The 57,671-nt window shown below is 28.0% G+C and carries 47 protein-coding genes (2 of these 47 running past the window's edge); 7 read left to right on the top strand and 40 right to left on the bottom strand.

Annotated elements, in window-relative coordinates; genetic code table 11:
- Positions 1 to 186: the 3' portion of a uracil-xanthine permease family protein gene (locus tag ACYUCG_RS11235; protein WP_460268642.1), read on the top strand. 1,173 nt of this gene lie to the left of the window's left edge; only the last 186 of its 1,359 coding nucleotides appear in the window; the start codon falls outside the window, past its left edge; its stop codon occupies positions 184 to 186.
- Between the two features lie 412 nt (positions 187 to 598).
- On the opposite strand, the gene nadC is transcribed toward ACYUCG_RS11235, so the two are convergent.
- The 6 genes from nadC to ACYUCG_RS11205 form a co-directional block, all read right to left on the bottom strand.
- Positions 599 to 1,438, bottom strand: a complete 840-nt coding sequence (gene nadC / locus ACYUCG_RS11230) for a carboxylating nicotinate-nucleotide diphosphorylase (RefSeq protein WP_460268641.1) — start codon at positions 1,436 to 1,438, stop codon at positions 599 to 601.
- Positions 1,395 to 2,714: an L-aspartate oxidase gene (locus tag ACYUCG_RS11225; protein WP_283703931.1), complete on the bottom strand. Its 1,320-nt coding sequence runs from the start codon at positions 2,712 to 2,714 to the stop codon at positions 1,395 to 1,397. Before ACYUCG_RS11225 ends, nadC begins: the two co-directional genes overlap by 44 nt.
- A gap of 4 nt (positions 2,715 to 2,718) precedes the next feature.
- The gene (gene nadA, locus ACYUCG_RS11220) at positions 2,719 to 3,624 is read right to left on the bottom strand and encodes a quinolinate synthase NadA (protein WP_460268640.1); all 906 of its coding nucleotides are present in this window, start codon (positions 3,622 to 3,624) and stop codon (positions 2,719 to 2,721) included.
- 307 nt (positions 3,625 to 3,931) lie between these two features.
- A complete protein-coding gene (locus ACYUCG_RS11215; RefSeq protein ID WP_240297572.1) occupies positions 3,932 to 4,795 on the bottom strand; it encodes an NAD(P)-dependent oxidoreductase in 864 nt (287 codons plus the stop codon).
- Between the two features lie 100 nt (positions 4,796 to 4,895).
- The gene (locus ACYUCG_RS11210; RefSeq protein WP_003455666.1) at positions 4,896 to 5,048 is read right to left on the bottom strand and encodes a hypothetical protein; all 153 of its coding nucleotides are present in this window, start codon (positions 5,046 to 5,048) and stop codon (positions 4,896 to 4,898) included.
- Positions 5,049 to 5,172: 124 nt separating this feature from the next.
- Positions 5,173 to 6,006, bottom strand: a complete 834-nt coding sequence (locus ACYUCG_RS11205; protein ID WP_460268639.1) for a metallophosphoesterase — start codon at positions 6,004 to 6,006, stop codon at positions 5,173 to 5,175.
- 468 nt (positions 6,007 to 6,474) lie between these two features.
- On the opposite strand from ACYUCG_RS11205, the gene hdcA reads away from it, so the two are divergent.
- Together hdcA and ACYUCG_RS11195 are read left to right on the top strand one after the other, a co-directional pair.
- The gene (gene hdcA, locus ACYUCG_RS11200) at positions 6,475 to 7,437 is read left to right on the top strand and encodes a histidine decarboxylase, pyruvoyl type (protein WP_460268638.1); all 963 of its coding nucleotides are present in this window, start codon (positions 6,475 to 6,477) and stop codon (positions 7,435 to 7,437) included.
- Positions 7,438 to 7,482: 45 nt separating this feature from the next.
- Positions 7,483 to 8,928 carry a basic amino acid/polyamine antiporter gene (locus ACYUCG_RS11195; protein WP_460268637.1) on the top strand — a complete coding sequence of 482 codons (1,446 nt, stop codon included), beginning with the start codon at positions 7,483 to 7,485 and terminating at the stop codon, positions 8,926 to 8,928.
- A gap of 210 nt (positions 8,929 to 9,138) precedes the next feature.
- On the opposite strand, the gene ACYUCG_RS11190 is transcribed toward ACYUCG_RS11195, so the two are convergent.
- Together ACYUCG_RS11190 and udp are read right to left on the bottom strand one after the other, a co-directional pair.
- The gene (locus ACYUCG_RS11190) at positions 9,139 to 10,329 is read right to left on the bottom strand and encodes a phosphopentomutase (RefSeq protein WP_283680515.1); all 1,191 of its coding nucleotides are present in this window, start codon (positions 10,327 to 10,329) and stop codon (positions 9,139 to 9,141) included.
- Positions 10,330 to 10,383: 54 nt separating this feature from the next.
- On the bottom strand, positions 10,384 to 11,169 hold the full coding sequence (udp, locus tag ACYUCG_RS11185; RefSeq protein ID WP_003450293.1) for a uridine phosphorylase: 786 nt from the start codon (positions 11,167 to 11,169) through the stop codon (positions 10,384 to 10,386).
- A 234-nt stretch (positions 11,170 to 11,403) separates the two neighbouring features.
- Between udp and ACYUCG_RS11180 the strand changes: the two genes are divergently transcribed.
- On the top strand, positions 11,404 to 12,135 hold the full coding sequence (locus tag ACYUCG_RS11180) for a GntR family transcriptional regulator (protein WP_460268636.1): 732 nt from the start codon (positions 11,404 to 11,406) through the stop codon (positions 12,133 to 12,135).
- 22 nt (positions 12,136 to 12,157) lie between these two features.
- On the opposite strand, the gene ACYUCG_RS11175 is transcribed toward ACYUCG_RS11180, so the two are convergent.
- Positions 12,158 to 12,976 carry an SDR family NAD(P)-dependent oxidoreductase gene (locus ACYUCG_RS11175; protein ID WP_460268635.1) on the bottom strand — a complete coding sequence of 273 codons (819 nt, stop codon included), beginning with the start codon at positions 12,974 to 12,976 and terminating at the stop codon, positions 12,158 to 12,160.
- A 416-nt stretch (positions 12,977 to 13,392) separates the two neighbouring features.
- On the opposite strand from ACYUCG_RS11175, the gene ACYUCG_RS11170 reads away from it, so the two are divergent.
- Positions 13,393 to 14,313, top strand: coding sequence for a polysaccharide deacetylase family protein (locus ACYUCG_RS11170; protein WP_460268634.1), 921 nt, complete (start codon positions 13,393 to 13,395; stop codon positions 14,311 to 14,313).
- A gap of 131 nt (positions 14,314 to 14,444) precedes the next feature.
- Here ACYUCG_RS11170 and ACYUCG_RS11165 read toward each other — a convergent pair whose 3' ends face one another.
- The 12 genes from ACYUCG_RS11165 to ACYUCG_RS11110 all read right to left on the bottom strand — a co-directional run bounded on the left by ACYUCG_RS11165 (position 14,445) and on the right by ACYUCG_RS11110 (position 26,802).
- On the bottom strand, positions 14,445 to 15,845 hold the full coding sequence (locus ACYUCG_RS11165) for a glycosyltransferase family 2 protein (RefSeq protein ID WP_003478914.1): 1,401 nt from the start codon (positions 15,843 to 15,845) through the stop codon (positions 14,445 to 14,447).
- Complete coding sequence (locus ACYUCG_RS11160) at positions 15,839 to 16,972, bottom strand: HEAT repeat domain-containing protein (protein WP_240297569.1); 1,134 nt, start codon at positions 16,970 to 16,972, stop codon at positions 15,839 to 15,841. The genes ACYUCG_RS11165 and ACYUCG_RS11160 overlap by 7 nt, the downstream gene beginning before the upstream one ends.
- A gap of 9 nt (positions 16,973 to 16,981) precedes the next feature.
- Positions 16,982 to 19,039 carry a hypothetical protein gene (locus ACYUCG_RS11155; RefSeq protein ID WP_460268633.1) on the bottom strand — a complete coding sequence of 686 codons (2,058 nt, stop codon included), beginning with the start codon at positions 19,037 to 19,039 and terminating at the stop codon, positions 16,982 to 16,984.
- Between the two features lie 13 nt (positions 19,040 to 19,052).
- A complete protein-coding gene (locus ACYUCG_RS11150; protein ID WP_460268632.1) occupies positions 19,053 to 20,546 on the bottom strand; it encodes a CotH kinase family protein in 1,494 nt (497 codons plus the stop codon).
- 1 nt (position 20,547) lies between these two features.
- A complete protein-coding gene (locus ACYUCG_RS11145; protein WP_060796180.1) occupies positions 20,548 to 21,216 on the bottom strand; it encodes a DUF4956 domain-containing protein in 669 nt (222 codons plus the stop codon).
- Positions 21,217 to 21,241: 25 nt separating this feature from the next.
- Positions 21,242 to 21,934 carry a polyphosphate polymerase domain-containing protein gene (locus ACYUCG_RS11140; protein WP_060796181.1) on the bottom strand — a complete coding sequence of 231 codons (693 nt, stop codon included), beginning with the start codon at positions 21,932 to 21,934 and terminating at the stop codon, positions 21,242 to 21,244.
- Positions 21,935 to 22,172: 238 nt separating this feature from the next.
- On the bottom strand, positions 22,173 to 22,724 hold the full coding sequence (locus ACYUCG_RS11135) for a recombinase family protein (protein ID WP_003478921.1): 552 nt from the start codon (positions 22,722 to 22,724) through the stop codon (positions 22,173 to 22,175).
- A 177-nt stretch (positions 22,725 to 22,901) separates the two neighbouring features.
- Complete coding sequence (locus tag ACYUCG_RS11130; RefSeq protein ID WP_003473840.1) at positions 22,902 to 23,582, bottom strand: DUF4956 domain-containing protein; 681 nt, start codon at positions 23,580 to 23,582, stop codon at positions 22,902 to 22,904.
- A gap of 32 nt (positions 23,583 to 23,614) precedes the next feature.
- Entirely contained in the window at positions 23,615 to 24,313 is a 699-nt protein-coding gene (locus ACYUCG_RS11125) for a polyphosphate polymerase domain-containing protein (protein WP_060796183.1), read from the bottom strand.
- 138 nt (positions 24,314 to 24,451) lie between these two features.
- Positions 24,452 to 25,486: an anti-sigma factor domain-containing protein gene (locus ACYUCG_RS11120; RefSeq protein ID WP_460268631.1), complete on the bottom strand. Its 1,035-nt coding sequence runs from the start codon at positions 25,484 to 25,486 to the stop codon at positions 24,452 to 24,454.
- A 2-nt stretch (positions 25,487 to 25,488) separates the two neighbouring features.
- A complete protein-coding gene (locus tag ACYUCG_RS11115; protein ID WP_460268630.1) occupies positions 25,489 to 26,148 on the bottom strand; it encodes a sigma factor in 660 nt (219 codons plus the stop codon).
- A gap of 252 nt (positions 26,149 to 26,400) precedes the next feature.
- On the bottom strand, positions 26,401 to 26,802 hold the full coding sequence (locus ACYUCG_RS11110) for a phage holin family protein (protein WP_460268629.1): 402 nt from the start codon (positions 26,800 to 26,802) through the stop codon (positions 26,401 to 26,403).
- Positions 26,803 to 27,032: 230 nt separating this feature from the next.
- Between ACYUCG_RS11110 and ACYUCG_RS11105 the strand changes: the two genes are divergently transcribed.
- A complete protein-coding gene (locus ACYUCG_RS11105) occupies positions 27,033 to 27,431 on the top strand; it encodes a ferritin family protein (RefSeq protein WP_460268628.1) in 399 nt (132 codons plus the stop codon).
- An 84-nt stretch (positions 27,432 to 27,515) separates the two neighbouring features.
- Here ACYUCG_RS11105 and ACYUCG_RS11100 read toward each other — a convergent pair whose 3' ends face one another.
- From ACYUCG_RS11100 to ACYUCG_RS11060, 9 genes are all read right to left on the bottom strand, one after another.
- On the bottom strand, positions 27,516 to 29,297 hold the full coding sequence (locus ACYUCG_RS11100) for an ABC transporter ATP-binding protein (protein ID WP_460268627.1): 1,782 nt from the start codon (positions 29,295 to 29,297) through the stop codon (positions 27,516 to 27,518).
- Positions 29,290 to 31,023, bottom strand: coding sequence for an ABC transporter ATP-binding protein (locus ACYUCG_RS11095; protein WP_240297563.1), 1,734 nt, complete (start codon positions 31,021 to 31,023; stop codon positions 29,290 to 29,292). Before ACYUCG_RS11095 ends, ACYUCG_RS11100 begins: the two co-directional genes overlap by 8 nt.
- 398 nt (positions 31,024 to 31,421) lie before the next feature.
- Positions 31,422 to 33,215 (bottom strand): oleate hydratase, encoded by a 1,794-nt coding sequence (locus tag ACYUCG_RS11090; RefSeq protein ID WP_460268626.1) that lies wholly within the window; start codon positions 33,213 to 33,215, stop codon positions 31,422 to 31,424.
- A 402-nt stretch (positions 33,216 to 33,617) separates the two neighbouring features.
- Positions 33,618 to 34,187 carry a TetR/AcrR family transcriptional regulator gene (locus ACYUCG_RS11085; RefSeq protein ID WP_139932726.1) on the bottom strand — a complete coding sequence of 190 codons (570 nt, stop codon included), beginning with the start codon at positions 34,185 to 34,187 and terminating at the stop codon, positions 33,618 to 33,620.
- Positions 34,188 to 34,621: 434 nt separating this feature from the next.
- Complete coding sequence (locus ACYUCG_RS11080; RefSeq protein ID WP_460268625.1) at positions 34,622 to 37,192, bottom strand: MGH1-like glycoside hydrolase domain-containing protein; 2,571 nt, start codon at positions 37,190 to 37,192, stop codon at positions 34,622 to 34,624.
- A gap of 440 nt (positions 37,193 to 37,632) precedes the next feature.
- Positions 37,633 to 38,190: a hypothetical protein gene (locus tag ACYUCG_RS11075; RefSeq protein ID WP_240297560.1), complete on the bottom strand. Its 558-nt coding sequence runs from the start codon at positions 38,188 to 38,190 to the stop codon at positions 37,633 to 37,635.
- A 292-nt stretch (positions 38,191 to 38,482) separates the two neighbouring features.
- Positions 38,483 to 39,334 (bottom strand): 2-oxo acid dehydrogenase subunit E2, encoded by an 852-nt coding sequence (locus ACYUCG_RS11070; protein WP_283703899.1) that lies wholly within the window; start codon positions 39,332 to 39,334, stop codon positions 38,483 to 38,485.
- A gap of 730 nt (positions 39,335 to 40,064) precedes the next feature.
- A complete protein-coding gene (gene rlmD / locus ACYUCG_RS11065; RefSeq protein WP_460268624.1) occupies positions 40,065 to 41,432 on the bottom strand; it encodes a 23S rRNA (uracil(1939)-C(5))-methyltransferase RlmD in 1,368 nt (455 codons plus the stop codon).
- A 127-nt stretch (positions 41,433 to 41,559) separates the two neighbouring features.
- Positions 41,560 to 43,122, bottom strand: coding sequence for an aminotransferase-like domain-containing protein (locus ACYUCG_RS11060; RefSeq protein ID WP_460268623.1), 1,563 nt, complete (start codon positions 43,120 to 43,122; stop codon positions 41,560 to 41,562).
- Between the two features lie 266 nt (positions 43,123 to 43,388).
- Here ACYUCG_RS11060 and ACYUCG_RS11055 point away from each other — a divergent pair, with 266 nt between their 5' ends.
- The gene (locus ACYUCG_RS11055) at positions 43,389 to 43,547 is read left to right on the top strand and encodes a DUF1540 domain-containing protein (RefSeq protein ID WP_003479004.1); all 159 of its coding nucleotides are present in this window, start codon (positions 43,389 to 43,391) and stop codon (positions 43,545 to 43,547) included.
- Positions 43,548 to 43,752: 205 nt separating this feature from the next.
- Here ACYUCG_RS11055 and cls read toward each other — a convergent pair whose 3' ends face one another.
- The 10 genes from cls to rapZ form a co-directional block, all read right to left on the bottom strand.
- Positions 43,753 to 45,288: a cardiolipin synthase gene (cls, locus tag ACYUCG_RS11050; protein ID WP_143830967.1), complete on the bottom strand. Its 1,536-nt coding sequence runs from the start codon at positions 45,286 to 45,288 to the stop codon at positions 43,753 to 43,755.
- A gap of 171 nt (positions 45,289 to 45,459) precedes the next feature.
- Complete coding sequence (locus ACYUCG_RS11045) at positions 45,460 to 46,257, bottom strand: SDR family NAD(P)-dependent oxidoreductase (RefSeq protein WP_139932695.1); 798 nt, start codon at positions 46,255 to 46,257, stop codon at positions 45,460 to 45,462.
- Between the two features lie 209 nt (positions 46,258 to 46,466).
- Positions 46,467 to 46,823: a DUF1540 domain-containing protein gene (locus tag ACYUCG_RS11040; RefSeq protein WP_060796197.1), complete on the bottom strand. Its 357-nt coding sequence runs from the start codon at positions 46,821 to 46,823 to the stop codon at positions 46,467 to 46,469.
- A 581-nt stretch (positions 46,824 to 47,404) separates the two neighbouring features.
- Positions 47,405 to 48,808, bottom strand: coding sequence for a pyruvate kinase (gene pyk / locus ACYUCG_RS11035; RefSeq protein WP_003455626.1), 1,404 nt, complete (start codon positions 48,806 to 48,808; stop codon positions 47,405 to 47,407).
- 94 nt (positions 48,809 to 48,902) lie between these two features.
- Positions 48,903 to 49,862 carry a 6-phosphofructokinase gene (pfkA, locus tag ACYUCG_RS11030; protein ID WP_060796198.1) on the bottom strand — a complete coding sequence of 320 codons (960 nt, stop codon included), beginning with the start codon at positions 49,860 to 49,862 and terminating at the stop codon, positions 48,903 to 48,905.
- Positions 49,863 to 50,564: 702 nt separating this feature from the next.
- The gene (locus tag ACYUCG_RS11025) at positions 50,565 to 54,143 is read right to left on the bottom strand and encodes a DNA polymerase III subunit alpha (RefSeq protein WP_460268622.1); all 3,579 of its coding nucleotides are present in this window, start codon (positions 54,141 to 54,143) and stop codon (positions 50,565 to 50,567) included.
- 409 nt (positions 54,144 to 54,552) lie between these two features.
- Entirely contained in the window at positions 54,553 to 55,107 is a 555-nt protein-coding gene (locus ACYUCG_RS11020) for a hypothetical protein (protein WP_460268621.1), read from the bottom strand.
- Positions 55,108 to 55,279: 172 nt separating this feature from the next.
- Positions 55,280 to 56,230, bottom strand: coding sequence for a DNA-binding protein WhiA (gene whiA / locus ACYUCG_RS11015; RefSeq protein ID WP_003457993.1), 951 nt, complete (start codon positions 56,228 to 56,230; stop codon positions 55,280 to 55,282).
- Positions 56,209 to 57,579, bottom strand: coding sequence for a gluconeogenesis factor YvcK family protein (locus tag ACYUCG_RS11010; protein WP_139932691.1), 1,371 nt, complete (start codon positions 57,577 to 57,579; stop codon positions 56,209 to 56,211). The genes whiA and ACYUCG_RS11010 overlap by 22 nt, the downstream gene beginning before the upstream one ends.
- On the bottom strand, positions 57,576 to 57,671 hold the 3' portion of the coding sequence (gene rapZ / locus ACYUCG_RS11005; protein ID WP_060796201.1) for an RNase adapter RapZ. The gene runs 789 nt beyond the window's last position; the window shows 96 of its 885 coding nt (coding positions 790-885); the start codon falls outside the window, past its right edge — the gene reads right to left on this strand; its stop codon occupies positions 57,576 to 57,578. The genes ACYUCG_RS11010 and rapZ overlap by 4 nt, the downstream gene beginning before the upstream one ends.

Here is a 57,671-nt window from a genome sequence, read left to right as displayed (position 1 = left end):
CTTGGACTAGGAGTTACATTTAGACCTGATGTAATTCACAACCTTCCAGAAGCAATTAGAATGATCTTCTCTTCTGGAATCTCAACTGGAACAATAGCTGCCCTAATCCTAAATGCAGTATTAAAAGAAAGCCCAACATCAATGGAATTTGAAAATATGTATGATGAAGAAACAAAGGCTAGTTAAAAAGTTTTAAAGTTAATTAATATAGTAATCTTAACTATTCACTATTAATAAATAAAATTAATTAAAAACTAAATATATTTTTATTACATAACATACAAATAAAACTTATGAATAATATGAAGAAAATATCTAAATCCTTAGTGGAATTCAGTAATTCTCTGAATTTATTTATAAGTTTTATCACAACAAATTTTTATACAACTTACAAATATTATGGAGAGAATATCTAGATGAGCTTTAGAATTTAAGCTATTACGTAGAAGATTTTACGTTAAGAAGCGAAACTGTTTGACCGAAGGGAGTTTTTCGCTTTAGTAAAATCTTCGGAGTAATTGCTATAAATTCTTAGCGAAATCTAGTAATTCTCGAAATATATTTGTAAGTTGTATTTTTAGTTTTGTATAAACACATTTTAATCTATATATCTGAAGTTTTTCATGCTTATGTCTAATACTTTAAAAGAATGGGTAACTGACCCTGTTGATATAAAATCAACTCCTGTTTCAGCTATTTCCCTAATATTATCTAAGGTTACATTTCCTGAAGCTTCTACCTCTGCTCTATTATCTATTAACTTAACAGCTTCTTTTAAGGTTTTTATGTCCATATTATCTAACATTATTATATCTGCCTTTGTTTCTAAAGCTTCCTTTAATTGCTCAATGCTTTCAACTTCAACTTCTATTTTTCTAACGAAGGGAGAATTTTTTCTTGCTATAGAAACTGCATTCTTTATTCCACCTGCTGCCTCTATGTGATTATCCTTTATCATAACACCATCATTTAATCCAAACCTATGGTTAGTTCCTCCCCCAACCTTCACTGCATATTTCTCAAAAATCCTCATATTAGGAGTAGTTTTTCTTGTGTCTAAAAGCTTAACTTTTGTTCCTTCTAATCTTTCAACAAATTCTCCAGTAAGGGTTGCTATTCCACACATTCTTTGCATATAGTTTAGAGCAACTCTTTCTCCCATAAGAATTTTTTTTGCATCTCCAAAAACCTCACCAAAGTGTTGCCCTTTTTCAACTTCCTCTCCATCATTTACTGAAAAATTAACTTCTACATCTCCTAAAATCTTAAAGACCATTTTGAAAACTTCTGTACCTGCTATTATCCCTTTTTCCTTAGCTATAATATCAACCTTAGCTATTTTATGATCTAATACTACTGACTCCGTTGTTATATCTCCATATTGTAAATCCTCATTAAGAGCTCTTTTTACATTCTCCTCCACAAGTAACCAATTCATCCTTAATATCTCCTCTCAGCCTACAGATTTCATCAATTAATATTTTCCTGTTTAACAATCTGTATTTATCTAAATCTTCACATTCTCTCTCTTCTATAATAAGCTCTAAATTATCTATATAACTATTAATTTCTAAGGCCCCTCTTCTTGAAAAGACCAAAGCTTCTAATAAAGAATTACTAGCAAGTCTGTTAGCACCATGAACTCCTGTGCAGCTTGTCTCACCAAAAGCATATAAATTTTCCATAGAAGTTTTTCCATTTAAATCAACCTTAATTCCTCCCATGAAATAATGCTGAGCTGGTGCTACGGGTATTGGCTCTTTACTTATATCAACGCCTTCCTCTAAGCACTTATTGTATATGTTAGGGAACCTATTTTGTAAAAAACTCTTTTCCATAAAGGACACATCTAAAAATACATTATTAGAATTTGTTTTTTTCATTTCCTCATATATTTTTTTAGCAACTATATCCCTTGGTAATAACTCATCTACAAATCTTTCTCCATTACAGTTTAGGAGTTTTCCCCCTTCTCCCCTAACAGATTCAGAAATTAAAAATCTTTTTTCCTCTGATTTTTTTGAGAAAAATGCAGTAGGGTGAATTTGTATATAAGAAAGGTCCTTGATTTCTATATTATTTCTAATTGCAACCCCTATGCTATCTCCAGTTATGATTCTTTCATTAGTAGATTTTTTAAATAAACCACCAATTCCACCTGTGGCTAAAATCACCACTTTAGCATAAATACTTAAATTTTCTCCATCTTTATTGAATAAGGCTCCTATGCATCTATTACCTCTATGATATATATCAACCATTTCACAATCTTCTATTATTTTTATATTTTTTCTTCTTTTAACATTTTCTAAAAGAATATCTTCAACATGCTTTCCAGTGATGTCTTTGTGATAAACAATTCTATTTATTTCATGTGCCCCTTCTTTTGTAAAAAGAACTCCATTTTCATCCTTTTCAAAATTAGCCCCTAAATCAATAAGTTTATTTATATTATCCATTGATTCTTCAACTAAAACCCTAACAGAATCAATGTTATTTTCATACTTTCCAGCTTTTAAGGTATCTTCAATGAATGACTGAAAATCTTCTTTTCCTCTAGCTACTGCAATCCCCCCCTGAGCTAGGGAAGAATTGCATAAATTAACTGACTTTTTTGAAACCATAATTATTTCTAAATCTTCTCTTAAGTTTAATGAGGCATATAGTCCTGCTACCCCACTTCCAACTATCAATACATCAGCTACCCTTTTCATAGTTTTAGCCCCCAAGTTTATGCATATTTTTTAATGAATTATATGCCTTTAATCTTAAATCCTCATCTATTTCAATTTTATTTTCCATTTTTAAAAGACTTTCATAAAGATCCTTTAAGGTAGTCATTTTCATATTTCTACAAACCATCTTTCCATATGGAATATAAAATTCTTTTTCCTCCCCATTTTTTCTCAACTGATGAAGTACCCCTTCTTCTGTTATTATAATAAATTTTTTATTTGAAGAATTATTTACAAAATTTATTATTTCACTAGTACTTCCTATGAAATCCGAAATATCTCTTATCTCCTTACTACACTCTGGATGAGCTACTGTTAAAATCCCTTCATGCTCACTTTTTAATCTTAAAATTTCTTCTTTTTGAATAGCTTCATGAACTATGCAAAAGCCATTCCATAATATAAATTTTTTATCTGGTGTTTTCTCCTGAATATAAGACCCTAAATTTCTATCAGGTAAAAATATAATTTCTTTTTCTTCTAAATTATTTATTATGTTCTCAGCATTAGATGAAGTGCAGCAAACATCAGATAATGCTTTTACTTCTGTTGAAGAATTTATATAACAAACAACCTTGGCATTTGGATATTCCTCTTTTAATTTATCTAGTCCCTCTTCTGTAGCCATGTCTGCCATAACACAGCCTGCTTCCATAACTGGTAATATGACCGTTTTTTCTGGTGAAAGAATTTTTGCACTTTCTGCCATAAATTTAACCCCACAAAAAACTATTATATTTTCTTCACAATCCTTTGCCATTTTACTTAAATAATAAGAATCTCCTACATAATCAGCAATCTCTTGTATTTCAGGAATTTGATAATAATGTGCTAATATGATAGCCCCCTTCTCTTTTTTTAACTTTAATATTTCGTCCCTTATATCCATTTTGTCTCCCCCAATTTATGTATTTTAATTTATAATATCACCATATTTATCCAAGTTCAATAAAATACGAATATTCATTAACATTTTATCCATATTGTTTTCATTTTGTTAATTATAATAAAAAAGATTGTATAAAAACACCTTAAAAATAAAGAAACTATATCAAAATAACTTTTGATAAAACTTACAAACATTATAAGAAGAATATCTAATAATTCTCCAAATATGTTTGTAAGTTTTATTATTATATTTGATACAGGCAATTTACTTTTTAGTTCTTATACAATCCTCATAAAGAAACTTAAAATTATTTATTATAATGCTTTATTAAAGCTTGAGTTCCTAAGTCCCCAAAGCCTTCTCTTTCTAGCTCCTCATAATTCTCTAAAACTTTGCTTAAAATATCTAAATTCACATTATCAGCTAAAGCTTCCTCCTTAGCTAATTTCATATCTTTGATGAAATGTTTTATAAAGAATCCTGGTGCAAAATCTTCCTCTAAAATTTTAGGAGATACTAATTCTAATTGCTTACTTCCAGCAGCTCCAGTAGATACTGAATCAAGCATTTTTTTCACATCTAATCCTTTATCCTTGGCATATGTCATAGCTTCACAAACCCCTGATATAGCCCCTGCTATCATTATTTGATTTGCTAACTTAGTATGTTGGCCAAAGCCAGCTTTTCCCTCATAGTGAATATTAGTCCCCATTGCTTGAAAAATAGGTAGACAAGCTTTATAGTCCTCTTCTTCTCCTCCAACTAAAATAGTTAAAGCCCCATTTTTAGCTCCAATATCTCCACCTGTAACGGGAGCATCTAAGGCTTTTAACCCTTTTTCTTTTGCTTTTTCAAATATTTCAACTGCTAACTTTGGACTTGATGTTGTCATATCAATAACATAAGTTCCTTCTTTAACATTTTCAAGAATTCCATTTTCTCCAAAATAAACTTCTTCAACATCCTTTGGAAAACCTACTATGGTTATTACTGCATCACATCCAGAAACACATTCTTTTATAGTGGGATAAAAATTTGCTCCTTCAGAAATTACGTCTAAAACTTTGTCTTTATTTCTAGCAAAAATAGAAACTTCAAAGTCATTTTTCATAAGGTTACGAACCATTGATTTTCCCATTATTCCTACACCAATAAAACCTATTTTCTTCATAAACTCTTTCCTCCTAATATTAAATCCACTTAAGTTATCTATAAAAATTTTTAAACTTTATTTATACCATAATAATCTGTCTTTATTCTAAATCTAAATATTATTTATCAAATAATCCCCCACCATTGTTGCTCTTTCTTCCCCCTTGAGCGAAGCCAATAGTTTTTTGAGCTCTAACATTAGATTTAGTATTCTTCCCTTTATTCTTTTTTTCTTCTATTAATTTTTTCATCATTTCCATGTTCTTATTCATTATATATTTCTCCTTTTATTTTCATAATATATAATAAATTTTAATATATTCTTCAAAAGAAATCATCCTAGTTTAAATAGCTATGTTGAATATCCTAAACAAAACTTAATTTTTAAATTATCTATTATTTAATCTTAACATTCACTATTTCAGGTCTATTAAATAATCTTGTTATTTTAGTACTGTTTCCAAGGCCTCTACTAATAATAAGTTTATTTTTATTTCCATGTATCCCTTCAGTGTATTTAGGAAAGACCCCTTGTCCTGGTGCAATTAATCCTCTTTTAACTATAGGAATTCTAACTTGACCTCCATGTGCATGACCAGAAAACATTATATGAAAATTATATTTTGAATATTCAGCCTCAAAGAGTTCTGGATAATGACTTAAAACAATTTTTAATCCCTCTAAGCCTTCTAATCTTTTAAAAAGTTTATGGGAATCCTCATAGGCATAACTTCCATTAATTTTTTTAAGTGAGGAATGTAAATCTCCCTTTGGCTTTTCAAACATACCTAAAATATTTACTTTCACTCCATTTAAACTTAAAGTTATAATTTCATTTCTTAAAACTATAACTCCCTTTGACTTTAGACTTTCAAAAATATATTCAGCTTTTTTGCACCTTTGCTCATTGTTTCCTGAGATATAAACAACTTTAACACACTTACTTAAGTCACTTAAAAAATCTATTACCCCCTCCATATTTTTAAGGCTTGAATCTATCATATCTCCAGTGGCAACAACTAAGTCTGGCTTTTCTTTTAGTATTAACCTTTTAAGTTTTTCATTATTTTTTCCAAACTCTTTTCCATGAAGATCTGATAAATGAACCACATTTATATCTTTCCCAATTCCACAATCAACTTCATAATTAGTTGTACTTATTCCATTGTTTTCATAATAAAAAAATCCTGTTACTAAGGTTATACATAATGCGCCTAATAAAATCTCCATAATATCACACCTATACTCTTAATTAATTTCAGAATAATATTTTTTATTTATCTTATTAATTTTTATTAAATTTGGCTCTTTATTATTTTTAATTTATAAAATTCTAAGGTTTTATATACTTATAATCTTATAAAATATTTTTATTCTATCACAAATAATTACTTAAGTCTTTAAATATATTTTAGTTAAAATAAGCATAAAATTTTTTCATATAAATACAAATAAATTTATAAACCTTGTATACATTAAATTCATTATTTGTTAATATTTTAAAGTTTAACTCACTTTTATACACAACTAAAAAAATTTCATATGAAAACTTTTAAATACTATAAATGTTAAATTTGTAACAAATATTTAAAGTGCTATAATTTTACATAATGAAAGGTAAATTATTATTTGGCCAAATAATATATTTTTATTCTAAAAATTTAATAGTTAAACTTATATTGTTTAGGAGTGATTTAAATGAATAAAAATCTTGAAGCAAACAGAAACAGGACTCTTTCTGAAGGAATACATAAAAATATAAAGGTAAGAGCACCTAAAATTGATAAAACAGCTATAAGTCCTTATGATCGTTATTGTGATGGCTACGGAATGCCAGGGGCTTATGGTAATGGATATGTATCAGTTCTTAAGGTTTCCGTTGGTACAGTTAAAAAGACTGACGATATATTACTAGATGGTATAGTTTCTTATGATAGAGCTGAAATAAATGATGCTTATGTTGGACAAATTAATATGCTTACAGCTTCATCATTCTGTGGGGTTGCAGGCCAAGTATGGGGACATGATTTAGCAGCACATGATTCAATTACTAATGATGAAATCAAACCTTTATATGAATTAAAACAATTTGATGGAACTCCACTTAAAGTTTATGATGCTAAACCTTTATTAGAAGCTGGTATAGAACTTTTCGGTACAGAAAAAAATAGACGTTTTACAACTGCTCCAGGTGCCCATGTAATATGTGCAAATAAGAGTGCTACAGCTTATAGACCAAAAGAAAATAGACCTTTAAAAGAAGGAGAAGCTTATGGTGTATGGTCATTTATAGCCTTATCATTATCAAATGATAGAGATCACTGTGCTGATTTATTCATAGAAGATGCAGGACTTTGGACAAAAAATGATAATCCAGAAGATTTAAAGAAATTCTTAGAAGATCATAGAAAAGCTGTAACTTGGTCAGTAGTTGAATGTGGTAGAGATTCTCATGTTGTTTTTGAAAGAACTTACATAGGTTTTGCTTATGTAATAATGAAACCTGGTGAAATTGGAAACGCTTTAACTTGCGCTCCTTATGTAACCTTAGCAAGAGATGCTGTTCCTTCTGAAGGTTTCCCAAGTTTAAATAGAATTTCTCTTTCTCAATGGTTAGATGATATGAATTTTGATTCTTTAGTTAATCCTAGTAAAAAATAATCAATAATAATTTCTTAAAACAAAATTATTCTAGGAGGAGTTATTATGAATGATAATAAAAAATTAGGTGTAATTGCTCTTGCTGGGGTAGTAATTAGTGCTATGCTGGGTGGAGGTGTTTATAACCTTCCCCAAAACATGGCCCAATCCGCTTCTGCAGGTGCAATATTAATATCTTGGATAATAACTGGGATAGGAATTTGGTTCATAGCTAACACCTTTAGAATCCTTGCTGCTGCAAGACCTGATGCCACAACAGGTATATATACCTATGGTGAACTTGGTTTTGGGAAATTTACAGGATTTTTAATGGCCTGGGGATATTGGATATGTAACTCTTTTGCAAATGTTGGCTATGCCGTACTTTTAATGGATTCACTAAACTACTTTTTCCCACCTTACTTTAAAGGGGGTAATAACTGGCTTTCAATAGCATGTGGATCTCTTGTCCTTTGGATTATATTCTTTATAGTATTGGCTGGTGTTAAACAAGCAAGTGCTTTAAATGTAATAGGAACAATAGGAAAATTATTACCTTTAGCAATTTTCTTACTAGTTTTATTATTCTCATTTAGATTTTCTACATTCTTTACTGACTTCTGGGGATTAAAAACAGTTGCAAAAGTTCATGATACAAACTTAGGAGGAATATTGCCTCAAGTAAAAAGCACAATGCTTGTAACCTTATGGGTATTTACTGGTATTGAAGGTGCCGTTGTTGTTTCTGGAAGAGCTAAATCTCAAAAAGATGTTAGTAAAGCAACATTTTTAGGATTTATTACTTGTCTTTTAATTTATACACTACTTTCATTATTACCACTTGGTGTATATTCACAAGGAGAAATTTCTAAAATGGCTCCACCATCAACAGCTGCAGTATTAATGGATTTAATAGGAAACTGGGGAAGCGTAATAATGAACCTTGGTGTAATTATAGCAATATTAAGTTCTTGGCTTATTTGGACTGTAATGCTTTCAGAATTACCTTTTGCAGCAGCCCAAAGTGGAACATTCCCAAAAATATTTGCTAAAGAAAATAAAAATGAATCTCCTTCATTTTCTTTATTAGCATCAACAATCATTATGCAAATAATATTGATACTTGTTCATTTTGCAGGTAACGCATGGAATATGATGCTTAGTATAACAAGTGTTATGGCACTTCCTTGTTATCTTGTTTCCACCTTATATTTATTTAAGATAACATATAAAAACGAAAACTATCCAACAGATATCTTTGCCAAAAGAAAATATGCAATGATTACTGCAATCTTAGGATCAATTTATGGTGTTTGGTTAATTTACGCTGCTGGAATCAACTATATGCTTATAGCTATAGTTATATATGCTTTAGGAATTCCTGCATTCATAAAAGCTAGACGTGAAACTAGTCCTAGTGAAAAAGAATTTACTAAAGTTGAACGTTACTTTGCAATAGTTTTGATAATACTTGCCTTAATAGGCTTAGTATATTTATTTAAATTTATGTAACTACTCACATATCAAAACCCTATCTAAAATTTAAAAAACTTTGGTCCATTTTGAGATATTGATTTATTAATCAAGCTTCAAAATTCACCAAAGTCTTTTTTTTAGCCTTCTTACATTTATAAAAAAGTGATTTGTAAAAATAACTTTTTTATAAAAAAAGCTATATCAAATACAAAATTTGATATAGCTTTCATATATTCTTACAAATTATTAAACTAATTTATTTAGAACTGATTCACCAATTGTTCCTTCTGGCATTTTTAATCCAAAGTTATCAGCAATTGTTGCTCCAATAGTTGCAAATGTTTTTGGAGTTTCTAATTGTCCATGACCTTTCATTGATGGTGAATAAGCTAAGAATGGTACATACTCACGAGTGTGATCTGTTCCTGTGTATGTTGGGTCATTACCATGGTCAGCTGTTATTATTAATAAATCATCTTCATGTAACTTTTCTAATACTTTTCCTAAGTTAACATCGAATTTTTCTAATTCTTCTGCATAACCTTGTGGATTTCTTCTATGTCCCCATAAAGCATCAAAGTCAACTAAGTTAACAAAGCAGAATCCAGTAAAGTCTCTATCCATTATTTCTAATGTTTGTTCCATACCATGAACTGAACTCTTAGATTTATTTCCTTCTGTTATTCCTTCTCCATCAAATATATCTTTTATTTTACCAACTGAAATAACATCAAAGTTGTTATCTTTTAATTCATTAAGAACTGTTCTTCCATATGGTTTAAGAGCATAGTCATGTCTATTGCTTGTTCTCTTGAATTCACCTTTTTTAGTTCCTAAGTAAGGTCTTGCTATGATTCTTCCAACTTTCCACTCGTCTTTAAGAGTTAATTCTCTTGCTATTTCACAGCATCTATATAATTCTTCTAAGCCAAAAGTTTCTTCTTGACCACAAATTTGTAAAACTGAATCTGCTGATGTATAAACTATCATATCTCCAGTTGCAATTTGGTGTTCTCCTAATTCATCTAGGATTTCTGTTCCACTAGCACTCTTGTTTCCTACTATTTTATGACCAGTTTTTGCTGTTAACTCATCTAATAATTCTTGTGGGAATCCAGTATCTGTGAAAGTTTTAAATGGCTTAGTTATGTGTAAGCCCATCATTTCCCAGTGTCCTGTCATCGTATCTTTACCAACACTTGCTTCAGCCATTTTAGCTTGATATCCTATTGGATTCTCAACTGGAGCTACATGTTTTATTGGGTGTAAGTTTGCTATACCCATTTTTTGAAGATTAGGTATATTAAATGTATCTACTGATTCAGCGATATGTCCTAATGTATCAACATTAACATCTCCGTATTTTTCTGAATCATTCATTGCACCTATTCCTAATGAATCTATTACTATTGTAAAAATTCTTTTATATTTACTCATTGTTAAACCCCCTAAGTGTATTTCCGTATCTATTATAATTTTTAAGATTTAATCTTATGCATTATTTTTCATTTTATCTTCTTTAATTAAGTTTCTTATTCCTTCTATTCCTGCTTTTATTGCAAGTTCTGTATCATGTACTTGAGGATTATCAAGTCCTTCTTTTTGTCTTTCTTGGTTAGCTATAGTTAGGAAAACAGCTCCAACTCTTACTCTTAAATAACTTCCTACTATAAATAATGCTGCACCTTCCATTTCTGATCCTAAACATCCACATCTTTTCCATGCTTCCCATTTGTTTAATAAATCATAGCTTACAGGTTTATTTTCTGGTGAGTGTTGTCCATAAAAAGAGTCCTTTGATTGAACTACACCAGTGTGGTAAGGAACTTTTAATTCTTTTGCTCCTTTAACTAAAGCATTTATTACATCTAAGTTTGCTACTGCTGGGAATTCTATTGGAGCATATTCTCTTGAAGTACCTTCTGCTCTTATAGATCCAGTTGCTATTATAAGATCTCCACCTTTAACGTTTAAATCTATTCCTCCACAAGTTCCTACTCTGATGAAAGTATCTGCTCCACATTTAACTAATTCTTCTAATGCTATTGCAGCTGATGGGCCACCAATACCAGTTGAGGTAACGCTTACTTTTTCTCCATCTAAATATCCAGTATATGTAACATATTCTCTTTTATCTGCTACTAACTTAGCATTATCTAAGTATTTTGCTATTTTAGCACATCTTTTTGGATCTCCAGGCATTATTACATATTTTCCAACTTCTCCTGGTGCTACGTCTATATGAAATTGTTTGTCTGAACCTTGTGTATAAATCATTTACATTTCCTCCTAATAAATTGTTTCCTTATAACAATTTTAAACTTGTCTACTTAGTTGTCTATTTTATATTTATATAATACTACACTTTCTAGAAATTATCAAACGTTTACAGAAAGTTTTTTAAATTATTTATTGGTTATTGACATAAAATCTCTTATAATTTAAGTAAGTAATATTTTGTCCTAGTACAACTTGTTTGCAACTTGTCTATTTTTAGGAAGGTGATTATAAATGGAAATATTAACTGTAAATAAACCTAAGGAACTATTGTATGTTACCGTATACGATAAACTTTTTAAGATGATTAATGAAGGAACTTTCCCTGAAAATAGCAGACTTCCTTCTGAACCGGAACTAGCTAAAAGATTAGGTGTTAGTAGAAGTACACTTAGACAAGCTTTAGCTTTACTTCAAGATGATGGATTAATAAAAAACATTAGAGGTAAAGGAAATTACATAATTAAGGAAAATAAAACTGATACAACAGGTTTAGAAAAAATAGGACATCCAGTCTATAAGTGTTTAGATGTAGCGACAAATAATATTGAATTGGATTTTAAAATAGATCCACCCTCAGATTATTATAAAAAGATATTAGGAGATAGTTCTGTAGCAACGGTATGCGTTGACAGATGGTACTTGGATAATAATTCAACATTAGCTTATACTTACACAATAATATCTATTGAAGCAATTTCAAAATTTAATATAGATCTATCAGATAAAAATAATTTATTGAAATTTGTTGAACAAGAATGTTACAAAGAATGTTCAAGCATAAAAAGTACTATTAAATTCACTACATCTGGTAACTTTGTAACTAAGCGTCATCCAATTCCAGATGAAAGTCAATTTTATTTAATTGAGGAAGCTATATATTATAATTCAGACCTTCCAATTATTTTTAACAAACATTATCTCCCAATGAAGCACAGCACAATTAAAGTAAATCCTATGAAATAATATTTCATAGGATTTATATCTATTAAAATGCTGTAAAACCACCATCTACTGGCATAAATATTCCAGTTACATTGCTTGCTTCTGGTGATGCTAAAAATAATATCACATCAGCAACTTCTTCTGCTCCTGCTACTCTATTTTGTGGAGAAGTAACTTTTCCTGATACTATTCCCCCTTCTATTTTAACTCCTGCCTTTTCAGCAGCTTCTCTTTTATTTTTCAAAAATTCTAAAGCTTCATGATACATTGGAGTATCTGTAGTTCCTGGATTCACTGCATTTACTCTTATCCCATATCTAGCATAATCCAATGCCATATTTCTAGTAAGTCCATTTAATCCATGTTTAGATGTTACATAAGCAGAATGTCCTGGAAATCCAGTTAAGCCTGCAACAGAAGAAACATTAACAATAGCTCCTCCTTTATTTTGCTTTATCATCTCTTGAATACCATAATGAGAACAATGAAATGCTATCATTATATTGCAATCTAAAACATTTCTAAACATCTCTTCACTCATCTCATGTACTGGTGCTGGTGTTCCTGTAATTCCAGCATTATTTATTAAAATATCCAAACCACCAAATTTTTTAATAGCAGTATCTATTACTTTCTTACAATTTTCTCCTTCTCTTAAATCACATATTAAAAACTCAACATTAGAAGTTATTTCTCTAATTTCTTTTAGAGTTTCTTTACTCATCTCTTCTTTTCTATCTGCTAAAACTAATTTAGCACCTTCTTTAGCTGCTCTTAAAGCCACAGACTTTCCTATTCCTCCAGCTGCCCCTGTAATAATCATTACTTTGTCATTAAATCTTCCATTAATTATCTTACTCATAAACTTCTATTATCATAAAATATATCTTTATATTTTATAATAACAACTCACCTCCAATAAACTCCAATAAAACCATTATATTATTAAGTAATATATACTCTAATAAATCTAATGTCAACACATATTAAAACGGCTTATTTACTTAGATTTGCACATTTTTATAATAATATTTGTCTCCTAACATATTTAAAAATATAACTCTTTATTAAAGTTCTTTTATTAATGAATATTTCTAATAATTAGACCAATAATAAACTTTAAAATATTTAATTATAAATTTATTAAAATGATGATTTTTTTTAATTATTTAAGAAATACATAGAGGTTATCGTAATAATAAAGTAACCTAAATTTTACTTTTTTTATGATATACTAAATTATTGTAAACAAAATTTATTAGTAAGGAGATTTAAAAGATGAGAAAAATAAAACACAAAGGATTTCTAATAGCTCTAGTTTCTGCACTAATTATAAGTTCATCTTTCGTTGCTTGTGACATGAAAGGTAACAAAAGCAATGTGGAAAGTGAAAAAGCTAATTTAGAAAATAATACTCAAAAAGATGAAGCTTCTAGCAATAAGGAAAACCCTACAGATAATACTAGTGAAAAATCAAATTCAAATGCTGAAGCTACTAAGAATAGATTTGAAGGGTTAAAAACTACTTCTGAAGATATGAATATTCCTGTTTTATGTTATCATGATGTAACTCCAAACAATCCAAATAATAATGAACTTTTAGTAAACCCTGAAAAATTCAAAGAACAACTTCAATATTTAAAGGATAATAATTATACACCTATAACTTTAGATGAACTTTATGATTATCTAAGAAATAATAAACCTATTCCTGAAAAATCTGTTGTTATAACTCTTGATGATGGATATAAAGGAAACTATGAATATGCTTATCCTTTACTAAAAGAATTCAAATTTCCTGCTACAATATTTGTAATTTCAAATTATGTTGGAGCACAGGATTATATGACTGCTGATCAATTAAAAGAAATGTCTAATAACGGTATAGAAATAGAAAGCCATACCTTTAAACATGATGACTTATCTACATTAGATGAAAATAAACAACTTGAAACTTTAAAAGATTCTAAAGTAGCTTTAGAAAAAATCATTGGAAAACCTGTAGATTTTGTTGCTTATCCTTTTGGAAGATATAATTCTAGTACTAGGGTTGCAGCAGAAAAAGCTGGATATAAATTAGGTTTTAATTTAAATGGAAACTTTACTGACAGAAAAGACAATAATTTTAACATGGATAGAATTTATGTTAGTAATAATGATTCCTTACAAAAATTTGAAAGTAGATTGACTGGTAAATAATTTTTATTCAGAAAAAATAAATAACTTATTCTAAATGAAAATCTTAAAGCTCTAACTGGAAATAAAATTTCCAGTTAGAGCTTTAAAATAATCAAATTTAAATAAATTTTTAGTTTACTTTAATAATTACATTATTGTTCTAAATAACTTACCCTTTCGATCTTCTCCCAATGATTTTTTTTAGTTCTATATTTAAATATAGCAACTATTCTAAATATGGAACACATTTGTCTATAACCAAAAGCTTCTAAAAAACTAAATAATATAAGTTTAATTTTATCTTTAATTCTTAAATTTATATTAAAAAAATATTCCTCTGAAAAAATTGATGATATAGATATTAAGGAACTATAAAAAATGTAAATACACATAAAAGTAATAAAAAACTTTAAATTTATAAACCCAGTAAAATAAGATATAAATAAAAATACAACTCCAAATACTTCAATCAAGCAAGATAACATTTCATAAATAAAATAATATAAAAATGAAAATACTCCTACTACGCCATATTTTATATTTAAAAAAATGTATTTATGCTCAGCTAAACTTTGCATAAGCCCCATATGCCATCTTTTTCTTTGACTTTTTAAATCTTTAAGCTTTTCAGGCGCTTGAGACCAACAAATAGCATTTGGTGTATATTGTATACTATATTTATTTTCATTCTTTTTATTAAATGAATGTAACTTCATAACAAGTTCCATATCTTCACCAATACTATTAGAATTATATCCTCCTACATTTATTACAGAGCTTTTCTTAAACAATCCAAAAGCACCAGATATTATAAGATTTCCATTAAATTTATTAAACCAAACCCTTGTTGTCCAAAAGACTCTATAGTACTCTATTATTTGAAAAATAATTAACCATTTTTTAGGAAGTCTATTCTTCTTAACTACACCATTTTCTAATAAAACATTATTAGAAATTTTTACATTCCCCCCCACAGCTATTGTATTTTCATTTTCAATAAAAGGAACAACTATGTTGCTTAAAGAATCCCTTTGCAATACAGAATCTGCATCTAATGTTAGAAACAATGGATATGTTGAAGCATTGATACCCATATTTAAAGCATCTGCTTTCCCCCCATTTTCTTTGTTTATCAAAGTTATATTTACCTTCTCAATCCCTTCATAAATATCAATTATTTTCTTACAATTTATTGATTTTCTAATAGGCCTCTGGATCTTTTTTAAGCTAAACCTATTAATTAATACTTCCAAGGTTTTATCCTTAGACCCATCATTAACTATTATTATTTCATATTCTGGGTACTCTAATGCCAATAAAGAATCTATACATTTTAAAATAGTTTTTTCTTCATTATAAGCAGGAACTAAAATAGAAATAGGTGTATAATTTTTCTTATCATAAATATTTATTGTACTATTAAATCTTTTCTTTAAATTAAATTCATATAAATCTATAATTGAATATACAGTGGATATAAAGAATATTACTGCATAAATAAATATATAATACATAAAAAATAAATTTATAAAATCAACTATTTTTTCTAACATGACAAAGTAATTCTTTCCTCCTTATAATTTAAAATTTTATTATATAAGGTATTATTTTTTTTCTGTAGAACATATAATAAAATTTCTTTAGCATACATATCTTCTTGATTTAAAACTTCTTCAATGATTTCCTCAGTACAGTTATTTTCTAAAATACTTGATGCCGAATTTAGTCTAACGTACCAATTTTTATCCTTAAGAGATTTTTTTAAGCTATTTTCAACTTCAAAGGAATAATACTTAGAAAGACTCTTTGCCGCTATTGCTCTTTCTTCCCACCATTTAGATGCTAATAATTTAATCAATTCCACATAAGCTTCATCATAATAATTCTCTTCAAAATATTTTATTATACTTATCCTTACTTCCCTATTACTTTCATCTTTTAATTTCATCAAAAGAATTTCTTTAAAAAAATCATTTTTATTTTTAGAAAAGCTATTTATTATAAGGCATTGCATTTTAGTATTTAATTCATTTAAAATCCTTGCCAGTTCTTTATTTATTTCATAACTATTTTTAAATTTATCAATAATCTCAATAAAAACCTTATTATTTATATATATCCTATTTTTAGACATATAGATTAAAGCCTCAATGAATTTATCTCCTTTACCAATATTAGCTATTGAATTTAGAGCATTATATCTTACATAAATAGATTTATCATTTAAGCATTCCATTAAAAAATTTTGTATTTTAAAAGAATCTATTTTATATAATCCTAAATTAAATATAAAATAACACTTTCTTATTGAATCCTTTTTTGCATATTTTTTAATTTCATTTTCTATTACTTCTAAAAAGTTATACATAAAGATGGATATGTCATATTTAACTTCTTGATTATTACTTAATTCTGAAATTATTCTATTAAAAGCTTGTCTACTTTTATTTTTTTTTAAAATTTTCTCCACATATAAAATTTCATCTTTGGAAAGCTTATTATTGTTGGTTACTTTTAGAAGCTGTTTTTTTATGACTTCTCTAATCTCTTTCTCTATTTTGTCTACTTTTTTCTCTCTTCTTTTAGTAGCTCTTTTTTCAAATTTTATATATATTATTGATATAAATATTACATATATAAAAAGGATTAAAGAAAAAAATATATATGATACTATTTTCATATTTCCTCCTTATTTTTTATTAAACTCTTCTTTAAGCATACAATAAGACTCCTTAAGCCTTTCATGATATTTAGGCTTTACCCATGAAGTCAAATTAAACCTTTTAGAAGCTATTCGTGAACTTTCTCCATTATTATTTTTTATTGTGACACCAACATTTATATAATCTATTTTCTTAGAATCAAAAGAAAATGTTTTATAAAAATCATCTATTATACTTTTAGTTGATGGATCCTTAAAATTTAATAACCCCCATGGAATTCTAAGTTCTATATAATTATTATTAATATAATAATCAGCAACTGAGTTAAACTCTTCACTTTTAGGATTTCCATTTCCTAAAACTAACTTTCCTGTCTCATAAGATTTAGCATCTTTAAATGTATTAGTCACCTCAGAATAACTTTTTTCTTTAGAAGGAAGCCTTACTACTGAGAATCTTTCACCATTTTTTTGTACATCAATTTTATTAGGATCTACCTTTAATTCATTTCTATTTTCTATAAACTTAAATGTATCATAATATTCATGGACTAATACCTTACTATCTTCTTTACCTAAATCTATTATGAAATCTACATTATTTTCAAAGGTTAAACCTTTTTCATTATATTTATTAACTCCAGAATTAGGAGTTACATCCAAATCGATGTATACCCTCTCCTGTTCATCTATAGGTTTATTAAGTTCTACTAGAAAATATAAATATTTTTCATCATATTTCATAGAAAGATTTACTCCATCATTACTTCCCAATATATCGTTATATGTCCATTCATTTATACTTTCATCTGGATAATAAGTTTCATTTTCATCACCTGGCTCAAAGGAAATAAGTCCAAAATTTTGACTAAATACTTGAGCATTACTCCAATAAGCACTCTTATCTAAAATAAATAACTCTTTTGTATTCCAAGATGATCTATACCAACTATCTTGCCATTCAAATAATATTCCTCCTACACATCCAGATTCTTTAATTGCTTTATATGTTTCTATTAACATATTTCCCTGCTCTTTTTCAGTTATATATCCATTTTCATCACTTTTAATAAAGTCACCAGCCATTCTTCCTGATGGAACTGAATACTCAGATATAAGAACAGGTATACTATGATACTTATTTAACTCAGTAAAATATTGATGTAAAATATCATTATTTATTAAAGAATCATTCTTTAATATAGAAATGTTATAAGATGCCATTATTCCAGATTTAAACTTCTCTGTTTTTTTAATATTTTCAATATCAATAAATCTTTTTTCTTTATTCTTTTTATTTACATATCCATCTCTTACAAATTTCATTATGTCATCTTCAACTGAAACAAAGCTTATAATTCTTTGTTCCTTATAGTTTTTACTCTCATATTCTACTAAATAATCAGCTAAATAACTTAAATACTTTTCTGTATCAGAAGCACCAATTTTACTCTGTATATACTCTCCATTAAATTCTGGTAAATCATTCATTATCTCAGAATAAATAACATCATCATAAGCCAATTCATTTCCTATGGTATAACCAATCACATATTGCGAAATATTAGTTTCATAAATTTTTTTAGAATTACTGCTCAAACTTGGAATCTTATTACCATGTATTGCATCCACAGTTGTTTCTATGTTTTTTTTTAATTCATCTGAAACTTTTTCTCCTTGAATATCTTCTCCATCATCTATTGCTACTTCATTTAATGATATTCCTTGCAATAAATAAAGTGGTTTCTTATTATTTAAGTTAAACTCATATAAAGCTTCATAAAAGTCTTTATTCATAAGCCCTTGAACTCTTAAACAATTTAAATTTAATTCCTCTATATCTTTAAACCATCTAATATAGTCTTCCTTATTGGCTTTAAAATCTCCTGGAAAGCTTCCAGGCTTAGTAGAACTAATATTTATTCCATTTATACTAACCTTATCATCTCCTACCAAAACTTCCTTACCAATTATTTTTGAAAGAATATTAATATCCTTTTTGTTATAAGCCATTTTCCCTATAAAGTTAATTCCTATTAAGACAAAGAAAAATGTAAAAATACTAAAAATTAAAAATTTCTTCATTTATATTTCTCCTTTACTCTGTCCATTTATAAAGTTTTTCTATATTTTCATCCATCCATCTTCCCCTATTTATTAAAAATACCTTAAGCATTTCTATTTCTTCTCCATAGGAAGTTGCCATGTTTTCTGTTGATTTGAAAAGACTGGTATTATTCTTTAAATATTCGTCTAACTTTTTAGGATCATCCTCAAACTTAGAAAAATCATTTCTATAATCTTTAAACATCTCAAATTGATTACACATATATATAGGCCAAACTTCAAAATTTCTCTTAGGAGCTTCTCCTAACATTTTTACAGTATTATCTATAAAATCAATTAAGTATTCATCACCTAAATAAGTCTTTCTAAGTAATTTATATCTATTAACTACCTTTTCAACAAAATTTTTGTCTTCCATAAGCCTATCAAACCAAGCAGTTCTATTCATATAGAAGCCTTTATAATCATAATAAGGACTTAAAACATCGCTATTTCCCATAGAAGCATTAAAATCCCATACTGGACCAGCCTTAATCTTTTCTCCAAAGTCTTTATAAATATAAGTACTTAATATTCCAGCATCTGTATTATTAAAAAATTCATTTATAATATAATAATCTACAAATGTATCTACATCTATGTACTTTTGATATCCAACACTCTTATTATTAAATTCATTAGAGTATAAACTTCTTTCAAATATACTTATAGCCTTGTTTATATAATTTTTCTGCCCTTCAGTTAAACTCTTTTTAGGATATGATGCTAAAATAGGATAATCATATAAATATGCTTCTTTCCCATAATTATTAAAAATAATATCCTTTTCCTTAGGATTATTTTTTTCAACTATAAAACTAGTCTCACTCCTTGATGGATTACTTTTTGAGATATTAACACGATTTTTATTTCTCTTTATCTGTTCAATCATAAGAAATACTCCCTTATAGTGATTGGCACTTACCGTTTTCCCATCATCAACTATAAATGCCTCACAAAATTTAGCTCTTGGAGCATACTCCATTATTTTCCCAGATACACTGTAGGCCATATAATTTCTCAAAAGGGACTTGTCCTCAAAAGGAGCATTTAAAATCCATTCTGATTCCTTTGGCATACCTAATATCTCTTCTTCTTTTTTATTTCCACTCTCATCAATCAAATCTATACTATATTGTTTTTTAGGCACTCTCCTAGTAGTATTTCCTCTTATTTTTATTTGTATATCAGATTCTAAAGCTGGTTCATCATTTAAATTATTTATCTTTCCTTCTGAATCATATATTTTTATAGTTCCTTTTATACTCTCATTCCCATTTATTTTCTCTCCATTTGTGTCTATAACTACTAGTGGGAGGTTATAACCTTCTTTTTTTGTGTTTTCCATTTCTAAAGAATATTTATTGACTTCAGCTTTACTATTTGCTACATCTTTCTCTTTAAAGGTTTCACTAGTACATCCAATGAAAAAAATAAATGATAAAATCTGAATAAATAATATAAAAATTATTCTTTTCAACTTCATATTAACCCAATGTTTCTCCATTTTGAGCAACTATATTAACCGCTGAAACCCCCTCAATTGCATATAACTCCTTTAAAATCCCTCTATCGTCATCCTTTTTTATCTTTATTTGATAAACTAACTCTATATTATTTCCTGTTGAATTTTTAGCTCTTAATTGGCCAGATTTAAAAGCCTTAAAAACGCAACTCATCATATCTTCTTCTTTTTCTCTTATCCCTCTTATTATTAAAATATATCTATCTTCTTTTCCTAACCCACCTATACTTATTAAAAATATTATTACACTTAAAAATAAAGCTCCTACTATAGCTACTACATAACTTTGTGTTCCTACACATATTCCTGTTGAAATAGCCCAAAATATGTACATTGTATCTCTAGGATCCTTAACTGCAGTACGGAAACGCACAATAGATAAGGCTCCAACCATACCTAAAGATAATGCTATATTACTTCCTATAACAATCATAACCATACTTGTAATTAGAACCATCATAACAAGTGATACGTTAAATTTTTTGTTATACATAACACCACTATAGGTTCTTTTATAAGTTACAAATATTATTAAACTTATAATTAAAGCCACAAATAAAATTTCAAATGCTTTAAATGCTCCAATTTCACTACTATTACTTATTAAATAATCATATAATTTTTCTTTCATCCTATTTACCTCTCATTTCTTAAGTTTAAGCTAAATAATTTTCAAAAAATCTTCTTGAAGCACAATATTTACTCATGGATTGATTTACTGCCTCTCTTCCATTAACTATTTGAGATATCCAGCAAAAAAAATCACCATCATATTTTACCTCTAAAAGTCCATCATAATGAGTAAATACAGGTGTTAAAAACACCTCTTCAGAAAACAAATCAAAATCAGTTTCACTAGCTCTTATATTGCTATCTAATGTAACTCTTATACTATTTTCTTCATGTATATATGCTCGTCTATTATATTCTACTAAAACAACAGGCTGATATTGTCCTATTGTCATTATGTTATAAGCAGCTTCTGCAATTGGACTATTATATTTTAATAAAACATCATACTCCTTATTTATTAAAGCTATTGCGTCTTCTCTACTTATACTTAAAGTTTCCTTTTTTTGATTAATATTAATTTTTCTTTTTATTTCTAATTTAACCCATTGACAATCTGTCCTATATATCCTAAGTCTAATTTTTTTTCTAACCTCCTCTCCTCCAAGTTTGGCATAATAATCACAATTATCTATGGAATCAAAATATAAACTTCTAATACTGTATCCATAACTTCCATTATTTTTATCTGGAATCAGTATCTTTTTTAATAAATTTTCTAATTTGTAATAATCAAATTCGCTTATTACATATTTTAATTCTCTCCTGTTTACAATCATATTAGGCTCCTTTCTTGTTTTGTATGATTAAAATAAATACTTTATTTTCCCAAAAACGGTCGTTTTTGGGAACAAAAAGCTATAAAGGTAATATGATTTAAATATATTCTTTTAAGTCAATAATCTGGAAATAAAATTAGAATTTTAATGATAGCTTTAAAGATGTAGAATATTTATAAGTTTGAATCAAAAACGACCGTTTTAGGGAATGATTAATTAAAATTTACATAATTAATTTTTAGATTTTGTTAAGATATCTGTAAATCGTGGATTTACTAACCTTTGTTAATTCTGTTATCTCTGATATTTTATACTTTTTACTATTATACATTTGAATGGCTAAATTTATATCTTGTTTACTTTTAGGAGGTCTTCCACCTTTTTTCCCTCTTGCACGCGAAGCAATAAGTCCTTCAATTGTACGTTGAGAAATAAGATCTCTTTCAAATTGACTAATACCTGCAAAAATAGTAAACATTAATTTTCCTTGAGGAGTCGTAGTATCAAGCCAAGATTCTTTAAGTGATTTAATATTAGCACCTTTTTCTTCGACTTTTTCTACTATACTAAAAAGTTCTTTAACACTTCTACTTAATCTTGTAAGATCAGTAATTATAATAATATCTCCTATATTAAGAGAAGATATTAATTTATTAAGTTCTGGCCGTTCATTTTTTATACCTGATATTTTTTCTGCAAAAATTTTATCACAATTTACAGAATTTAATATATCTAATTGTCTGTTTAAATTTTGTTCTTCTGTACTTACTCTTGCGTATCCCAATTTCATTAAATCACCTATTAAATTAATTTTTACTCAAATTAATGTATATAATTTTATATTACAATTAAAATTAAAAAATTTCAATATGAAATTATTATTAATAAATAATGTTTTGCATTTAAAATATTTTAATACAAGATTAAGGCTTAGGTAAATATTACATAAACCTTAATCAATATCTTTTTAAGCAACTTCAGTATTTGGAACCAATAAGTTTACACTATCTATTCCTTTAAAATTTATAAGGTTATCTATTAATAAATTTTCTTTAGATTTTGATGTATTTATTTCATAAACTAATTCAAATGAATCACTTAATATATTTTTAGCTTTAATATTAGTTTTTATTTTCTCTTTTGAGAATATTTCTTCAATATTATTTAGATTTACATTTTGTCCTCTTATTACAAGTAATAATTTATTATCCTTTAATCTAAGCTTACTTGTAGTAATCATTAAAATAGATAGTATTATTGAACTTACTCCACATAAAAATATAGCTCCTGTAGCTGATGCTAGTCCAGCAAATATACTCCAAAATATAAAACCTATATCTCTTGTATCTTTTACATTTGTTCTAAATCTTACTAAAGATAATGATCCTAACATCCCTAATGAAACAGCTAAATTTATCTGTACTAATTCCATAAGCACAGTTGTAATAAATGTTATCATTATAAGGGTTGTATTAAACTTCTTATTATAATTTAAAGTATCGTATGAAGCTTTATATGTAAAATAAATAATTGTTGAAAAGATCAAAGATATAAAAATAGTTTTTAAAATTACATTTGGATTTTTTGCATGTTGAATTAATGAAGTTAAATCATTTATATTAAAATTTCCACTTAAAATTTGGCTCATATTTATGTTCCTCCTAAAATCATTTGTATTGATTAATAATAATATGTATTTAATAATTGTCTTGAAGTACCAAATTTGCTTGGTGGTTTTCCAACGAAATTACATTTAGATAAAACTTCTTGTAATTGTTGGAATAAAAATCTATCATATTTAACTTCTAAGATACTTTTATCTCCTGGTAATCCTTTTTGAAAATTTATATTTTTATTAAATAAATCATAGTTGAAGTTAGTAAATCTTAGATTATTATCTAATGTAACTCTGGTATTGAAAAATTCATGTGTAAAAGCTCTTCTGTCATATTCAACCATAGAAACTGGTCTATATGATTTACTCTTCATTAAATTAAATGCGTATTCATATAAAGGATTGTCTTTATAGTTCAATAAAACAGAATATTCTCTATTTATTAACCTAATTGCATCTTCTTTAGTGATAGTTATACTTTCCTTTAATTCTCTTTCAAAATGCTTTCGTTTAATTTCAAATTTAGCAAATTTGTCTTCTTCATTATAAATTCTTACTCTTATACGCTTTCTCTTTTCAGTTTTTATTTGCTTTTCTATAAAATCTTCATTGTCTATACTATCAAAATATATACTTCTTGTTTTATAGCCATTATAATCTCCGTACTTATCTGGAACCAATATTTGACTTAAAGAATTTAATAAATAAACTCTATCTGTACTTGAAACTAAAAATTTTACTTCTTTTCTAGATACTGATAACATCTTCCCCCTCCTTTCTCATTAATTAATACAAAAGTATTTTTTATTTTGTGTACCTTTTTAATAAAAAAAGGCATATATCAAAATAATTTTTTTATTTTACTATTTTGATACTGCCTATTTTAATTTTTTAATTTTTACCTAATCATCATCTGAATCATTTAAATTGTCACTTGAGTCTTTATCATCACTAATTTCTTGTTTATTATCATCTTCATCATTATCATTTTCATAAGTATCATCATCATTTAAATCACTATTTACACTTTTACTATTCTTATCCTGTTCTTTTTCCTTATTATCATGATCATCTTTATCATTTTCTTTATCCTCTGTTTTATCATCATCGTCTACTTCATCATCTTGCTCTATTTCATTGTCAGAATCTGTTTTATTATCATGATTTTTTTCATCATTTACATCATCATAATCTTCTTCATTATCTTTTAAATTTATATTCTCTTCGTTCAATCTATCAATAAGTTCATCTATAGTAATATTTTTCATCTGTTCCTCTGAAAATCTATTATTTAACCTTTTATTAATAGAATATTTCCCCAAACTAATACCAACTTTCTTAGCCTCCTCATGGTCTCCTTTGTCTCCTTGAATATAAACAATTTTAAAATCATTGAAATTTTCATTTATTACCGCTTTAACATTATCCTCAAATTCAACATTTTTATTTTCTCCTAAGAATGAAAATCCAACTATAAGTGAGTTTTTATCTTCAAACTTCTTATTCTCTTTTAAACTTGTTTTAATTAGTTTAAGTGCATCATCTAAAGATTTATTTTTTATTTTATCAATATCTAAACTCTTTGCATCATCATTTAATGCCACTGCATTAATTACAGTATTATCTTTATTAACCTCAATTGAAAAACTTGGATTAATATCAAATGTTAATAAGGCATATGGTGTATTTTTATTATTGACATTTATAATTCCAGAAACAATACTAATAAATATTAACGCTGCAGTAACTATTGGAACAGTCCAAATTTTTATAATTTTATTTACTTTTTTATTCACTATAATATCATCATCTGTAAAGAGAATCGCTTGTCCAATATTTACATTTTCTTTTTTCCTTATTTTTAGCAATCCTCCACTTTCATCCATAACTATTATATACTTATCATGTATATCAATAATTACTCCTTTATAATACAAAGTTATTCCCCCTTATTTTTTATCCAGAGTATTATATTCCTATATTTTTTAAAGAAAATTACTATAACTGATATTATAAATAATTTATTTCTCTTTAAAATTCTTTCTGTAACTACATATTTTAAGGAAATTTTTTTTACAGGTAATCTTCTCTTTTCATACATAAATGTAGTTACTTCTGAATCATGGCTAACTTGCTCTGAAAGATTTATAGAAAATGTTCTTGTATCTCTATGCTTAGGAGAATTATTTATTAAATCATCAAGTTTAATTTTAAATAACAATATTTCTTTTTTAAATTTATGTATTTCTTTAATAAGTTCATCTTTATTTTCGATGGGATTATGTACTATATTAGTGATATCTATTCCTAAATCCTTTAAATACTCCACAGAAATCATTTCCCTATATTTCTTTTCCTTATTTAAATAATTCTTTATTCTACTCTCTATTACTAATTTCGCAAATGAATGAAAGTTACCCTTTTGAGAATTATATTTTTCTACAGCTTCAACAAAGGCTAATATTCCCAAACTAAATTCTTCATCATTTTCAATAGATACATATCTTCCAGTCAAGTTAGAGATTGTATTTAGTATAAATCTAATATTCTCTTCAACCAGTTCATTTATATCTTTATTTTTTAAAGTAATATTTATCATAATAATTCCTTTCTATATCTATATAAAACCTAATTAAATAATATAAATAAAATAATAATTTACTCTTATAAATCTCACATAGATATGTTTTTTCTAATAAAAAATTATAATAAAAATTTACTTATTTTCCAATAAATTAATTGAATATTCAAAAAATAGTTACAATTTTATTTGTATTAAAAAAGGAAAATACGTATTTATATATCCTTTAATTAAGTGATACTAATTTTAAATACATATTTCCCAAATCTCTTATTTGTTTTTATTATTTAACTGTTTCAAAGCTTGTTTTAATTTTTCAGGTATAGGTACTCCTAAGGCTACACAATTTTCTAATATACTTATACCCTCATTTGTTATATAGAAATAAGCTATCATTGTTCTAAACATCCAAGTTCCATTACCTAATAACCTATCTAGCATAACAGCAACTAAAAGAACTATTAATATAAGCCCTTTTTTAGCTATTCCTTTCAATCCTATATTTGAACATAATTCTTTATTTTTACACCCTTTAATTACTCCAGTCAAATAATCTAAAAAAATAAATACTAATAAAGTTATTAGTGGAATATCCCATGCTCCAAATATCCAAGTGAATAAAGTTCCTAAGGATACAACCCCTAACTTTACATAATTTATTATATTCTCCATAAGAACAATACTCCTTAAATCTAATTTAATTTCTATTACTTATTTGAATATATAATATAATATTTAGAACACTCTTTAATTGTACTTATTTTTCAAATATAATTTCACTAATAATATTTAATTGCTAAAAAAATTTGACATATTGTTATAAAAGCTTTAAAATAAACCTATCAAATTTAATTTTATACAATTTAATTTTTTAAAATAAAAATATTTAGGAGGATTTTATTATGAAACAAAACGGAAATGAAATGTTATTAAAATTACAACAAGGAGAATTAGATGCAGTTCTTGTTTATAGAAAACTTGCTAAACTTGCTAGCTCTGAAGAAGAAAAAAATGTTTTATTAAGTATAGCAGCAGACGAAGGAAGACATGCTTCAATAATAAGAGAATATTCAAAAGAAATTTTAAAACCTTGTAGTAAATCATCTGAAGAAATAGAAGCTGCTTATAAGAGTTTAGGTAAAGAGAAAGTTTTTGAAATGCTTATAAATGCTGAAATTAATGGTGGCCCAGTATATGAAAAGCTTGGAGAAGAATTCCCTAGATTTAAAGAAATAGCTAAAGATGAAATAAAACATGGTAATTTATTAAAAGGATTAATAGGAAAAAGCAATCTAAACTAATTTAGATTGCTTTTTCTATAGGTTTAAATATATCTCTAGAATTAATATATATTCTAAAAATACATCATAGTATTTCAAGTTTATTTAATTTGCTTCTTTACTAGCAAACTGACTATTATAAAGACTTTCGTAATAACCACCTTGCTTCATTAACTCTTCATGAGTTCCCTGTTCAATTATATTACCATCATTCATTACTAATATTAAATCTGCACTCCTTATAGTTGAAAGCCTGTGAGCTATAACAAAGCTAGTTCTATCCTTCATTATATTTCTCATTGCCTTTTGAAGTAATAATTCTAATCTAGTATCAACTGAACTTGTAGCCTCATCTAGTATTAATATAGCTGGATCTTTTAAAATTGCTCTAGCTATGGTTAAAAGTTGCTTTTCTCCCTGAGATACATTTGAAGCCTCTTCATTTAATAACATATTGTATCCACCAGGTAATGTTTTAATAAAATGATGAACATTTGCAACCTTTGCTGCCTCTATTATTTCTTCTTTAGTGGCATCAAATCTACCATACCTAATATTATCATAAATAGTTCCATTAAATAGCCAAGTATCTTGAAGAACCATACCAAACATAGATCTTAAATCTTCACGTTTCATATCTCTAATATCAACACCGTCTATTTTAATTGAACCCCCTTGAACATCGTAAAATCTCATTAAAAGATTAATAAGAGTAGTTTTACCTGCTCCAGTTTTTCCAACAATGGCAACCATCTGACCACTTTTGACATCTACGCTTAAATCTTTTATAAGTGGCTTATCTTCCTTATATCCAAACTTAACATGATCAAAGGTTACATCGCCCTTTGGCTTCTCAATTTTTGTAGCGTTATTAGGATCTTTAACCTCTTCTTTTTCCTCTAAGAATTCAAAAACCCTATTAGCAGCAGCCACTGCTGATTGTATTGCTGATGATAATTGAGTTACTTGAGATAAAGGCTGATTTATTTGCCAAATATAACGTATAAAGGCTTGAAGATTACCAACAGTAATTCCACCAGCTATAGCTATTATAGAACCTACTACCCCTACCACAGCTATTCCTAAATAAGTAACAAGACTTATTAAAGGTGACATTATACCAGATATAAATTGAGCTTTAAAACCTGTTTCTCTTAATTCTTCATTTACCTTTACAAATTCATTTAAAGCATCATCTTCTTTTCCATATAACTTTAATTCATTAAAGCCTGTGTACATTTCTTGTACTTTTCCATTAAGATTTCCTAAAGCCTTTTGTTGACTATTAAATAATTTCTGAGATTTAGAAACTATTATCTTTGTAATTAAAATACTTAAAGGTATTATTAAGGTTGCAATCAATGCTAACTTAATATTTATGGAATACATCATTATTAAAGCTAATCCTACAGATAAAAATGCATTTATTACCTGTACAAAACTTTGCTGCAATGCATTAGAGATAGTATCTACATCATTAGTGATTCTACTTAATACATCTCCATAACTATTACCATCAAAATATCTTATTGGAAGTCTATTTATTTTTTTCTCAACTTCATTTCTAATATTTTTCATGGTATTTTGAATTGCATTAGTTAATAAGAAACTTGCTATAAGAGTTGATCCTGTACCACCTGCATAAACTAAAAATAATAAGATTAATACCTTAAAAATATAATTAAAGTTAACTGAAGCTCCAGAAACTCCTCTTATAATTCCCTCAAAATCCTTAGTTAATTGAGTTATTATTAATCCTTCTGTTCTTGGTGCTATGGCAGTGAAAACAGCTGCTGAAATTATAAATAAAATAGCTCCTAAAAAAGCCCACTTATACTTACCAACAAAAGGAGAAATCTTTTTTACTACTGATTTAAATTTATTCATTTGCTAACTCCTCCTCTGTAAGTTGTGATGTTGCTATTTCATGATAAATAGGGCAATTTTTTATTAATTCCTTGTGAGTTCCTATTCCAACTACTTCCCCTTCATTTAGAACTATAATCTTATCTGCATCCATTATAGAACCTATTCTCTGAGCCACTATTAACACAATAGCATCCTTTGTTTCAGATCTAAGTTCTTTTCTTAAGATTGCGTCTGTTTTGAAGTCTAAAGCTGAGAAACTATCATCAAAAATGTATATATCAGGCTTTCTAACAATTGCTCTAGCTATGGAAAGTCTTTGCTTTTGTCCACCAGATACGTTAGACCCACCCTCTGTTATTAACTCTTCAAATTTATTAGGCTTATTTGAAATAAATTCATAGGCCTGTGCAATTTTAGCTGAATCCTCAACCTCTTTGTACTCTGCATCTTTCTTACCAAATTTTATATTATTTGCTATGCTACCAGTAAATAAAAGAGTTTTTTGAGGAATGAAACCTATTTTTTTACGTAGATATTTTAAGTCATAATCTCGTACATCTACTCCATCTATTTTTATACTTCCCTTAGTAACATCATAAAATCTTGGGATTAAGTTTATAAGTGTACTCTTACCACTACCTGTACTTCCTATAAAGGCAATAACTTCTCCCTTTTTACCACTAAAGGATACATCTTTAATAACAGGCTCCTCTCCATTTGGATAAGTAAAAGATACATTTTCAAACTCTATTGTTCCCTTGTTTTCTGTATTCTTTATTCCATTTTCAGGACTTTTTATTATTGGTTCTGTATTTAAAACTTCCATAATTCTATTAGCAGAAACCTGTGCTTTTGGATACATTACAAAAACCATAGAAAATAACATTATTGAAAACATTGCATGGAATAGATATTCAATAAAGGCAACTAATTGACCAACTTGAAGTGTTCCTACATTTATCATCTTACTAGATATCCAAAAGATAACTATAATAGCGATGTTAAGTAAGAAAAAGAAAAGCGGTTGAGATATTGCCATAAGCTTGTTTAACTTTTTAGCTACCTCTGCATAGGACTCATTTGTTTCATCAAATCTCTTCTCCTCATACTTTTCATTTCCAAAAGCTCTTATTACCCTTATACCAGTTAAATTTTCTCTAGATATTCTATTCAACTTATCTAACCTTTTTTGTAATTTTTCTGATAAAGGTTCAGAAGTTTTAGCTATTAATATAACCCCTAAAATTATTATAGGGATTACTACTGCTAAAACTAAAGATAAGGAAAGGCTTGTTCTAAGTATCATTACTAAACTTATAGTAAACATAACTGGTGTGATTAAAGCCATCCTTAAAAGTGTGTTTGTAAATTGTAAAATCACAAATGGATCATTTGTAGTCCTTGTTATCATAGAAGAAACTCCAAACTCATCATACTCTGTGTGCGAAAACTCTTGAGCTTTTTTAAATATATCATTTCTAATATCCTTAGTTATTCCCGTTGAAATTTTAGATGAACAATATCCAAGTAGTATTGTTCCCATAACACCAACTATAGAAATAAACACTATTATTAAGCCCATTTTTTTGATATAACCAATATCGCTATTTATTATTCCAGTATCTATTACTTTTGCCATAATGGTTGGAATTCCAAGTTCTACTAAAGCAAATCCAAATACGGATATAACATTTAAGATAAAAATTAATTTGTAATTCTTTAAATATTTTAGTATTAGTTTCATTGCTATATACCCCTCCCTTTCTTAAAAATTTTATAATGTAATTATTAATTATACCAAAACTAAATCTTTCTCATAAGTGTATTTTTAGTTATTTATATGTTAATTTTGTTCATATTCTTTAATTAATATATTTAACCTTCAATTTATAAGTTCTATTAAATATTATTTATATTGGCAAATATATTTTTAATATTTTATATTATTATATTTTTAATTTTATTGATATTTATTTTTTATTATATTTTAAAAATATAATACCACAATAAAAAATAGACCATAATAACTATCCCAAACTTTTAAGAGTTTGCTATTTATCATGGTCTATTAAATATACTTACTATATTATATTTTTATTTTAATCTAAGATTATTCTGCTTTTAATCATCGACACTTTTCACCTAGATAATTCCATATTCTTTTAATAATTTTTCTATGTCAGTTCCTGATATTTGCTTCATTAACTTTCTCTTTAATAAAAATGGTATATGAACTTTTGGTTTTTCACCATCTAATAAGCATACTCCAGCATTTAATAAATAACGTATATCATATCTTGATGCATATACTTCTGGTACACCCTTTTCAACTCCAGTTAATACATATACTGCTTCCATAGCTGTACGTCCTGAGTATTCAATAGTAAATACTGTATCTCTTCCTGGATCGTCTAAAGTTTCTGCAAATTGTCCAAGGAAGGCAAAGTTAACTGCATTCTTAGGAACAACATAAGGTCTATCTCCAAATTCACGTGGCATAAATTGTGCAGTTATAAACGGCATCATTACTGGAATTGCTGTACAAGATTCAGCAAGTTCTTCAATTTCATCAACTGGAACTCCTATATGGAATAACCATTCCTTTGTAATTTCCTTACCAGTACAATCTCTCATAGGTTTCTTAATATAATCACCATCAACATCTGAGAATAGTCCATATACCCAAACAACTATATCCTTTTCTGGTTGACCATAATATTGTTCTTGACGATTTATAGTCCAACTCATTAACCATGAAGAATCCACAGCTGTAACTATTCCTCCTGTTACAGTCTTTCCTCCATATGGTGAACGTTTAGTTATCTTTTCAATATATTTTGGTACACGTTCATCATGACAAGTTACTGTACAAGATTCCCAATTTGATTTTTCAGTATCAGTACAGAATTTATCTGGATGTCCAAATTCATCTGATTGTTTAGCAATATTTCTCCATAGTTCCCAGCATCCTTGTGGCTCTTTATTAAATGGAGCAGGAGTATTATCATCACCATATCCTGAACCTTCTGTAATAGAACCATTAGTTATAAATACTAAATCATTTTCAGTTAAGTTTACAGAAATATCTTTTCCGTTCTTATCCTTAGCAACTATTTTTTTAGCCACCTTTTTATCATTACTTACGTCGAATTCTACATTTTCAACATGTACTCCATATTCAAACTTAGCCCCATTTTCTTTTAAGAATTTAACCATTGGTTTTACAAAAGATGTATATTGATCATGTCTTGAGAATTGTAAGGCTGAAAGTGTTGGTAATCCACCAACATGGTGTATAAATCTATTCATATATAATTTCATTTCTAAAGCACTATGCCAGTTTTCAAAGGCAAACATAGTTCTCCATAATGTCCAAAAGTCTGTATTTAAAAGTTCTTCAGAGAATATTTCATCAATTGCTTTGTCTTGAAGTTCTTCATCTGATATAAGAACAAATTCTGCTAATTCCTTAGCTAAATCTTGTCCAAGATTAAATTTAGCATCGTCATATCTTTCTCCATTTTTATGAGTTATACGACAATTGCTATAGTTTGGATCATCATAATTTGTATAGAAAAAATGATCTAATACTGTCATATTTGGATCTTCAGTAGATGGAAGTGAACTAAATAAATCCCATAAAACTTCAAAGTGATGTCCCATTTCACGACCACCACGAGCCACATAACCTAGATTTTGAAGTACTTCTCCATCTAAAGAGCCTCCTGGAAGATCTAATTGCTCAAAAAATGTTATTTTGCTACCATCCATATGTGCATCTCTTATTAAAAAACATCCTGCTGCCAATGCACCTATTCCAGTACCAATTAAATATGCGCTTTTATTTTCAATTCCTTTAGGTTTTCTAGCATGTACTAATGCATGATAGCTTCCATTTGTTAAAGTAAGTCTGTCATCATGTGTTTTAAGTTTCATAAAATCCCCTTCTTTCTTAAAACTAGCTATAAGTTTTCAAAACAAATCTTAGCCTTATAAATCAACCCTTTATTAATAAGTCATAATCTTATAAATATAAGATTTTATTTACTAAGTGTAAGTTTTAAAAATAACTCTAACTTCCTTTAAATCTATAATATAACCTTTTACCATATATTTCATTAGATAAATAAGGGGAGTGTTCAAAATTCAAACACTTAAACATATTTGCCTAAAAATTAGGCATAACTCTCTTTGTGCCTAAATTTCTAAATATTTTATAGTCTAGCTTAAATACTTTTAGCTATTTCCAAGTTTTCTCTTCGATTATTTATGATTTCATTTGTTTTAACTATTAAGGAATTTAATACTTAATTTATTAATTTTCTATGCTTGCCTTTGCTAAATTTTGTTGAGCTTTTCGCTACGTTGAAGTGATAGTTTTATATTTCCATCAAATAATTCACCTATTCTTCTTATGATGGCATCTGGATCTTCCTTCATTCCAGAAGAAATCCATTGAATTACCATTTCTGTAAGTGCACATTGATAGAATGTTGCTATTAACTTCATATCATATTCAGATGCATTAATCCCCTGACTTAACTTCTTAACATACCTCTCCATCATATTTCCTGAAACATTGTAAATATAATTAACTAATTCTTCCCTCTGCATTGAATTATATACATGATAAATTACCTTCTTATTTCCTAAAGCAAACCTCGTTGCTAATACAAAGCTTTCCTCCCAGGACATAGTATCATTATATTCATCTATAACATTTTGAAGCTCAGTTTGAAAAAGTTCAGATAAAAGCTCATACATATCTGAATAATAATAGTAGAAAGTATTTCGATTAATTCCACAAGCTGATGCTATATCTTTTACAGTAATCTTATTTAGCGGTCTTTCGTTTAATAACTCTATAAATACGCTACGAATCATTTTTTTAGTATATTGCTGAGCCAAAAGAATCTCCCCCTTTTGATTTCTATTAATAAATTATAACATTAACTTTATATTTTTTCATAAAATGGTTATTATTATCTTTAATAATTACAAATTAGCTTATTACTTTACAGCACATTATGAAATATATGCTTTTTAGAAAATTTTACAATTAAAAAGTATGTATATTATAGATATTAATGCTAAAAATATAATCATAAAACATAAAAATTTAATTAAAAATTGAGGTGAATATCATGACTGTTTCATTTGCTATTACATTAACAATGTTAGGCATTTCTGCTGGAGCTAGAATAGCAGAAATATTATTAACTTAACCAATCACATACTATAAAAAATTAATTAGTTTTAATAATAATTATTAATATAAAATAAAAATGCCTATAAAAACTATAAGTTCTTATAGGCATTTTAATTTTATTTATATTAACATATTAGTTTCTTTTTTTTAATAAATATATTCCTGATCCAAGCATACTAAAAGCTCCAATCAGTAAAGAAGTATTACCAAACATATTTCCTGTGTTAGGTAATGAATTTATATTATCATTGTTTTCTTCTGGCTTTACAACAGGCTTTTCTTGTTCTGGAGAATCATTCACAGGAGGTATTGTATTATCTATTTCTGGTTTTTCCTCCTCAATTACTGGTGGTGCTGGATTTTGAGAATCATCTTCTGGCGGAGTTATATTATCACTTTCTAAAATTGGTAAACTTTCTTGACAAGTTGTATTATTAGAAGTTAATACATTTTTATATAATAAATAATATGCTGAAGCTGACCAACTAAAGTTTTTAGTATGTAGGCCTTGTCCTGTTTCAGGATTATAATTTTCCCTAATAGGCCCATCTCCTATTAACCCTTCTGCATTATCAAATAATTTTTTAGTTAAAGTTTCAGCTTCATTCTTAAAACCATAATTTTGAAGTGATTCTATTCCATATAAGGCTTGATCCATCCAAACTGGTCCACGCCAATATTTATTTGGATCAAATTTAGGATTATCTTTTGATGCTGTAGGTAAAGGCATATAAGTATTGAATTTATTAGGATCCATCATATTTTCTTTAACTAATTCAGCTTCATCTTGAGTTGCAACCTTAGCCCAAAGTGGCATCCAACCTTCAGTTCCTTTTCCTCTATTAACTAATAATTTTTTTTCACTTCCATCCTCATTTATTTGTAAATCATAGAAAAAACCAGTTTCTTTATCAAACATATTATTTCTAATATATTCTCCTACATTTTTAGCTTCTACTTCATATTTTTGAGAGTCTTCTGTTTTTCCTAAAATATCAGCCATTGATTTTAAGAAGCCTTTTTCTGCATATAAATAAGAGTTTAAATCAACTGATTCTTGATTTATTGAGTATCCTACTGTATTTCCATTATTATCTTTGTTTTCAAAAACATGAACTCCAACATCATCTGAACCAAATCCTTCTTTATCAAATCTAGTAGCATTATCCATCCCACTCTCCCATGCTGCTGCTAATATTATTTCATCTTCACTATTATTAGCAGGATGCACCATGCCACCATACTCAGCTATTCCATTTTTATCATGATCCCTATTTGTATACCACCAATTATGATAATCAACTAATTTAGGATACATTTCTTTTAAAAATTCTATATCATTAGTTTCTTTATAAACATTCCATACTGCCCAAGCTGCTAGTGGTGGTTTAGAATTTCTTTCATTCCAGTTTCCACCTTCTCCTCCTCTTTGCTCATCCTTATTATAAAATATTGCATCTATTATTGTACCTTTATCATATGGTCTAACTGAATCATCACCTTTTATCTGATAGTCAAATAAAGCTCTAATGTTATTTTTAGCTAGTTCTCCATCAAAGTTTGCAGTTGCAACAGCTTGTTTCCATGAATCCCAAGCCCACATTCCTACAAACCATTTATATGATAAAGATGGTACTATTCCATCATGTTTAATAGCTCCTGCTGCGCTTCTCCAGTTAGTAGTTAAAGTAATTATTGATTTTACAGCAGCATCTTTATAATGTGGATCACTATCTTTTTCTGTATTTGAAAAAGCTTTATTTAAATAATTTTGCCAACGATTAGTATTATCATTAAAATATGTATCACCATTTTCAAGTAAATCATTTATTTTAACTTGTTCATTATTAAACTCTTCAGTTGTAAATGTATAACTTTGAGTAGAAAAAGTTTTAAATGTATTTTGAGGTTTAATATTTACGATATTATCAAGTTTAGTTACATATGAATTTCCATTTATATATGTACTAGTATTTCCATCATACTCAACATTAAACTTTGTTTGATCTGTAGAAAAAAATGACCATGTAGATCTTATGTTAGAAAAATTAACTTGTACACCATTTTTTGTTGCTTCTAACGTCTGACCTAAATCGTAATTTTTTTCTCCATTATCATTAACACTTATAGTATATGGTGATTTATTAAATATATTTCCTGACCACTCTAGATTTAAATTTAAATCAGTATTCTTTTTATTTTCAATTTCTGTTTTAATTAATGCACTTCTATTAGTTGCAAAAATAAGTTCTAATTTTAAATTAAAATCATTTAATTCATATGTTTGAACTAGTTTACCTGGATAAAAATCAAACATTATATTTTTTGCTTTTGACAAATCATATACTTCTCCAGTATCACTATTAGTTAAAGTTATTTTGCTTATAGTATCTGATAAGTTAATTGGATACTCTTCCCCTACAATTAATGGTCCTGCAAATCCACCGTATAAATTTGTAGCTCCTTTTTCAGGTAAATAATATGCATGCCATGCTCCCATATCAGAAAATGGATTAGAGACATTAGTTGAATAGGAATCATTTAAGTTTACCTGAGGATTTCCTTGAACGTTTAAAACATTTCTAAAATCATTTACAGAGTTATTTTTGACACTTCCATATGCATTTAAATTGCAGAATCCAGTTAATAAAGTTGTCGTTAATACCGTTGTAATTAAAACCTTTCTTTTTAAATTAAATTGCATTTTAAAATTCCCCCTAAAAAGTAATATTAAAACAAAATACCACAAATCCACTCTACTTCGTTAATATATTTCCTAAAAAGTAACAATATGGTTGTCGAATTCAATAAAATAGTAACATCTTATGATAACATTTTCAATTAATGCATTAATATTTAACAAAATATTAAATATACTTAACTTATAAAAAATACTTTCTATTTAAATGTATTTATATAAGTTAAGTATTAATTAAAAGTTATATTAATTGGCTGTGGTAAAATATCTACAGAATGTATTATGAAAGTATAGACTAGTTAGTATCTTATATAAAAAATAGTAGCTAAATTAAACCCTTCCCAAATGTTGGACAGTTTAACTTTTAGCTACTCTCACAGAATGAATTATGTATTATACAGGGCTAAACCCTTAAATAATAAGATATAGTAACACTAAGTAGTTTTTTAGTTGTTTATTCTTTTATAAATAATAGGTTCATCATATCCAAAAGTTCTTTTGCCATTTACTTCTATAATTTCAGACACTTCAAGCTTTTCTTCGGAAAAGCGTTCAAATAATGTAAATTTTAAAATTGGAGTAAACATACTAACGCTTCCCCCTTCCCATATTCCTTCTATATTTTTATAGATAGCTGGAGTAAACTTCTCTGAAATATTTAATTCTACAAAATTTATATCCTCAAGATTATCATATGTAAAATTACTCTTGCTATAACCTTTTGGAATTTCATAAGATGTCAATTTAATATTTTCACCGTCTTCTGTAAACAAGAATAAGTGTGGTGAGCAAGTAGTTTTTCCATTGGAAGTATAATAACTTTCTTCAAGTAGAAACACTCCTTCAAAATTATTTGGAAGTCCTTTAATTTTATCATTACAAATATTATTTATATGCTTAGCAAAAGGGAATCCTTCTACTTCTTGAGCTTTTAACTTTTCTAACTGTTCAGAATTATCAAAATTCCCAACTAAAAGTTTAATAAAGTTGTTTAATTTATTCATAAAAAAACCTCCTAACTAATAAATAATATTATTTATTATAACACATAATATAATAAGCTTTATATAAAGTATTCTTATTTCTTTTTCTCTAAAACCTCTAAAACGCTATTATACTTATACGACCCTTTTATCTCTTTATTACTAATTCATAATTCAAAATAGAAATAATTTTACCCAAATATTTTTTAGTATTAAATTTTGAAAATGAGATATCAATTGAAAAAGTAGTAAGAGTAACTGATCTAAACAAAACATCTACAAGATGTATTATGAAAATATAATAATAATAAAATTAAAGACTTTTTAATATATTGGGATTTTCAAATATACTATCTAATTTTTTTATAAAAGGTATAATTTCCCCAAAATCTAATGCACGATGGTCAAAAGCTAAACATATTGGTAATACCTTACGAATACCAATAATCTTTTCTCCATTTTCATCAATATATACACCAGGTTTTTCTAAGATTGCACCAAAACCTATTACACAAACTTGCGGAGGTATGATATCTAACAAAGCAATTGCCCCTCTTTGTTCTCTATATGTAGAACCAATATTTGATATAGTTATAGTTCCAATTTCTAAAGGTACTTTTGATTTATCTTCATTATTATCTTCAGATATTTCATGTTCTCCACTTATTATACTGTTTATAATATTATAGTTTATTTTATCTGAAAATGACTTAGATAAAGACTCTGGATCTATACTTGAAATTTTCTTATTTAAATCTTTAATATATTTATTAATTTCATATAAAGACATTTCTTCAATATTATTTATACTTATTGTCATCATTTTTCCACTTGGTAAAATCCAAGGCATATTTACATTGATATCTTTAATTGTATGAATTTCTCCTTCACCAGTATTTTGATCGTAAGATATATGAGCATTTAGCTTTGGTGCAAATTTCAATCCTTCAGAAAATACTTTTAACATCAATGAATTAATTGAAACATTTTTTAATGATTTATCTTCTTCTTTTAATTTTTTAAATTCATCAATAAAATTTGTAATATCAGGTTCATACATATAAGATACATGTGGTATTGTCTGCCAAGATTTTGTTGTCATATAAGATATAATTTTTCTTTCAGTTGAGAACTTTTCTATATTAATAGTTGTTAATTTACTCATAATAAGCCTCCTATATTTTAAAATACATGTTATTCTTTCTATATAAAAATCATATTTTTGTTGTATTATGCATAATATTTAAATATTTTTATATGTAATTATTTTTTATATTTTGTTTTTTCTGCTTCTTACAATGCTATTTTATTCCCTTTAAAAGAAATAACATATTTATTTTCCTTTCATATATGTTACAATTTTGTAAGAAAAATCTTGACTAGTTATTTTTTATTTAATAGTACACACCTCCAATTATCGAACTACTTTTCAACGATTTTCTCATGTTTTCATTACCCTTGTTCTTTTTCAATTTTTATAAAATTCTATAATTACCTAACTTTTTAACTCTATTTTTAAATAAAAAGCCCTCCAAAGGCTCTTTTTTCTGCCTTTAGAGGGTACTATTTTTTTGATTTTTTATTAAGTTTTTTGACTTTTTGTAAATGCAAACAGTTTTGTGACTAGTTTAAAAAAAGTACGTCAACTCCCAAACCATTGGTATCACTGACTTACGACGAACCTTGACGGACTTTATATATTTTCTACTCACTATATATATATACAATTAAATAAATTTCATTTTTTCATACTATTTTTTTACTTTCCTATATATAAAGAGTAAAAAAAGTCCGTCAATTCTAGCACACCTCTTGATATCACTAAAAAGTTCTGGTTTCAACTCTGTCATTAGTATGTCACAACTCAGTCACACTAATAAGTTTAATATTTATAATTATTTCTTAATAAGTAAAGCAACATTCTCAATATGTGCAGTGTTTGGGAACATATCCACTGGTTGAACTTCTAAAGTTTTATAGCCATTCTCTTCTAATACTTTTAAGTCTCTTCCTAAGGTGCTTGGATCACAGCTTACATATACTATTTTTTTAGCATCTATATTTGTTATGGCATCTAGCAATTTTTTATCGCACCCTTTTCTTGGTGGATCTACTACTACCACATCAGCTTTTACTCCCTTATTTATTAAGTCTGGAATCACCACTTCTGATTCTCCAACGAAGAATTCTACATTCTCTACTTTATTTTCCTTTGCATTTATCCAAGCATTATCTATGGCCTGTGGAATTATTTCTACTCCATAAACTTTTTTAGCCTTTTGTGATAGGAATAATGTTATTGTTCCTGTTCCACAATATGCATCAAATACCTCTTCATTTCCTGTAAGATTTGCATATTCTAAAGCTTTACCATATAAAACCTCTGTTTGAGTAGGATTTACTTGGAAGAATGATAATGGAGATATATTGAATCTAAAGTCTCCTATGTAATCTGATATTGTATCTTCTCCCCATAGAGTTTTACTTTCTAAGCCTAATATTACATTAGTTTTCTTTGAGTTTATATTTTGTATAACACTCTTTATTCCAGGAATATTTTTAACCATTAAGTCTACAAACTCTTCTTTATGAGGAAGTTTTTCTCCATTTGTAACTAAGACAACCATAACCTCATTAGTTGTAAAACCTCTTCTTATCATTATGTGTCTTACTATTCCCTTTTCATCATACTCACCATCTACATTATATGGTCTTATATTAAATTTCTCTATCCACTCTCTAGTAAGTTTAACAACCTTATCTCCTATTTCATCTTGAATTAAGCAAGATTCCATGTCGATAATATCATGACTTCTTGGAGCAAAGAATCCTATTTTAACCTCTCCATTAATTAATCCTATTGGTAATTGAACCTTATTTCTATATCTCCAAGGATTCTCCATTCCTAAGGGATATTTAACTATGCTAGGATCTAACTTTCCAATTTTGCTAACACAATCCTTAACTCTATCCCATTTAAAATCTAATTGTGCCTTGTAAGAAGCGTGCTGAAGCTTACATCCACCGCATCTTTTATAAATAGCACAAGGTGGATTAACTCTTTCCTCTGAAGCTTCTAATACTTCCATAAGTTTTCCATAAGCAAAATTTTTATTAACCTTAACTATTCTTACTTTAACCTTTTCGCCCTTTAAAGCTCCCTCAATGAAAATTGGGTATTTATTATCAATTTTAGCTATTCCTTCACCCTCATATCCTTGAGAGATTATATCAAAAATATATTCTTTATTCTTTTCAACCATCAACTAAAACTCCCTTATATATTTAATCATCTATTCTATATGTTTTATTTCATAATAACTAACTTTTAAAGTTTATCATATGAAATTACCTTTTACAACGCACTATTAATAAGCTTTTTCTACTAGATTAAGTTAAAATACTCTTAACTTCCTCACCTATTATCTTTATTCCCTTTTCTATCTCTTCCTCTGAAAGCCTTGTAAAACCAATCCTTAAGGTATCTCTCTTCTCTCTCCCTTTAATATTATGTCCCTCTAAAGAAAATACTCTGTTTTCTTTTTCTAAGTAAAGGTCCTTATCTATATAAAATAAATCTCCAGGCATAAAAAGAACTCCCCTATCATAGCACCTTTTTAAAAGCTCTCTTGTATCAACACCTTTTATTTTTAAGAACATATAGAGTCCACCTTCGCCCCAAATTTCTGCTTCTTTAATATATTTTTCTATTACCCTCTTAGTAAATTTATATTTTTCCTTATAAACTTTTCTAACTTTCTTAATATACTTTTCAAAGGCCCCACTTATCATGAAATCATAAAGAATTCCTTGATCTAAGAAGGAGGTGTGGATATTTCTACATCTTTTTACGCTTTCTAATACCCCTATTATTTTCTTATCTCCATATACCCATCCTATTCTTAAACCTGGAAATAATATTTTAGAAAAACTTCCTATGTATATTACTCCATTACTTTCTCTATCTAAGGATGCTAAAGGAATAGTTGGAGAACTTTCATATAAAAGTTCCTCATTAAAACCATCCTCTATAATAGGAATACCAGCATCTTTTAAAACATTATAGACCTCTTCTCTCTTTTTAATAGATGCCACAACGCCTGTTGGGTTATGATATGAGGGAATTAAGTAAGAAAATTTAATCTTTTCCCCAAATTTTTTAATTTTTTTATTTAAATCCTCTATGTCCATGCCATCTTTGGTCATTTTAACTCCAATAATATTTAGTTTGTGAGTCTTCATTATTTTTAAAGCTGTGTTATGAGTTGGATTTTCACAAAGTATATAATCTCCCTCTTTTGTAAATGCAGAAAGCATCATATCTAGTCCTTCTGTAAATCCATTAGTTACTATTATTTCTTTTTCCTCTGAATAAGCACCCTTTTCTTTCATATAATCCTTTAAATAATCTATAAAAGGCTTATATCCCACAGCATAACCATAATTAACTATTTTATGTTTTTCTAAGGCAATTCTATTAGAAAAGGATCTCTTTAACTCCTCAATATTAAAAAGATTTCCTGGAGGAGCTATGCTTTTAAAAGAAATCATTCCCTTTTCCCACTTCTCTTCACTTTTTATAATATCTAAACTTTCAGCTAAGATCCCATATTCATTAGTTTTATACTGCCAATCAATATTCCACTTATTATCCTCTTTAATTTCAGAGTTTTCTTTTTTCATTGATGAAACTTTATTAGACTTCTCATTAGAAAATTCTTTTTTTACAAAAGTTCCTTTGCCTTTTATGGTTTCAACCAATCCTTCACTTTCTAAAATTTCATAAGCAGACATAACCGTATTTCTTCCTATTGATAAAATACTGCTAATCTCCCTTGAGGAAGGCAGTTTACTTCCTTCTATTAAAACGCCTCTATTAATAAGCTCTCTAATATACCTTGCTATTTGTATATACTTCTTCTCATTTTCATTAAAAGTTAAATTTTTAAACATAACTTCCTCCAAAGTAAATTCATAAAAAACCTTTCTTTTAAGATAAAACTTATTTTTAATTACATAATTTTAAAAATTAAATAAAATCTCTTTTTGATCCACGCTTTCAACATTAAACTAAATAAATTCTATCATATATGTTTTTATTCAAACAACTATATCCATTCATAGATTCAACTTCCAGTATAAATAAAAGCATTTTTACACATTATATATACTGTTGGTAGTTCCAACAAAGAGGTTCTTAATTTAAGGAGGAATTTATTATGAAACACAATTCAAGTATCGGATGTACAGTTCATGAATGTAAGTACCATTGTAATGAGGACAATTATTGTACTCTAAACAAAATAGAAGTTGTAAAGCACACTGCTGAAGCATCTTCTACAGAATGTACTGATTGTGGAAGTTTCGAAAGAAAATAATAAATTTTCACTCTAACACCAAAAAGGAGGCTATAATTTAGCCTCCTTTTCCAAATTTTTATGTTGAATTATATTATTTTAAGCCTTACTTCATTAAATCTCTTACGCAAATTTTACAACTTAATTTTTTCTATTTTAATTACATAAATGAAAAAAATAAGCTTTAAATTCTTCTAGAACTTTTTAATTACTATTACTATTTTAATTACATAAGTGGAGCAAATACTCTTATTATAGATCTTAAAATTCTAGTAGGAACTTTAACCTTAGCACAATCTTCTAAAGTTATTCTCTGACACTTTTCTAAAGTTTTTAAGAAATCATCCTTTATCTGTCCTACTGATTTAGTTTTATATAACCAAACTCCACATTCAAAGTGAAGGTATAAACTTCTATAATCCATATTTATAGTACCTACTATTCCTATTTCATCATCAGAGACAAAGGTCTTTGAGTGAATAAATCCTGGAGTATATTCATATATCTTAACACCAGATTCTATAAGCTGAGGATAATAGGCCCTTGTAACTATATGAGCATACCATTTGTCCTCAATGTGAGGAGTAACTATTCTAACATCTATTCCACTTTTAGCAGCAAGAGTAAGCGCTGTAACAAGCTCATTATCAATAATAAGGTATGGAGTATTTATATAAACATAGTCCTTTGCCTTATTTATAATATTTAAATATACATTTTCCCCTACTATTTCATCATCTAAAGGACTATCTCCATAGGGCTGAACATATCCATCACTTTCAAATTCATCTTCATGATGAAAATATGGGTAATATTTTTCATACTGCTCTTTTCTTTCACTATAGAAATTCCATATTTGAAGAAACATAACTGTTAAATTCCAAACAGCATCCCCCTTTATCATTATGGAGGCATCCTTCCAATGTCCAAATCTAACAATTTCATTTATATATTCATCAGCTAAGTTTATTCCCCCAGTAAACCCAGTATGCCCATCTATAACAGTTATTTTTCTATGATCACGGTTATTCATTCTTAAGGATAAAAGGGGTACAAAAGGATTAAACACCATACATTTAATTCCCTTAGCCTCTAAAACTTCATTATATTTATATGGTAAAGTACCTAAACACCCCATATCATCATAAACGAATCTAACCTCTACCCCTTCTTTAACCTTTTCCTCTAATATTTCTAAAATAGAGTCCCACATAACACCTTCATGTACTATGAAATATTCCATAAATATGTAATGCTTTGCTTTTTTCAACTCTTCTTTTAATCTTTCAAAAAACACTTCTCCAGGAGATAAATACTCTGTTGTAGTATTTTTATATACTGGAAACTGAGAGTAATCAGCTATGTACCTTGATTGATTAGCTATACTTTTATCTTGTTCTTCTAACTCATCTAAAACTTTTCTATCATTATATAATAAATGTGCTGTTTCATCATAAGAAGCTTTTATTTGTTTTCTAAACTTTTTGCTTGTCTTATTTCCACCAAATATTAAATAAAATAATCCTCCAAAGACAGGAACTAATAATACAGGAACCGCCCATGCTAATTTGTAGGATGGATTATCTTTTCTGCTAACAATATAAACAAATACTACTATACTAATAAAGATAAACAGAAAATATACGTATATGAAATCTTCGCTTACTTTCCATATAGCCCCCATAAGTATAACAAACTGTATGAATATAAGAAATCCAACTATAAATGCTCTACTTAGTAGTTTTTTCAGAAATTTTTCCATTTAATCCTCCTTAACTTTATCAATCCAATTTACCTCTTTAATTTTTTATATTAAAAAAATCTTCTTAATTCTTTTAAGAAATGAGATACTAAATAAATTAATGTCTAATATTAATTTAAACCAGATTTAATTCTAATAGTAAAACTATTATCTCTAATCTCCTACATAATATTAGTCCATTAACTCCCATCCCTTTATAGCTACTTTATAATAGAGCCATCTAGGTGTAAACTTACTAACAAAATATAAAAATTTATTACAAAGTCCAGGAATAACTATTACCTTTAATTTCTTATTTATATTTTTCAAACTTATTTCCACCACTTCTTTTGTACTCATCCATCTTACAAAACCTTTATTTTGCAATTTACTCTCTTCCATGTTTAACTTACTATGAAAATCTGTTCTAGTAAATCCAGGACAAAGGCATTGAACCTTTATATTATTCTCTAAAAGTTCCATAGCTAAACATTGAGTAAAACTTATTAAGAAAGCCTTTGTTGAACAATACATTGCTGAGCTTGGAAATACATTAAATCCAGCCATAGAGCTAACATTTATTATGTACCCTTTATTATTCTCTTTCATCTTTTTACTTAAACTATGACATAATTTCATAGTAACTAGCATATGTACCTTTGCCATATCATATTGCTTATGATATTCATCTCTTGTAAAAGAATCATCAGCTCCATATCCTGCATTATTCACCAAAAATTCTATATTATCTTTTTTCTCTAATCTTTTTATAAAATCATCAAATTTATTATCATCAGTTAAATCTAAAATTTCTACATAGGTCTTAACCTTAAAATTATTCTCTATTTCTTCTGCAACAGCTTCAATTTTCTCAACTCTTCTACCTACTAATATTAAATCATATCCTTTTTTAGCTAGTTGAAAAGCATATTCCTTCCCTATTCCACTAGTTGCTCCAGTAATTACGGCTATCTTACCTGACTCTTTCATTTTATTCCCCCTTATATTTTTACTTAACACAAGATTTTTATCACCCTACTAATAAATATATATAATTCTTTCTTTAATCACTTACTATAAAATATCATTTATTTAATTAATTTTGAAGTGATTTATGTTACTTTCTTAAAAATATATTTTACCATATAATTAAAAAGCTAGAACCTAAAAATTAATTTTTTAGTTCTAGCCTTTAATGATTATTTTTTATAAAAAGTTTCACATTCAGTCGAAGTAGATGTTGTAGCTTCTGGCCCAAAAACTTGTATATCAGTAGAAGTACAAGTCATTCCAACATTATATGTACAATTCATAGCATAGCATTTTATCTTATGGTCTACATCTGCCTGACTATCTAGTGCTTGCATTATTGTTCCAGCATAATTAGTATTAAATGCACTTTTAATTGCATTAACAAAAGTTCTTGGTGCAAAGGTATTACAACAAGTTTCTTGTTTATTCTCTGCACTCTCTCCGTCAACTTCAATAGTCAAAGCTGAACACATTCCATTAACATAGTTAACACAATTATGAGCTGAACATGCTAATCTTGTCATATTCAAATCCTCCTCAAAATATTATTTGAGGTTATTTTTTGTATTTGCCTTAAATTTATACTATAAAACTATATTAATCTAATAATTTTAAATAAAAAAAAGAAGCACTCGATGGTATCAGTCATCAAGTACTTTTTCATCTTGGAATCAGTTGCCATTTGATTCTACTTATATTATTTCATAAGCACTATCTAATATACACTATTTTCTTTTACTTGTCATAAAAATATTGTTAACTTTTTGTAAACTATATATTTTTATAATATTTATTTAATATAATTTATTTTAATTTTATTTTTGTATAAATATTTTACATTTTTAAACTAATAAATTTTTATTAACAATTTATTAATAATTAAATTTCTTTAAAACCTACTTACTTTTTTCATTTAAGATTGTAATATTTTATCTTACTTTATAACCTTTCAAAATTTATATTTTTAATCAATAAAAATATAAACCAAAAAATTTTTATATTAAACAACAAAAACATACTCTTATAAATATTTAAATAATGAGGATATTTTTTCACAAAAAAAATAGGTAGAATAATCTACCTATTTTTATAATCAGTTATAAAATTATTTTACAACTTCAACTTTTACTATGTTAGTGTTTCCTTCGTTAGCTGGTACACCTGCAACAACTACAGCAGTATCATTAGCTTTAACGAATCCAGCATTTTTAGCTATTTCAACAGCGTTTTCCATTGTAGCATTTTCAGCAACAACTGGGTAAACTCCGAAGCATAAAGCAACTTTCTTAGCAACTCTTTCATTTGGAGTTACAGTAACGATTGGTGCATCTGGTCTGCATTGAGATATTCTCTTAGCAGTAGCTCCTGATTGAGTTAATGAAACTATAGCAGCTGATTTTAACTCGTGTGCAGCGTTACAAGCAGCTCTTGAGATAACTCCTGGTACAGCTGGTATGTGTTTTTTAGCTTTTGATGAAGCTAATTCGTAGCTTAACATTTCTTCTGACTTAGTAGCTATTTTAACCATAGTCTCAACAGCTTCTACTGGCCAGCTTCCGTTAGCTGATTCACCACTTAACATGATAGCATCAGTACCATCTAAGATAGCGTTAGTTACGTCTGAAACCTCAGCTCTTGTTGGTCTTGGGTTTCTCATCATTGAGTCTAACATTTGAGTAGCAGTTATAACTGGTTTTCCAGCATTGTTACATTTTTCGATGATCATTTTTTGAACTGAAGGAACGTCTTCCATTGGTATTTCAACACCAAGGTCTCCTCTAGCTACCATGATACCGTCTGAAGCTTCGATGATAGCATCTATGTTATCAACACCTTCTTGGTTTTCGATTTTTGAGAATATTTGTATATCAGCTCCACCGTTAGCAACTAATACTTCTCTTATAGCTTTAACGTCTTCTGCTTTTCTTATGAATGAAGCAGCAACCATGTTAACGCCCATTTCACAACCGAATATTAAGTCAGCTCTATCTTTATCAGTCATAGCTGGTAATTTTATTGATACTCCAGGAACGTTAACTCCTTTGTGAGTTCCAACTAATCCAGTGTTTCTTACTACACATTTAACAGCGTTTCCTTCTACAGATACAACTTCTAATCCAACTAAACCGTCGTCTATTAAGATAGTATCTCCAGCTTTAACGTCTTTAGCTAATCCAGCATATGTAACTGAACACTTAGTAGTGTCTCCTATTACGTCTTCTGCTCCAGCATATATAGTAAATTCAGTTCCAGCAGTTAATTCAACTTTGCTTGGCTCGAATTTTCCAGTTCTTATTTCAGGTCCTTTAGTATCTAATAATATAGCTACTTCTTTACCTAATTTTTTTGATATTTCTCTTACTTTAACCATTCTTCCTTTGTGCTCTTCATGGTCACCATGTGAGAAATTGTGTCTTGAAGCGTTCATACCTGCTTCGATTATTTTTGTTAAGATTTCTTCGTTTTCACTAGCTGGTCCGATAGTGCATACTAATTTTGTTCTTCTCATTTAAAAAACACTCCCTCGTAAAAAAATTAACCCTAAGTTTAAAAATATATAATAAATAATAAATTAAAAAAATTTATTATGTCATTAACTAAAATTATTTGTTTATAGCGTTAGCCATTTCGTAAAGACTTTCGTCAAAGCTTCTTTCTATATCTAAAGCTTCATCTATATCCATATCGAATATTTTGTTTTCTTTAATTCCTATAACTTTTGAAGTTTTTCCTTCTAATAAAACTTCTACAGCTTTAGATCCCATTCTTGATGCTAATACTATATCATCAGCAGTTGGTGATCCACCTCTTTGGATATGACCTAAAATTGTAGCTCTAGTTTCTATACCAGTTACAGATTCTATTTCTTTAGCTAATTCAGCTGATCCTCCAACTCCTTCAGCAACAACTATTATGCTGTGAGTTTTTCCATTTGATCTACCTTCTAAGATAGTTTTGATTAATTCATCTTTGTCAAATGGCATTTCTGGAACGATTATAGCTTCTGCTCCACCTGCGATACCAGCATATAAAGCAAGGTCTCCACAGTTTCTTCCCATAACTTCTACGATAGATACTCTTTCGTGTGAAGTTGATGTATCTCTTAATTTGTTTATAGCATCTACTACTGTGTTTAATGCAGTATCAAATCCTATAGTGTAATCTGTGTAAGATAAGTCGTTATCGATTGTTCCCGGTAATCCAACAGTCTTAACTCCTAATTTTGAAAGAAGTTTAGCTCCCATGAATGATCCATCTCCACCTATAACTACTAAAGCTTCAACACCGTAAGCTTTTAATATTTGTGCAGCTTTTTCTCTTACTTCTTCTTGTTTGAATTCTAAACATCTAGCAGTTCTTAAGATTGTACCACCTCTGTTTATGATTTCTGAAACAGATTTTCTATCCATTTTGAATAGTTCTCCATTTATTAATCCAGCGTATCCTCTTTGAACTCCCATTACTTCAAGTCCATGGTGTAAAGCCATTCTTGTAACTGCTCTTAAGGCAGCGTTCATTCCTGGTGCATCTCCACCACTTGTTAAAACAGCAATCTTTTTCATAATATTTTCCTCCTCTACACCACTTGGGACAAACTAAGTCCCAACAGTGTCAAATATTACCCACATTTTTAAGATATTATTTATATATGTTAAATGTTTATCAATTTTAAACTATTTTAAATTTTATCCCAAAATTTAAATACCCTATGTAACTTTATTAATACTATTCTACCACAATTAATTGTACTTAAAGTAGTGCTTATTTTCAACCTTTTTATGTAGAATTAAAGAAAAAAAACTCGATATATGATAATTTTTTCAATTATTATTATGCTCTAAAATCTTTTTAATATTTAATTAAATATTAAAAGTTATAATTCAAATTTCACTATAATGCCCATTTAAAACCAAATAAATAAATTTTACACTAAAGAATTTATTTAATTATTTAAAAAAATTTTATTTTTTTAATTTTAAGAAAATTTACAAATTAATTTTAGCACTTTTTTAAAAAAAGTCCACTTTTAAAAAGACTGTTACTAGTGCTTCATTTAAAATATCTCCCTCAAACTCAATAAGTAATCGTTAATACCCATTCTATTAAAAAAATATTTTATACTCTAGTTTTCCTTCTAAAGTGGACATTCATTTCCTATTTTATTTAGTTTTAACAAATTTTAAGCTTAATATTATAAGATTAAATTTAAAATTTCAATCTTACTCAAAATACTGAAAATTTTCTTTCAACTCTGAATTATAATATTAACCTTCAACTACTTTTACATTTTCTTCTCCAAATTTGGTAATTAAAAAGTCTATTACATCTGTATCTAAATCAATCCACATATCTCTGTTTAACCTAAAAGATGCTTTTTCCTTTGCTGCAAATATATAAACTGGAGAATCACCTTTATATTGTGATAATAAAACTCTTAAAGGCTTAACTATAATATTAGCTTTTTCCCTATCTTCAACCTTTATATATACCTTTGAAGAATTCATTAATTCTAATGGCTGTATATCTTCACAAAGTATTTTTGCCTCCTCATCTTCTTTCAGAGAAACTCTTCCCCTTATTAAAACAAAGGAGTCCTCATTTACTAGTGCATTACATTTTTCTAAGGTTTTAGGGAATATAACACATTCTAAATATCCAGTTAAGTCCTCTACTTTTGCAAATGCCATAAGAGTATTATTTCTAGTTACCTTTCTAGAAACATTAGTAAGAATTCCACCTATAATTACTCTAGTTCCATCAGTTAAAGAACTGTCTACAACTAAATCTTCTAATTCAACGTTCTTTTGCTCATTTAAATTCTTTTGAGCTTCTATTATTTTTTCTATAATTATTGATGTTTGCTCCTTTAAAGGCTTTTCATAATCATCTAGTGGATGACCACTCATATAAAGTCCTGTCATTTCCTTTTCCATAGCAAGCATATATTTCTTGTTGAATTCCTTTATGTTTGGATATCTTATTTCTAAGTTTGATTCACTCTCTTCTTGAAGTGCTCCAAACAATGACATTTGCCCATCTATGTTTTTCTTTCTCTGAGAATATACTCCATCCATTATTTTTTCAAAAACAGATAGTAATTGTGATCTATAAACCTTTAAGCTATCAAATGTACCAGCTTTTATTAAACTTTCTACTGATCTTTTATTTACAATACTTAAGTCTATCTTGTTGCAAAAATCCATAAGGGAAGTGAATCTACCCTTTTCATCCCTTGATTTAGCTATGTTTTCTACAACATTTACCCCTACATTTTTTATAGCTCCCATACCAAATCTTATAGTATCACCCTTAACTGTAAACTTAGTATAACTCTCGTTTATATCTGGTGGTAACACCTGAATTCCAAGCTTTTCTGCACTTCTTATATATTCAGATACCTTATCACTGTTACCCATAACAGAATTAAGCATAGCAGCTAAAAACTCTACTGGATAATATCTCATAAGATAAGCTGTCTGGAATCCTATTACGGCATAGGCAGCAGCATGACTTTTGTTAAATGCATAGGATGCAAAGTCCATCATGGAGTCAAATATTTTATTAGCCGCCTCAGCTGAAATACCATTTCTTAAGCAACCTGGAACCTCTATATTTCCATTTTCATCTTCAATTCCATAAATGAAGTTCTTTCTCTCTTCTTCCATGACCTTATGCTTTTTCTTAGACATAGCTCTTCTAACAAGGTCACTTCTTCCCATGGAATATCCTGCTAATTTTCTAACAATCTCCATAACCTGCTCTTGGTAAACCATAACCCCATAGGTTACATTTAATATGTTTTCAAGCTCAGGAACTATATATTCTACTGATTTTGGATCCCTTTTACCACTTATATATCTTGGTATTTCTGCCATAGGACCAGGTCTATATAATGATATTCCCGCTATGATATCCTCTAAACAGTCTGGCTTAAGCTCTTTCATGAAAGAAGTCATTCCTACTGACTCTAACTGGAATACCCCTACTGTATTTCCTTCACCAATCATTTTATAAACTTTTTTATCATCAAAGTCTAAGTTATCTAAATCTATGTCCACTCCTCTGTTATACTTGATCATATCCACAGCATCACGCATAACAGTTAAGGTTCTAAGACCTAAGAAATCCATTTTTAATAAACCAAGCTCTTCAAGTGTTGTCATATCAAATTGAGTTACAATGGATTCATCATTTTTTTGAAGTGGAACATACTCAACTAAAGGCTGAGAAGCTATAACTACTCCCGCAGCATGAGTTGATGAGTGTCTTGGAAGCCCTTCTAGCCTTCTACTTACATCAATAAGTTCTTTTACTCTCTCTTCAGTATCATATATTGTTTTAAGCTCTGGATTTAAATCTAAAGCCTTATCTATTGTTACCCCAAGAACTGTAGGTATTTGTTTAGCTATTCTATCAACCTCTGCATAAGTATAATTCATAGCTCTACCTACGTCTCTAATACAAGCTCTTGCTGCCATTGTTCCAAAAGTTATGATCTGTGATACATTGTCGTGACCATACTTTTCAACAACATAGTCTATAACTCTTTGTCTTCCCTCATAACAGAAATCAGAATCTATATCTGGCATACTTACTCTCTCCGGATTTAAGAAACGCTCAAAGAGTAAGCTGTATTTCATAGGGTCTATTTTTGTTATTCCTAAGGTATATGCAACTAAGGCTCCAGCTGCTGATCCTCTTCCTGGGCCAGTTGGTATTCCATTATCATTGGCATACTTAATGAAATCCCAAACTATTAGGAAGTAATCAACATATCCCATTTGCTTGATTACTCCAAGCTCATATTCAAGCCTTTCAATATCCTCTTTTACTTTTTCATTATTCTCACCAATTTCATAAATCTTATCTATATCATATATTCCCTTTTCCTTAAGAGGCTTTAGTTCTTCTAATCTATCTATAAGACCATCAAAGCAAGTCTTTCTTAGATATTCAAAGGGCTCTACCCCTTCTGGAAGTGGGAACTTTGGAAGCTTTGAAACATGGAATTCATAATCAAAATTACATTCTTCTGCAATCTTTAATGTATTTTCTAAAGCTTCTGGAATATAATCAAACATATCCCACATTTCCTCTGGTGATTTTAAATAGAATTGGTCAGAAGGGTATCTTCTTCTATTTGGATCATCCACAGTTTTTCCAGTTTGTATGCACATAAGTATATCATGTGCCTTTGAATCTTCCTGGTTTATATAGTGAACATCATTTGTTGCAACTAAAGGAATATTCAGCTCTTTAGCTAATTGTATATTTACCTCATTAACCTTTTTTTGCTCTTCTATTCCATGGTTTTGAAGTTCTAAGTAAAATCCATCCTTAAATGTATCTCTATAGAATATTGCAGCTTCTCTAGCTTTATCTATATTTCCATTTAAAATAGCTTTTTGAACTTCTCCCCCAAGACAAGCACTTAGGGCTATTATTCCCTCTGAATGTTCTTTTAAATATTCTCTATCAATTCTTGGTTTATAATAAAAGCCTTCAATAGATGCTACAGAAACAATTTTCATAAGGTTCTCATATCCCTTTTCATTCTTAACAAGAAGAACTAAGTGATATGTTTTATTATCTTCATCATTGCTCTTTATCTTTCTAGACTTAGGCACAACATAAACTTCACATCCTAAGATAGGTTTTATTCCTTCTGCCTTAGCTTCTTTATATAAGTCAACACATCCATACATAACACCATGGTCAGTTAATGCTATACTTTCCATTCCAAGTTCCTTTGCCCTCTTAATAAGTGGCTTTATTTTTCCAGAACCATCAAGCAAACTATACCCAGAGTGTAGATGCAAGTGACAAAACTTCTTATCCCCCATTTCCTTCACATCCTTTCATCTAATATTGTTTCTATAAAATATTTTTAATCATATATAAAATGCTATTTTTTAAGTTTAAATCTTAAAAATAATCTCTATTTTTTTATTAAAGCAAACACTTAAAAGTTATGTTTTAAATTAAGTGTAATATATTAATTTTACCATATTAAAGAGAAATACACTAAGAAAACTTTATTGTATTAATTCTAATTATTAATCTCTCAAGGAAAAATAATCTTTTTATACAAACATATCTAAATTACCATATTAATTTAAATTAATTGGTTTTTACTAGAACTTTACTTTAATTAATTTCTTAAAATTAATCAATTTAAATAGTTAGCTAAATGAAAAATTAAACTAAATTAAGCCTATATTAAAAATAAAATTTTAATATAGGCTTAATTTCTTATTTCAAACTATTTTTTGCTGCATCTATAGATTCTTGAACTTTAACTCTAGCATCATATACAGATTTTTCAATACCTTTCATTGCACCAATAAACTCATCTTTAGGCATTGCTAATATTTTATTTCTATTAGCATCTAAATCGCTTTTAACTGTACTTATAGACATTTTTAAATTATCTATATTCTCAACTATTTTTCTATTGGCATCATTAACTTTTCCATCTGATTTAGAAACTTTACTGTTAAGCTCATTTTTTAAATTTGTAAGTTCAGTATCTAAGTTTTTATAATATTTTTCATATTCTTTATAAGTTTCTTGCTTAGTATCCTCTGTTACATTTGAAAAATCATATTCTGTACCTAAATTTACATCACCAATATAAGTTTTTATTTTTTCTTCTAGCATTGTTTTATATTCAGCTGGAGTTGTTGCTGATAATTCTGAGTTCTTTGTCATTTCATCAGCCTTTTTTGTACATCCAACCATACCTATAATTCCAAAAAACATTACTCCTACTAAAAGCCAAATTGTCTTTTTAAAATTTTTTACCATATTAATACCTCCACTTAAAATAATATTTTTTCAAAATTATCTTCCCCATAAAAACAAATTAATATTATTCCATTTAGCAGGTATTTTTTTCATAAAAAAACTTTTAAGTTTTTTAACAGCAAATCTAATATTCGCTGTTAAAATAATTACTTAAAAGATTTTAAAAACTCTGCTAGAAGTTGCCTGTTCTAAGCTCTTCAGCTATTTTTTCAATTTTTCTTAATCTATGATTTACCCCTGATTTTCCAACTGGTGGTTCAAGCATTTCACCAAGCTCTTTTAATGATTCCTCAGGATAAGTTAATCTAAGTTCTGCAACTTCCCTTAAATTCTTAGGAAGTCTTGCAAGACCTATTTCTCTTTCTATAAGTTTTATACTCTCAACCTGTCTAACAGCTGCATTTACAGTCTTACTAAGGTTTGCAGTTTCACAGTTTACAAGTCTATTTACATTGTTCCTCATCTCTTTCATGATTCTAATGTTTTCAAGTTCTAAAAGGGCAGTATGAGCTCCTATTATATTTAATAAATCTACTATTTGCTCTCCTTCTTTTATATAAACTATATAACTATTTTTCCTTTGTATTACCTTAGCTTTTAACCCAAAAGTATTAATTAGCTTTCCTAAATCTTCTGCATATTCTTGAGAGTGAGTAACAAACTCTAAATGGTAAGTTTTTTCTGGATTACTTATACTTCCTCCACCAATAAATGCTCCTCTAATATAAGCTTTTTTCTTTTCTTCTGTATCAACTAAATTCTCATCTATATGATAATCTAGTGACATTATTCCATCTATCTCTCTTAATATACCTGTTATTTCAAGTAATTTTTTTACTCCCATTTCTTCGGTTACAACAACCATATAAATATTATTTTTCTTTAAGGAATTACTTTTTTTAACCATAAGCTTTGCATGTATGTCAAAGTAATCCTTTAATATAGTAAACATCAATCTTGCAGATGCAGGATTTTCTGTTGTCATTTTGAAGCTTATTTGTCTACCACTAAAAGCAAGTGTACCGCATACTTTCATGATAGCTGATATTTGAGCAAGAGCTTCCTCTTTTGATATATCAATATATCTACATATTTCTCCCTTTACTTTTGCTGAAAATGACATGACTGCTCCTTCCTATTTGAACCTTCTCTTTTCTTAATTCTTTGTGATAAATATATATACTCTAAAATTTTCTTTCTATCATATAATAAATGCTTTTCCATTACTGTTTCAATGAGAAGTTGTGCTAAATAATCCGAATTATGTCTTATATAATCCCCTTTAACCTTAGTTAAATCTCCATCAACAACACATAGTCCCATCTTTTTAAGCTTATTAATATCAAGTTCTACAAGCTCAGAATTTTTATCTAAGTACTTTTCTTTCAATTCTTCTGAAATATCTTTAGAGTTTGCAATTATACAGTCTACCATATCTTTTCCACAATGATCTAATATAACTTGAACATGGTCAGATACCTTAAATCCATCAGTCTCACCTGGTTGAGTCATTATATTGCAATTATATATTTTAAATGCTTTACTTTTCTTTATAGCTTTACTTATATCTTTTACCAAAAGGTTCGGTAATACACTAGTATATAAACTTCCTGGTCCTAAAACTATAGCATCAGCCTCTTCTATAGCTTCCAAAGCCCTATCCAAGGCCTTAGCATCCTCTGGTATTATCTTTAATTTTTTTATTGGACTACTTTGGTCTATTACTTCCTCTCCTATTAGAGATTCACCTCTTACCCTATGTCCATTCATAAGTTCAGCTTCTAAAACCATATTTTCTAAAGTTACAGGTAAAACTTCACCTTTAACGGCAAGTACAGAACTCATTTTTTGGACAGCATCCTCAAAATTTTCAGATATTCCATCCATAGCCGCTAAAAATAAATTACCAAAACTCTGGCCCTTTAGTCTACCATCATTAAATCTATATTGCAATAATTCGTTCATTAAAGGCTCAGTATTAGCCAAGGCTAAAATACAGTTTCTTATATCACCAGGTGGTAGCATACCTAAGTCTTCTCTTAAAATACCAGATCCACCACCATCATCTCCAACTGTTACTATAGCCGTTATATTAGATGTATAATGCTTTAATCCTCTAAGCATGGTGGAAAGGCCTGTCCCCCCACCTATAACAACAATCTTTGGCCCTTTAATTAAAAGTCTATCATCTTCTATTAGGTCTTCTAAATCATCTTCTTCAATAGATAAATTTATATATCCTTTATTAACTAATGAAACCACTGACTTCACGCACCAAACTATTGATTTATATCCTACTAACCCAGAAAAAATTATTAGTATTATAAATACAGCTTTATCATGAATGGTGGTTACATGTCTCTCATCAATTAACTTTGCAATGGCAACAGCCATAGTAATTATAGATGCTAAAGCCAAAAAAATGTATCTTTTAACTCTGATACCAGGCTTAAGCATTTTTTTCATCATCATAGTTTTCTATCTCCCCTATTTATATCCTCATTAATATCTCTATGCTCTAAGGTAACATGGAAGTTCTTAGCTAGAAGTTCTTTGTATAAAGC

The sequence above is a fragment of the Clostridium sp. CTA-17 genome, assembly GCF_054767895.1.
This window is presented reverse-complemented; position numbering and strand designations above follow the sequence as displayed.

Bases quoted from the DNA above. Each gene is read 5' to 3' on its own strand.
- ACYUCG_RS11110 (WP_460268629.1), bottom strand. From the start codon at position 26,802: ATGGAGAATATAATAAATTATGTAAAGTTAGGGGTTGTATCCTTAGGA.
- ACYUCG_RS11105 (WP_460268628.1), top strand. From the start codon at position 27,033: ATGAAACAAAACGGAAATGAAATGTTATTAAAATTACAACAAGGAGAA.
- ACYUCG_RS11075 (WP_240297560.1), bottom strand. From the start codon at position 38,190: ATGAATAAATTAAACAACTTTATTAAACTTTTAGTTGGGAATTTTGAT.
- ACYUCG_RS11025 (WP_460268622.1), bottom strand. From the start codon at position 54,143: ATGGGGGATAAGAAGTTTTGTCACTTGCATCTACACTCTGGGTATAGT.
- rlmD (WP_460268624.1), bottom strand. From the start codon at position 41,432: ATGGTTGAAAAGAATAAAGAATATATTTTTGATATAATCTCTCAAGGA.
- ACYUCG_RS11225 (WP_283703931.1), bottom strand. From the start codon at position 2,714: ATGAAAAGGGTAGCTGATGTATTGATAGTTGGAAGTGGGGTAGCAGGA.
- ACYUCG_RS11195 (WP_460268637.1), top strand. From the start codon at position 7,483: ATGAATGATAATAAAAAATTAGGTGTAATTGCTCTTGCTGGGGTAGTA.
- ACYUCG_RS11165 (WP_003478914.1), bottom strand. From the start codon at position 15,845: ATGTTAGAAAAAATAGTTGATTTTATAAATTTATTTTTTATGTATTAT.
- pyk (WP_003455626.1), bottom strand. From the start codon at position 48,808: ATGAGAAGAACAAAATTAGTATGCACTATCGGACCAGCTAGTGAAAAC.
- ACYUCG_RS11135 (WP_003478921.1), bottom strand. From the start codon at position 22,724: ATGAAATTGGGATACGCAAGAGTAAGTACAGAAGAACAAAATTTAAAC.
- ACYUCG_RS11100 (WP_460268627.1), bottom strand. From the start codon at position 29,297: ATGAATAAATTTAAATCAGTAGTAAAAAAGATTTCTCCTTTTGTTGGT.
- ACYUCG_RS11180 (WP_460268636.1), top strand. From the start codon at position 11,404: ATGGAAATATTAACTGTAAATAAACCTAAGGAACTATTGTATGTTACC.
- ACYUCG_RS11160 (WP_240297569.1), bottom strand. From the start codon at position 16,972: ATGAAAATAGTATCATATATATTTTTTTCTTTAATCCTTTTTATATAT.
- ACYUCG_RS11115 (WP_460268630.1), bottom strand. From the start codon at position 26,148: ATGATAAATATTACTTTAAAAAATAAAGATATAAATGAACTGGTTGAA.
- ACYUCG_RS11060 (WP_460268623.1), bottom strand. From the start codon at position 43,122: ATGTTTAAAAATTTAACTTTTAATGAAAATGAGAAGAAGTATATACAA.
- ACYUCG_RS11090 (WP_460268626.1), bottom strand. From the start codon at position 33,215: ATGAAACTTAAAACACATGATGACAGACTTACTTTAACAAATGGAAGC.
- ACYUCG_RS11190 (WP_283680515.1), bottom strand. From the start codon at position 10,329: ATGAGTAAATATAAAAGAATTTTTACAATAGTAATAGATTCATTAGGA.
- ACYUCG_RS11045 (WP_139932695.1), bottom strand. From the start codon at position 46,257: ATGAAAGAGTCAGGTAAGATAGCCGTAATTACTGGAGCAACTAGTGGA.
- ACYUCG_RS11170 (WP_460268634.1), top strand. From the start codon at position 13,393: ATGAGAAAAATAAAACACAAAGGATTTCTAATAGCTCTAGTTTCTGCA.
- ACYUCG_RS11150 (WP_460268632.1), bottom strand. From the start codon at position 20,546: ATGAAGTTGAAAAGAATAATTTTTATATTATTTATTCAGATTTTATCA.
- ACYUCG_RS11205 (WP_460268639.1), bottom strand. From the start codon at position 6,006: ATGGAGATTTTATTAGGCGCATTATGTATAACCTTAGTAACAGGATTT.
- ACYUCG_RS11155 (WP_460268633.1), bottom strand. From the start codon at position 19,039: ATGAAGAAATTTTTAATTTTTAGTATTTTTACATTTTTCTTTGTCTTA.
- nadA (WP_460268640.1), bottom strand. From the start codon at position 3,624: ATGGATATAAGGGACGAAATATTAAAGTTAAAAAAAGAGAAGGGGGCT.
- whiA (WP_003457993.1), bottom strand. From the start codon at position 56,230: ATGTCATTTTCAGCAAAAGTAAAGGGAGAAATATGTAGATATATTGAT.
- pfkA (WP_060796198.1), bottom strand. From the start codon at position 49,862: ATGAAAAAGATTGCTGTTTTAACAAGTGGTGGAGATGCACCAGGAATG.
- ACYUCG_RS11020 (WP_460268621.1), bottom strand. From the start codon at position 55,107: ATGGTAAAAAATTTTAAAAAGACAATTTGGCTTTTAGTAGGAGTAATG.
- ACYUCG_RS11080 (WP_460268625.1), bottom strand. From the start codon at position 37,192: ATGCAATTTAATTTAAAAAGAAAGGTTTTAATTACAACGGTATTAACG.
- ACYUCG_RS11130 (WP_003473840.1), bottom strand. From the start codon at position 23,582: ATGAGCCAAATTTTAAGTGGAAATTTTAATATAAATGATTTAACTTCA.
- ACYUCG_RS11125 (WP_060796183.1), bottom strand. From the start codon at position 24,313: ATGTTATCAGTATCTAGAAAAGAAGTAAAATTTTTAGTTTCAAGTACA.
- ACYUCG_RS11210 (WP_003455666.1), bottom strand. From the start codon at position 5,048: ATGAATAAGAACATGGAAATGATGAAAAAATTAATAGAAGAAAAAAAG.
- ACYUCG_RS11175 (WP_460268635.1), bottom strand. From the start codon at position 12,976: ATGAGTAAGATAATTAATGGAAGATTTAATGACAAAGTAATGATTATT.
- ACYUCG_RS11145 (WP_060796180.1), bottom strand. From the start codon at position 21,216: ATGAAAGAAAAATTATATGATTATTTAATAAGTAATAGTAGTGAAATT.
- ACYUCG_RS11215 (WP_240297572.1), bottom strand. From the start codon at position 4,795: ATGAAGAAAATAGGTTTTATTGGTGTAGGAATAATGGGAAAATCAATG.
- ACYUCG_RS11055 (WP_003479004.1), top strand. From the start codon at position 43,389: ATGAAACACAATTCAAGTATCGGATGTACAGTTCATGAATGTAAGTAC.
- ACYUCG_RS11010 (WP_139932691.1), bottom strand. From the start codon at position 57,579: ATGATGATGAAAAAAATGCTTAAGCCTGGTATCAGAGTTAAAAGATAC.
- ACYUCG_RS11070 (WP_283703899.1), bottom strand. From the start codon at position 39,334: ATGAGTAAATTAACAACTATTAATATAGAAAAGTTCTCAACTGAAAGA.
- ACYUCG_RS11140 (WP_060796181.1), bottom strand. From the start codon at position 21,934: ATGATTGTAAACAGGAGAGAATTAAAATATGTAATAAGCGAATTTGAT.
- udp (WP_003450293.1), bottom strand. From the start codon at position 11,169: ATGATTTATACACAAGGTTCAGACAAACAATTTCATATAGACGTAGCA.
- nadC (WP_460268641.1), bottom strand. From the start codon at position 1,438: ATGAATTGGTTACTTGTGGAGGAGAATGTAAAAAGAGCTCTTAATGAG.
- ACYUCG_RS11040 (WP_060796197.1), bottom strand. From the start codon at position 46,823: ATGACAAGATTAGCATGTTCAGCTCATAATTGTGTTAACTATGTTAAT.
- hdcA (WP_460268638.1), top strand. From the start codon at position 6,475: ATGAATAAAAATCTTGAAGCAAACAGAAACAGGACTCTTTCTGAAGGA.
- cls (WP_143830967.1), bottom strand. From the start codon at position 45,288: ATGGAAAAATTTCTGAAAAAACTACTAAGTAGAGCATTTATAGTTGGA.
- ACYUCG_RS11095 (WP_240297563.1), bottom strand. From the start codon at position 31,023: ATGAAACTAATACTAAAATATTTAAAGAATTACAAATTAATTTTTATC.